The sequence below is a fragment of the Burkholderia singularis genome (genome assembly GCF_900176645.1).
Classification (GTDB): domain Bacteria; phylum Pseudomonadota; class Gammaproteobacteria; order Burkholderiales; family Burkholderiaceae; genus Burkholderia; species Burkholderia singularis.
Map to the genome: position 1 here is coordinate 1 of NZ_FXAN01000063.1, position 48,112 is coordinate 48,112.

Annotated in this window: 45 protein-coding genes, 1 tRNA gene and 3 pseudogenes; 32 read left to right on the plus strand and 17 right to left on the minus strand. The window is 64.5% G+C overall.

The window, feature by feature from the left end; all coding sequences use genetic code 11:
• Positions 1-313: 313 nt before the first annotated feature.
• The 9 genes from BSIN_RS13860 (at position 314) to ftsB (ending at position 11,503) form a co-directional block, all read left to right on the plus strand.
• Positions 314-1,567, plus strand: coding sequence for a lipoprotein-releasing ABC transporter permease subunit (locus tag BSIN_RS13860; RefSeq protein WP_089340946.1), 1,254 nt, complete (start codon positions 314-316; stop codon positions 1,565-1,567).
• Complete coding sequence (lolD, locus tag BSIN_RS13865; RefSeq protein WP_059516551.1) at positions 1,560-2,318, plus strand: lipoprotein-releasing ABC transporter ATP-binding protein LolD; 759 nt, start codon at positions 1,560-1,562, stop codon at positions 2,316-2,318. The genes BSIN_RS13860 and lolD overlap by 8 nt, the downstream gene beginning before the upstream one ends.
• Before the next feature lie 277 nt (positions 2,319-2,595).
• Positions 2,596-3,384 (plus strand): TatD family hydrolase, encoded by a 789-nt coding sequence (locus BSIN_RS13875; RefSeq protein ID WP_089340947.1) that lies wholly within the window; start codon positions 2,596-2,598, stop codon positions 3,382-3,384.
• 54 nt (positions 3,385-3,438) lie between these two features.
• Entirely contained in the window at positions 3,439-6,018 is a 2,580-nt protein-coding gene (locus BSIN_RS13880) for a ComEC/Rec2 family competence protein (protein WP_089340948.1), read from the plus strand.
• A 44-nt stretch (positions 6,019-6,062) separates the two neighbouring features.
• Positions 6,063-6,893, plus strand: coding sequence for an alpha/beta fold hydrolase (locus tag BSIN_RS13885; protein WP_089340949.1), 831 nt, complete (start codon positions 6,063-6,065; stop codon positions 6,891-6,893).
• A gap of 181 nt (positions 6,894-7,074) precedes the next feature.
• A complete protein-coding gene (pyrG, locus tag BSIN_RS13895; protein ID WP_089340951.1) occupies positions 7,075-8,736 on the plus strand; it encodes a CTP synthase in 1,662 nt (553 codons plus the stop codon).
• Positions 8,733-9,587: a 3-deoxy-8-phosphooctulonate synthase gene (kdsA, locus tag BSIN_RS13900; protein WP_089340952.1), complete on the plus strand. Its 855-nt coding sequence runs from the start codon at positions 8,733-8,735 to the stop codon at positions 9,585-9,587. The genes pyrG and kdsA overlap by 4 nt, the downstream gene beginning before the upstream one ends.
• A 104-nt stretch (positions 9,588-9,691) precedes the next feature.
• Positions 9,692-10,975, plus strand: coding sequence for a phosphopyruvate hydratase (gene eno / locus BSIN_RS13905; RefSeq protein WP_059516650.1), 1,284 nt, complete (start codon positions 9,692-9,694; stop codon positions 10,973-10,975).
• Positions 10,976-11,056: 81 nt separating this feature from the next.
• The gene (gene ftsB, locus BSIN_RS13910; protein WP_059516652.1) at positions 11,057-11,503 is read left to right on the plus strand and encodes a cell division protein FtsB; all 447 of its coding nucleotides are present in this window, start codon (positions 11,057-11,059) and stop codon (positions 11,501-11,503) included.
• A gap of 109 nt (positions 11,504-11,612) precedes the next feature.
• Here ftsB and BSIN_RS13915 read toward each other — a convergent pair whose 3' ends face one another.
• The 3 genes from BSIN_RS13915 to BSIN_RS13925 are packed head-to-tail and all read right to left on the minus strand — an operon-like array spanning position 11,613 to position 13,524.
• The gene (locus BSIN_RS13915; RefSeq protein WP_089340974.1) at positions 11,613-11,960 is read right to left on the minus strand and encodes a hypothetical protein; all 348 of its coding nucleotides are present in this window, start codon (positions 11,958-11,960) and stop codon (positions 11,613-11,615) included.
• Positions 11,961-12,007: 47 nt separating this feature from the next.
• On the minus strand, positions 12,008-12,958 hold the full coding sequence (gene hslO, locus BSIN_RS13920; protein ID WP_059516654.1) for an Hsp33 family molecular chaperone HslO: 951 nt from the start codon (positions 12,956-12,958) through the stop codon (positions 12,008-12,010).
• A 41-nt stretch (positions 12,959-12,999) separates the two neighbouring features.
• Positions 13,000-13,524 (minus strand): gamma carbonic anhydrase family protein, encoded by a 525-nt coding sequence (locus tag BSIN_RS13925; protein WP_059516656.1) that lies wholly within the window; start codon positions 13,522-13,524, stop codon positions 13,000-13,002.
• Positions 13,525-13,672: 148 nt separating this feature from the next.
• Here BSIN_RS13925 and BSIN_RS13930 point away from each other — a divergent pair, with 148 nt between their 5' ends.
• The 10 genes from BSIN_RS13930 (at position 13,673) to BSIN_RS26025 (ending at position 22,753) form a co-directional block, all read left to right on the plus strand.
• Positions 13,673-14,524: a ferritin-like domain-containing protein gene (locus BSIN_RS13930; RefSeq protein WP_089340975.1), complete on the plus strand. Its 852-nt coding sequence runs from the start codon at positions 13,673-13,675 to the stop codon at positions 14,522-14,524.
• 163 nt (positions 14,525-14,687) lie between these two features.
• Positions 14,688-15,578, plus strand: a complete 891-nt coding sequence (locus tag BSIN_RS13935; protein WP_089340953.1) for an alpha/beta fold hydrolase — start codon at positions 14,688-14,690, stop codon at positions 15,576-15,578.
• Positions 15,579-15,879: 301 nt separating this feature from the next.
• Complete coding sequence (locus BSIN_RS13945) at positions 15,880-16,710, plus strand: 3',5'-nucleoside bisphosphate phosphatase (protein WP_069235186.1); 831 nt, start codon at positions 15,880-15,882, stop codon at positions 16,708-16,710.
• A 67-nt stretch (positions 16,711-16,777) separates the two neighbouring features.
• Entirely contained in the window at positions 16,778-17,407 is a 630-nt protein-coding gene (locus BSIN_RS13950; RefSeq protein ID WP_059516665.1) for an L-threonylcarbamoyladenylate synthase, read from the plus strand.
• A gap of 129 nt (positions 17,408-17,536) precedes the next feature.
• Positions 17,537-18,199 carry a site-2 protease family protein gene (locus tag BSIN_RS13955; protein ID WP_059516667.1) on the plus strand — a complete coding sequence of 221 codons (663 nt, stop codon included), beginning with the start codon at positions 17,537-17,539 and terminating at the stop codon, positions 18,197-18,199.
• 8 nt (positions 18,200-18,207) lie between these two features.
• The gene (locus BSIN_RS13960) at positions 18,208-19,410 is read left to right on the plus strand and encodes a tryptophan--tRNA ligase (RefSeq protein WP_059516669.1); all 1,203 of its coding nucleotides are present in this window, start codon (positions 18,208-18,210) and stop codon (positions 19,408-19,410) included.
• A gap of 117 nt (positions 19,411-19,527) precedes the next feature.
• Complete coding sequence (dapA, locus tag BSIN_RS13965) at positions 19,528-20,430, plus strand: 4-hydroxy-tetrahydrodipicolinate synthase (RefSeq protein WP_089340956.1); 903 nt, start codon at positions 19,528-19,530, stop codon at positions 20,428-20,430.
• Positions 20,431-20,540: 110 nt separating this feature from the next.
• Positions 20,541-21,686: an NlpB/DapX family lipoprotein gene (gene bamC, locus BSIN_RS13970; RefSeq protein WP_059516877.1), complete on the plus strand. Its 1,146-nt coding sequence runs from the start codon at positions 20,541-20,543 to the stop codon at positions 21,684-21,686.
• 5 nt (positions 21,687-21,691) lie between these two features.
• Entirely contained in the window at positions 21,692-22,468 is a 777-nt protein-coding gene (locus tag BSIN_RS13975; RefSeq protein ID WP_089340957.1) for an MBL fold metallo-hydrolase, read from the plus strand.
• A gap of 93 nt (positions 22,469-22,561) precedes the next feature.
• Complete coding sequence (locus tag BSIN_RS26025) at positions 22,562-22,753, plus strand: hypothetical protein (RefSeq protein ID WP_059516879.1); 192 nt, start codon at positions 22,562-22,564, stop codon at positions 22,751-22,753.
• Here BSIN_RS26025 and BSIN_RS26780 read toward each other — a convergent pair.
• Together BSIN_RS26780 and BSIN_RS13990 are read right to left on the minus strand one after the other, a co-directional pair.
• Positions 22,750-23,019 (minus strand): hypothetical protein, encoded by a 270-nt coding sequence (locus BSIN_RS26780; protein ID WP_009904701.1) that lies wholly within the window; start codon positions 23,017-23,019, stop codon positions 22,750-22,752. The two genes, BSIN_RS26025 and BSIN_RS26780, sit on opposite strands and share 4 nt — an antisense overlap.
• Positions 23,020-23,082: 63 nt before the next feature.
• Entirely contained in the window at positions 23,083-24,306 is a 1,224-nt protein-coding gene (locus BSIN_RS13990) for a cupin domain-containing protein (RefSeq protein ID WP_089340959.1), read from the minus strand.
• Between the two features lie 32 nt (positions 24,307-24,338).
• Here BSIN_RS13990 and BSIN_RS13995 point away from each other — a divergent pair, with 32 nt between their 5' ends.
• Entirely contained in the window at positions 24,339-24,881 is a 543-nt protein-coding gene (locus BSIN_RS13995; RefSeq protein WP_059516678.1) for an FKBP-type peptidyl-prolyl cis-trans isomerase, read from the plus strand.
• On the opposite strand, the gene BSIN_RS14000 is transcribed toward BSIN_RS13995, so the two are convergent.
• Both BSIN_RS14000 and mutS read right to left on the minus strand, forming a co-directional pair.
• A complete protein-coding gene (locus tag BSIN_RS14000) occupies positions 24,861-26,123 on the minus strand; it encodes a hypothetical protein (protein ID WP_369828186.1) in 1,263 nt (420 codons plus the stop codon). The two genes, BSIN_RS13995 and BSIN_RS14000, sit on opposite strands and share 21 nt — an antisense overlap.
• Positions 26,110-28,755, minus strand: coding sequence for a DNA mismatch repair protein MutS (mutS, locus tag BSIN_RS14005; protein ID WP_089340960.1), 2,646 nt, complete (start codon positions 28,753-28,755; stop codon positions 26,110-26,112). Before mutS ends, BSIN_RS14000 begins: the two co-directional genes overlap by 14 nt.
• 289 nt (positions 28,756-29,044) lie before the next feature.
• Between mutS and BSIN_RS24940 the strand changes: the two are divergent.
• Positions 29,045-29,214, plus strand: a pseudogene (locus BSIN_RS24940) (IS3-like element ISBcen23 family transposase); the annotation flags it as partial.
• Positions 29,215-29,233: 19 nt separating this feature from the next.
• Here BSIN_RS24940 and BSIN_RS14010 read toward each other — a convergent pair.
• The 3 genes and pseudogenes from BSIN_RS14010 to BSIN_RS26510 form a co-directional block, all read right to left on the minus strand.
• A complete protein-coding gene (locus tag BSIN_RS14010) occupies positions 29,234-30,028 on the minus strand; it encodes an SDR family NAD(P)-dependent oxidoreductase (RefSeq protein ID WP_089340961.1) in 795 nt (264 codons plus the stop codon).
• Positions 30,029-30,084: 56 nt separating this feature from the next.
• Positions 30,085-30,303 (minus strand): type 1 glutamine amidotransferase family protein, encoded by a 219-nt coding sequence (locus BSIN_RS14015; RefSeq protein ID WP_256583799.1) that lies wholly within the window; start codon positions 30,301-30,303, stop codon positions 30,085-30,087.
• Positions 30,299-30,478: pseudogene (locus tag BSIN_RS26510) on the minus strand (type 1 glutamine amidotransferase domain-containing protein); the annotation flags it as partial. The gene BSIN_RS14015 and the pseudogene BSIN_RS26510, both read right to left, overlap by 5 nt.
• 118 nt (positions 30,479-30,596) lie before the next feature.
• Between BSIN_RS26510 and BSIN_RS14025 the strand changes: the two are divergent.
• From BSIN_RS14025 to BSIN_RS14035, 3 genes are all read left to right on the plus strand, one after another.
• Positions 30,597-31,505 (plus strand): LysR family transcriptional regulator, encoded by a 909-nt coding sequence (locus tag BSIN_RS14025; RefSeq protein ID WP_089340962.1) that lies wholly within the window; start codon positions 30,597-30,599, stop codon positions 31,503-31,505.
• A 268-nt stretch (positions 31,506-31,773) separates the two neighbouring features.
• Complete coding sequence (locus BSIN_RS14030; RefSeq protein ID WP_089340963.1) at positions 31,774-32,922, plus strand: lipid II-degrading bacteriocin; 1,149 nt, start codon at positions 31,774-31,776, stop codon at positions 32,920-32,922.
• A gap of 81 nt (positions 32,923-33,003) precedes the next feature.
• The gene (locus BSIN_RS14035) at positions 33,004-33,321 is read left to right on the plus strand and encodes a hypothetical protein (protein WP_143757445.1); all 318 of its coding nucleotides are present in this window, start codon (positions 33,004-33,006) and stop codon (positions 33,319-33,321) included.
• Between the two features lie 126 nt (positions 33,322-33,447).
• Here BSIN_RS14035 and BSIN_RS14040 read toward each other — a convergent pair whose 3' ends face one another.
• Positions 33,448-33,852 (minus strand): DoxX family protein, encoded by a 405-nt coding sequence (locus BSIN_RS14040; protein ID WP_089340965.1) that lies wholly within the window; start codon positions 33,850-33,852, stop codon positions 33,448-33,450.
• Positions 33,853-34,235: 383 nt separating this feature from the next.
• Entirely contained in the window at positions 34,236-35,039 is an 804-nt protein-coding gene (locus tag BSIN_RS14045) for an inositol monophosphatase family protein (protein WP_059572142.1), read from the minus strand.
• 304 nt (positions 35,040-35,343) lie between these two features.
• Between BSIN_RS14045 and BSIN_RS14055 the strand changes: the two genes are divergently transcribed.
• Together BSIN_RS14055 and cysE are read left to right on the plus strand one after the other, a co-directional pair.
• Positions 35,344-36,186, plus strand: a complete 843-nt coding sequence (locus BSIN_RS14055) for an RNA methyltransferase (RefSeq protein WP_089340966.1) — start codon at positions 35,344-35,346, stop codon at positions 36,184-36,186.
• 241 nt (positions 36,187-36,427) lie between these two features.
• Positions 36,428-37,198 (plus strand): serine O-acetyltransferase, encoded by a 771-nt coding sequence (cysE, locus tag BSIN_RS14060; RefSeq protein ID WP_089340967.1) that lies wholly within the window; start codon positions 36,428-36,430, stop codon positions 37,196-37,198.
• 188 nt (positions 37,199-37,386) lie between these two features.
• Here the strand turns inward: cysE and BSIN_RS14065 are convergent, their stop codons facing one another.
• From BSIN_RS14065 to BSIN_RS14080, 4 genes are all read right to left on the minus strand, one after another.
• Positions 37,387-38,187 carry a UDP-2,3-diacylglucosamine diphosphatase gene (locus BSIN_RS14065; RefSeq protein WP_089340968.1) on the minus strand — a complete coding sequence of 267 codons (801 nt, stop codon included), beginning with the start codon at positions 38,185-38,187 and terminating at the stop codon, positions 37,387-37,389.
• A 40-nt stretch (positions 38,188-38,227) separates the two neighbouring features.
• Positions 38,228-38,719: a peptidylprolyl isomerase gene (locus BSIN_RS14070; protein ID WP_069234162.1), complete on the minus strand. Its 492-nt coding sequence runs from the start codon at positions 38,717-38,719 to the stop codon at positions 38,228-38,230.
• A gap of 79 nt (positions 38,720-38,798) precedes the next feature.
• Positions 38,799-39,374: a peptidylprolyl isomerase gene (locus tag BSIN_RS14075; protein WP_059516703.1), complete on the minus strand. Its 576-nt coding sequence runs from the start codon at positions 39,372-39,374 to the stop codon at positions 38,799-38,801.
• Between the two features lie 51 nt (positions 39,375-39,425).
• Positions 39,426-40,145: a tetratricopeptide repeat protein gene (locus BSIN_RS14080; RefSeq protein WP_143757446.1), complete on the minus strand. Its 720-nt coding sequence runs from the start codon at positions 40,143-40,145 to the stop codon at positions 39,426-39,428.
• A gap of 231 nt (positions 40,146-40,376) precedes the next feature.
• Here BSIN_RS14080 and cysS point away from each other — a divergent pair, with 231 nt between their 5' ends.
• From cysS to tilS, 4 genes are all read left to right on the plus strand, one after another.
• Positions 40,377-41,774, plus strand: a complete 1,398-nt coding sequence (gene cysS, locus BSIN_RS14085) for a cysteine--tRNA ligase (RefSeq protein WP_089340969.1) — start codon at positions 40,377-40,379, stop codon at positions 41,772-41,774.
• Between the two features lie 47 nt (positions 41,775-41,821).
• Positions 41,822-42,757 (plus strand): DNA-3-methyladenine glycosylase family protein, encoded by a 936-nt coding sequence (locus BSIN_RS14090; protein ID WP_089340970.1) that lies wholly within the window; start codon positions 41,822-41,824, stop codon positions 42,755-42,757.
• 113 nt (positions 42,758-42,870) lie between these two features.
• Positions 42,871-43,842 carry an acetyl-CoA carboxylase carboxyltransferase subunit alpha gene (locus BSIN_RS14095; protein WP_089340971.1) on the plus strand — a complete coding sequence of 324 codons (972 nt, stop codon included), beginning with the start codon at positions 42,871-42,873 and terminating at the stop codon, positions 43,840-43,842.
• Positions 43,843-43,889: 47 nt separating this feature from the next.
• Positions 43,890-45,428 carry a tRNA lysidine(34) synthetase TilS gene (gene tilS / locus BSIN_RS14100; RefSeq protein WP_089340972.1) on the plus strand — a complete coding sequence of 513 codons (1,539 nt, stop codon included), beginning with the start codon at positions 43,890-43,892 and terminating at the stop codon, positions 45,426-45,428.
• A 392-nt stretch (positions 45,429-45,820) separates the two neighbouring features.
• Here tilS and BSIN_RS14105 read toward each other — a convergent pair.
• Positions 45,821-46,062: pseudogene (locus BSIN_RS14105) on the minus strand (hypothetical protein).
• Here BSIN_RS14105 and BSIN_RS14110 point away from each other — a divergent pair.
• Positions 46,045-47,295, plus strand: a complete 1,251-nt coding sequence (locus BSIN_RS14110) for an aspartate kinase (protein ID WP_059516717.1) — start codon at positions 46,045-46,047, stop codon at positions 47,293-47,295. The pseudogene BSIN_RS14105 and the gene BSIN_RS14110 overlap by 18 nt on opposite strands.
• Positions 47,296-47,410: 115 nt before the next feature.
• Positions 47,411-47,504 (plus strand) — tRNA-Ser (locus tag BSIN_RS14115).
• Positions 47,505-48,112: the final 608 nt, after the last annotated feature.

Genomic DNA, 48,112 nt, shown 5'->3' on the forward strand with positions numbered 1-48,112 from the left:
GCTGGCTGGGTTGTCGGCTGCCGAAGGCAGCGCGAAAGGCAGAAGAAGGTGAAGACGTTGGGCGCGCATGATGGTGCGCATTGTAGGCCATAAGGGCAACGCGGCCGGCGCGATGGCAGCAGGCCGCGTCGCGAAGGGCGCGATTGGTAAAATTGCCGGACGGCGGGGCGCCCGATCCGACGCCCGCGGCGTGCGCAGCCGCGTTTTCAGGGACGATTAAGCATTGTGTGGCACACTGCGCGCACATGTCGGTGACCGCCCGGTTCGCGCGCTGCGCGGGCCGCGACGCATCCAACCCGTAGAAAGGACACGCTTGAAACTTCCGTATGAATGGCAGATCGGCTGGCGCTATACGCGCGCCGGCAAACGCACGACCGGCAACGGCTTCATCTCTTTCATCGCACTCGCATCGATGCTCGGAATCGCGCTCGGCGTCGCGGCGCTCATCGTCGTGCTGTCGGTGATGAACGGTTTTCAGAAAGAGGTGCGCGACCGGATGCTGTCGGTGCTCGCGCACGTCGAGATCTTCTCGCCGACGGGCTCGATGCCCGACTGGCATATGACCGCGAACGAAGCGCGGCTGAACAAGTCCGTGATCGGCGCGGCGCCGTATGTCGAGGCGCAGGCGCTGCTCACGCGCCAGGATGCGGTGAGCGGGGTGATGCTGCGCGGCATCGATCCGTCGCTCGAGCCGCAGGTGTCGGACGTTGCGAAGGACATGAAGGGCGGCTCGCTGTCGGCGCTCGCGCCGGGGCAGTTCGGCATCGTGCTCGGCAATGCGCTCGCCGGCAATCTGGGCGTGTCGATCGGCGACAAGATCACGCTCGTCGCCCCGGAGGGGACGATCACGCCAGCCGGGATGATGCCGCGCCTGAAGCAATTCACCGTGGTGGGCGTGTTCGAGTCCGGACACTACGAATACGACAGCTCGCTCGCGATGATCGACATCCAGGATGCGCAGGCGCTTTTCCGGCTGCCCGCGCCGACGGGCGTGCGGCTGCGCCTGGCTGACATGCAGAAGGCGCCGCAGGTCGCGCGGGAACTCGCGCATTCGCTTTCGGGCGAGCTGTATATTCGCGACTGGACCCAGCAGAACAAGACCTGGTTTTCCGCGGTGCAGATCGAGAAACGGATGATGTTCATCATCCTGACGCTCATCATCGCGGTCGCGGCGTTCAATCTCGTGTCGTCGCTCGTGATGACGGTGACCAATAAGCAGGCCGACATCGCGATTCTGCGCACGCTGGGCGCGCAGCCGTCGTCGATCATGAAGATCTTCGTCGTGCAGGGCGTGACGATCGGCTTTGTCGGCACGGCGTCCGGTGTCGCGCTCGGATGCCTGATCGCGTGGAGCATTCCTTGGCTCGTGCCGATGATCGAGCATCTGCTCGGCGTGCAGTTTCTGCCGCCGTCGGTGTATTTCATCAGCGAGCTGCCTTCGGAGTTGGTCGCGGGCGATGTGATCAAGATCGGTGCGATTGCGTTCGCACTGTCCGCGGTCGCGACGCTCTATCCGAGCTGGCGCGGCGCGAAGGTCCGCCCGGCGGAGGCGCTGCGCTATGAATGATCAGCTTTTCGAACACGCAATGAATCGGCAACAGGAAACAGCGCGCGGCGGCGTCGCGCACGGTTATGTGCTCGAGGCGCACGGGATCACGAAATCGTTCGTGCAGGGCGGCCTCGACGTGCAGGTGTTGAAGAACGCCGAGGTATCGGTGCGGCGCGGCGAGAAGCTCGCGATCATCGGCGCGTCGGGCTCCGGCAAGAGCACGCTGTTGCATGTGCTGGGCGGTCTCGACGAGCCGAGCGCGGGGCAGGTGTCGCTGCTCGGCAAGCCGTTCACGCAGCTCGCCGAGCGCGAGCGCAACGATCTGCGCAACCGCTCGCTCGGTTTCGTCTATCAGTTTCATCATTTGCTGCCCGAATTCAGCGCGCTCGACAATGTCGCGATGCCGCTGAGGATTCGCCGGATGCCGATTGAGCAAGCGCGGCGCGAGGCCCGCGAGATGCTCGACCAGGTCGGGCTTGCCGCGCGCGCGAAGCACCGGCCGGGCGAGCTGTCGGGCGGCGAGCGGCAGCGCGTGGCGATCGCGCGCGCGCTCGTCACGAAACCCGCGTGCGTGCTCGCCGACGAGCCGACCGGCAATCTCGACGGCGCGACCGCCGATCACGTGTTCAATCTGATGCTCGATTTGTCGAAAACGCTCGACACGAGTTTTGTGATCGTCACGCACGACATCGAACTGGCCGCGCGCTGTGACCGCATCCTGAGGTTGCGCGATGGCGTGCTGCACGAGGAACCCGCCGTGACGGCGTAATATTGAACGGGCGGTTGTCCGGTTTCGCGCGAGGTTGGGGTGCCGGTTTGGGTTTCTATGCGGCTCGCGGTGAACGGGCGCGGCGCGCAGGGAGCCCTCGCATGCGGCGGCTGTCGCGCGAAGTCCGCGCGGGCGGTTCACCGGCGGTTCAAATGGGCCGCGACTGCGCTCGGCGCGGCGAACGGATACGGGCTCAGGGCCGCTCGCGCTTTCGCCGGCCGCCGCTTTTCGGAACGGCGGCTGGCGCTTTACGGCCGGCTTGGCGAATCAAACTGATATGTGGATCGATACGCACTGCCATCTCGATGCTGCCGAATTCGACGACGATCGCGCGCGCGTCGCCGATGCGGCACGCGAGGCGGGCGTGTCGCGGATCGTGATTCCGGGCGTGGCCCGCGACAACTTCACGGCGGTGCGCGAGCTTGCGCACGCGACGGCGGGCGGCGCGTACGCGCTCGGCATTCATCCGATGTACACGCCGCACGCGCACGACGCCGATCTCGAGCGGCTGTGGATGGAAGTCGAGGCGAGCCTCGACGATCCGCGCTTCGTCGGCATCGGCGAGATCGGTCTCGATTACTTCGTGCCGGGGCTCGATGCGAATCGGCAGGCATTTTTCTACGAAGCCCAGTTGCGGCTCGCGCGCGATTTCGATTTGCCCGTGCTCTGTCACGTGCGCAAATCGCAGGATCGCGTGCTGGCCGGGTTGCGGCGTTTCGGCGTGCGCCGCGGGATCGCGCATGCGTTCAACGGCAGTTTCCAGCAGGCAAACGCCTACCTCGCGCAGGGGCTCAAGCTCGGCTTCGGCGGCAACGTGACGTTCGGCCGCGCATTGCAGATCCGGCGGCTCGCGGCGCAACTGCCGATCGATGCGCTTGTCGTCGAGACCGACGCGCCCGACATCCCGCCCGAATGGCGTTACAGGGCGCGCAACACGCCCGACCAGGTGCCACCGATCGGTGCCGCAATCGCCGCGCTGCGCGGCATCGATCCGGCGCAGCTTGCGCTATCCACTTCGGCTAACGCGCTTGCCGCGCTGCCCCGTCTGGCGCTCGCCGCCGCATAATCGATTCGTGATGCGGATGCGCCGCGCGGGCGGCGCACGGGACGCGGAGGCGCGATGCGGGCGATGGTCGGCGCGTTCGCGCTCGGCGTCGTCGCGCTGCAACAGCAGGCGGCGTTGCCGGGCGCGGCGGCATGGGCGGGCGGCGTGCTCGCATTCGGGGTGTGCGTGTGGCTCGCGGCCGTCGCGTATCGCGGCTGCCGAGAGGGGCCGCCGCGCAGGCGCCGGGCCGGCTTGTGCGCGTGCTGTTGCGCGGCGGCGCTTGCCGGCTTCGGCTATGCGGCGGCACGCGCGCAATGGCGCTTGAGCGATACGTTGCCCGAGCGGTGGGAGGGGCGCGATATCGTCGTGACGGGAGCGGTGCGCGGCTTGCCGTCACGCGATGCGAAGGGAGTGCGCTTTCTGTTCGACGTCGATGCAAACGATGCGGGCATCGCGCGCTTTCCGGCGACGCTGTCGCTCGGATGGTATGCGCTGGGCCGCGACGCGGCCGCGTCGCCCCGGCTCGTGCCGGGCGATCGATGGCGGTTGCGCGTGCGTTTGAAACGGCCCCACGGCAACGCGAACTTTGGTGTGCGCGACGCCGAGGCGAGCTGGCTCGCGCATGGCATTCGCGCGCTCGGATACGTGTCGGCGCCGCGTGATGCGCGGCGGCTCGCAAGCGGGGCGTCCGGCGCTGGCTACGCAATCGATCGGATCCGCGCGCGCTTGCGCGAGCGCATCGATAGTGCGCTCGGCGCCGCACCGCATCGCGGCATCGTCGCGGCGCTCGCGATCGGCGCGCAGGACGGCATTGGCGACGGTGACTGGCGCACGCTGCGCGAGACTGGCACGAGTCATTTGGTCGCTATTTCCGGGCTGCATGTCGGGATGGTGGGCAGTTTGTGCGGATGGCTCGCAGGCTGGTTCTGGCGGCGCTCGTGCTATGTCGGGCGCGCGTGGCCGCTTGTCGCGCCGGCGCAGAAAGTTGCCGCGCTCGGTGCGCTCGTCGGCAGCGCCGGCTATGCGGCGCTGGCGGGCTTCAACGTGCCGGCGCAGCGCGCGTGGTGGATGCTCGCCGCGGCGAGCGTCGCGTATCTGAGCGGGCGGTCGCTGCCGGCGTCGTCGGTGCTCGCGGCGGCGCTCGCTTGCGTGCTGCTCGTCGATCCGTGGGCAGTGACATCGCCGGGATTTGGATTGTCGTTCGGTGCAGTCGCGGCGATTTTGTTCGCGTCGGCCGGCCATGGCGCGGCAGCGCGCGAAGCGGCAGACGCTGCCCGGCCGGGTTTGGCCGATGCGACAGACGCAGGCCCAACCGCTGACGGTGTGCCGTCGCATCAGGTCCAGGTGCGAGGCGCGATCGTGCGCACCGCGCGGCGTGCGATGCGGCGTCTGCAAGAGGCGTCGCGCACGCAATATGCGGTGACGGTCGCGCTCGCGCCGCTCACCGTTTTATGGTTCGCGCAGATTCCGCTTGCCGGGCCGCTTGCCAACGCGTTCGCGATTCCGTGGGTCGCCTCGCTCGTCACGCCGCTCGTGCTCACCGGCGTCGTGCTGCCCGCGCCGTTCGATGCCACGGTGTTGACGCTCGCGCATGCGCTCGTCGGTGTGCTGATGCGGTTGCTCGAAGCGATCGCCGCGGCTGGGCGCACGGTCTGGTTCTTGCCGCTGCCGGACGGCTTCGCGCTTGCGGCGGCGGTCTGCGGCATCGTCTGGGCGCTCGCGCCGCGCGGCTGGCCGCTGCGGCATGCCGCGACGCTCACGTGGCTGCCGCTCGTCGCGCCGGGGCCGCACGCGCCCGCCGATGGCGCATTCCGGTTGACGGCGTTGGATGTCGGGCAGGGGTCCGCGATCGTGATCGAAACCGCGCGGCATACGCTGCTGTTCGACGCCGGGCCGGGGCCCGAGGCGTCGAACGCGGGTGAGCGGGTCGTCGTGCCGTTTTTGCGCGCGCACGGCGTGCGCGTGCTCGACGCGCTCGTGGTCAGCCACGCGGATGCCGATCACGCGGGCGGCGCGCCCGCGATACTTTCGGCGCTCGCGGTTCGGCAACTCGTGGGCGGCCTGCCGCCGTCGAATCCGCTATGGCGCGCCGCGCACGACGCCGGTGTGACCGACGCGCTGCCTTGCGCGGCCGGGCAGCGCTGGCGCTGGGACGGCGTCGATTTCGCGATGCTTTGGCCTGCCGGCGGCCCGCGCGCGCGCGGGTCGACGAACGCGCAGTCATGTGTGTTGCGCATCACGGCGCGCGGGCCGGCGGTTGCGCCGATGGCGCGCGGCGCAACCGAGCCGCCGCCCGAGCGTTCCGCGCTGCTGACGGGCGACATCGACGCACGCTCCGAGCGCACGCTCGTCGCAGGTTCGCGCGCGGCGCTCGCCGCGCATGTGCTCGTCGTTGCGCATCACGGCAGCCGTACATCGTCGACCGAACCTTTCCTCGACTCAGTCGAGCCGCGTGTTGCGGTATTTCAGGTAGGCTATCGGAGCCGTTTCGGACATCCTCATCCGAGCGTCTGGGCGCGCTACGCCGGGCGCGGTATCGAGCTGCCGCGCACCGATTGGGATGGCGCGGTGCGCATCGACGTCACGGCAAGCGGCGAGCCGATCGTGCCGGTACGATACCGCGACGTGCATCGGCGCTATTGGATGGACCGGTGAGGCAATCGGAAGCAATCTCGAGAACAGCAAGGGACAACGGCGCTTTGAAGGACATCATCCATTTCTCGCACGCAAACGGCTTTCCGGCGTCCACTTACCGGACGATCTTCGCCGAGCTGGCGGACGAATACGAGTTGCGCTATATCGAGCGGATCGGCCACGACAAGCGCTTCCCGGTCACGCGGGACTGGGCGCACCTCGTCGAGCAATTGCTCGACGATATCGGTCGCATGTACGAGCGGCCCGTATGGCTGGTTGGCCACTCGCTCGGCGGCTATCTGTCGTTGATGGCGGCGCTCAAGCGTCCTCAATGGGTGCGGGGCGTCGTGATGATCGATTCGCCCGTGATCGCCGGCTGGCGCAGCAGCGCGTGGCGCGTGAGCCAATGGGCGGGACTCGACGAGCGTTTGTCGCCCGCCGCCGCGACGCGCAACCGCCGCACCCGTTGGGCGAGCCGCGACGAAGTCTGGCGCCATTTCCGTCAGAAGCCTGCATTTGCCCGCTGGGACGAACGAATGTTGTCCGATTACGTCGACTACGGCATTCCGCAGACAAGTCCCGCAGGCGAGCGCTTGCTCGCGTTCGACCGTCAGATCGAGTACATGATTTACCGGACGGTGCCGCACACGCTCGGTCGGCGTCTGTCGCGCGGCGCGCCGGTGCCGGTCGGTTTTCTCGCCGGCACACGCTCGCGCGAGATTCGCCAGGTCGGGCTCGACGCGACGCGCCGCACGGTGCGAGGGCGGATCGAATGGATCGAGGGCAGCCATCTTTTCCCGATGGAGCGGCCGATCGAGACCGCGCGGGCGCTGCAGCGCATGCTCAACACGCTGCGTGTGGACGGCGGCGCGGCCGCGGCGCGCGGCTCGGAATGACGCGTGGGGCGGCAACGGTCGGGTGACGACACTGCCCGGCCCCGGCCGGGTAGCGCGAGCGCGGCGCAGGTCGCGGCGCGCGCGCGTCGGAGGCGGCGGGGCGGCAAGGTTTTCGGGCGTCGATTGCTGAGAGATGCGCGGCCTTTACGGTATAATCCGTTTTTCCCGCGAGCATCCAGCGATGACCAAATATGTTTTCGTCACCGGCGGCGTAGTTTCTTCCCTCGGCAAGGGTATTGCCGCCGCTTCTCTCGCCGCGATCCTCGAATCGCGCGGTCTCAAAGTCACCCTCCTCAAACTCGATCCCTACATCAACGTCGATCCCGGCACGATGAGCCCGTTTCAGCACGGCGAAGTGTTCGTGACGGAAGACGGCGCTGAAACCGATCTCGATCTCGGCCACTACGAGCGCTTCATCAGCACGAAGATGCGTCGTGCGAACAATTTCACGACCGGTCAGATCTACGAATCGGTGATCCGCAAGGAGCGCCGCGGCGATTACCTCGGCAAGACCGTGCAGGTGATCCCGCACATCACGAACGAAATCCAGGCGTTCATCGAGCGCGGCGCGGCGTCGGCCACCTGCGGCGAGCCGGATGTCGCGATCGTCGAGATCGGCGGTACGGTGGGCGACATCGAGTCGCTGCCGTTCCTCGAGGCGGCGCGCCAGATGAGCTTGCGTCTTGGCCGCAACAGCGCATGCTTCGTTCACCTGACGCTCGTGCCGTTCATTGCGACGGCGGGCGAACTCAAGACGAAGCCGACGCAGCACAGCGTGCAGAAGCTGCGCGAAATCGGCATTTCGCCGCACGTGCTGCTTTGCCGCGCGGACCGTCCGATTCCGGACGACGAGTCGAAGAAAATCTCGCTGTTCTCGAACGTGCCGGAAGACGCGGTGATCTCGGTGTGGGACGTCGACAGCATCTACAAGATTCCGCAGATGCTGCACGATCAGGGCCTCGACCGGTTGATCTGCGAGGAGCTGCGGCTCGATCCGCCGCCGGCCGATTTGCGGATGTGGTCGGAACTCGTCGAAAAGATCCAGCACCCGAAGCATGAGGTGACGATCGGCATGGTCGGCAAGTACATCGATTTGACGGAGTCGTACAAATCGCTGATCGAGGCGCTGCGCCATGCGTCGATCCATACGTCGACGAAGGTCAACATCGAGTACATCGATTCGGAAGAGCTCGAGGCGAACGGCACCGCGAGCCTTGCGCATCTCGACGCGGTGCTCGTGCCGGGCGGTTTCGGCCGGCGCGGCACTGAAGGCAAGATCGCCGCGATCCGCCATGCGCGCGAGGCGAAGGTGCCGTATCTCGGTATTTGCCTCGGCATGCAGCTCGCCGTGATCGAGTTCGCGCGAGACGTGGTCGGGCTGAAGAACGCGAACAGCACCGAGTTCGACCCGAACACGCCGGAGCGCGTCGTCGCGTTGATCACCGAGTGGTACGACCGTGACGGCAAAATCGAAAAGCGCAACGAGGAATCCGATCTCGGCGGCACGATGCGGCTCGGTTCGCAGCGTTGCCCGATCAAGGCGGGCACGCTCGCCGAAGAGATTTACGGCAGCGACGTGAACGAGCGTCACCGCCATCGTTACGAGGTCAACAACCGCTTCGTGCCGCGTCTCGAGGAAGGTGGTCTCGTGATCAGCGCGCGCACGCCGAGTGAGGATCTGCCGGAGATGATGGAGTTGCCGCGTTCGATGCACCCATGGTTCGTCGGCGTGCAGTTCCATCCGGAGTTCACGTCGACGCCGCGTGACGGCCATCCGCTGTTCAAGTCGTTCGTCGAAGCCGCGCTTGCGTATCAGCAGACGCGCGCCGGAGTGAAAGCATGAAACTAGCCGGATTCGAAGTCGGGCTCGACAAGCCGTTTTTCCTGATCGCGGGCACCTGCGTCGTCGAATCAGAGCAAATGACGATCGATACGGCGGGCCGGCTGAAGGAAATCTGCGCGAAGCTCGGCATTCCGTTCATCTATAAGTCGTCGTATGACAAGGCCAATCGCAGTTCGGGCAAGTCGTTTCGCGGCCTCGGGATGGACGAGGGGCTGCGTGTTCTCGCCGAGGTGAAGCGTCAGCTCGGCGTGCCGGTGTTGACCGACGTGCACGAGATCGACGAGATCGAGGCCGTCGCGTCGGTCGTCGACGTGCTGCAGACGCCCGCGTTTTTGTGCCGTCAGACCGATTTCATCCACGCGTGCGCGCGCTCGGGCAAGCCCGTCAATATCAAGAAGGGTCAGTTTCTTGCGCCGCATGACATGAAGAACGTGATCGACAAGGCGCGCGCCGCCGCGCGCGAAGCGGGGCTGTCCGAGGACCGTTTCCTCGCGTGCGAGCGCGGCGTGTCGTTCGGTTACAACAATCTTGTGTCGGACATGCGCTCGCTCGCGATCATGCGCGAGACGAACGCGCCCGTCGTGTTCGATGCGACCCATTCGGTGCAGTTGCCGGGTGGGCAGGGCACGAGTTCGGGCGGCCAGCGCGAATTCGTGCCGGTGCTGGCGCGCGCGGCGGTGGCCACGGGTATCGCGGGGCTCTTCATGGAGACTCATCCGAGCCCGGCCGAAGCGAAGTCCGACGGCCCGAACGCGGTGCCGCTCGGCCGGATGGCCGCATTGCTCGAGATGCTCGTCACGCTCGACCAGGCAGTCAAGCGCGCCCCGTTCCTGGAAAACGATTTTAATTAATGAACTCGGCAGCCGTCGCGCGCGTCAGTAACGCAAGCAGTTCTCGCGCGGGCGGCAGCCGCCGTCGCTGAAGACAGAATTCATCGTCAATTTCAGAGGAAACCATGAGTGCAATCGTAGATATCATCGGCCGCGAGATTCTGGATTCGCGCGGCAATCCGACCGTCGAGTGCGACGTGCTGCTCGAATCGGGCACGATGGGCCGCGCAGCGGTGCCGTCGGGCGCGTCGACCGGCTCGCGCGAGGCGATCGAGCTGCGCGACGGCGAGGCCGGCCGCTATGGCGGCAAGGGCGTGTTGAAGGCGGTCGAGCATATCAACACGGAAATCTCCGAAGCGATCATGGGCCTCGACGCGTCCGAGCAGGCGTTCCTCGACAAGACCTTGCTCGAACTCGACGGCACCGACAATAAGTCGCGCCTCGGCGCGAACGCGCTGCTGGCGGTATCGATGGCCGTCGCGAAGGCGGCCGCCGAGGAAGCCGGCCTGCCGTTGTACCGCTACTTCGGCGGCTCGGGCGCGATGCAACTGCCGGTGCCGATGATGAACATCGTCAATGGCGGCGCGCATGCGAACAACAGCCTGGATATCCAGGAATTCATGATCGTGCCGGTGAGCCAGCCGACGTTCCGCGAAGCGCTGCGCTGCGGCGCCGAGGTGTTCCACGCGCTGAAGAAGATCCTCAGCGACCGCGGGATGAGCACGGCTGTCGGTGACGAAGGCGGTTTCGCGCCGAACTTCGGCAGCAACGACGAATGCCTGTCGACGATCCTGCAGGCGATCGAGAAGGCCGGCTATCGCGCGGGCGAAGACGTGCTGCTCGCGCTCGACTGCGCGGCATCCGAGTTCTACCACGACGGCAAATACCAGCTCGCGGGCGAAGGCTTGCAGCTGTCGTCGGCCGAGTTCACCGACTATCTCGCGACGCTCGCCGACAAGTTCCCGATCGTATCGATCGAGGACGGCATGCACGAGGGCGACTGGGACGGCTGGAAGCTTCTGACCGAGCGCCTCGGCAAGAAGGTGCAGTTGGTCGGCGACGATCTGTTCGTCACGAACACGCGCATCCTGAAGGAAGGCATCGAGAAGGGCATCGCGAACTCGATCCTCATCAAGATCAACCAGATCGGTACGTTGACCGAAACGTTCGCGGCGATCGAAATGGCCAAGCGCGCGGGCTATACCGCCGTGATTTCGCACCGTTCGGGCGAAACCGAGGATTCGACGATCGCCGACATCGCGGTCGGCCTGAATGCCGGTCAGATCAAGACGGGCTCGCTGTCGCGCAGCGACCGGATTTCGAAGTACAACCAACTGTTGCGCATCGAAGAGGATCTCGGCGATATCGCCAGCTATCCGGGCAAATCGGCTTTCTATAACCTGCGCTGACGCGTTACTATCGGTCTTGATTCTGTCGACGCCGCTTCGCGTTCCCCGTGAAGCGGCGCTTCTTATATCTGCGGCTTATTCATGCGGCTTGTTACCGTCGTTCTGATCGCCTTGTTGGCATTGATTCAGTACCCCTTATGGTGGGGGCATGGCGGCTGGCTGCGGGTTCACGAATTGCGTCAGCAGTTGAGCAATCAATTGCAGAAGAACGCCGACGACAAGCTGCGCAACGAGCGCATCGCGGGCGAGGTGCAGGACTTGCAAAACGGCACCGCGGCGATCGAGGAACGCGCGCGCTACGAAATGGGAATGGTGAAGGACGGCGAGGTGTTTGTGCAGTTCGTATCGCCGAATTCGCCGATGCCCTCGGTGTCGGGCACTGCGCAGTCATCGACGGCGACGCGCGGCGACGTATCGGCCGCGCCGGTGCGCGTCGTGCCGAATCCCGAGTCGCGCGCGAAGCCGGAAAAGCGGCGCGGCACGGACAAAACGGCCACACACAAGCCCCCGGCGCGTCACGACGGCTGACGTCATTGCACGCGATTCGATATAAAAAGCGCAGTCTGAACGTTCGGGCTGCGCTTTTCTTTCTTCCTGGTGATGAATTGGCTGTCAGTGGCCGGACGCCGATCTTCGCTTACCACCACCAGCCCGGATAGCCGTAGCTCAGGCCCGTGCCCCAGCCGCGTCCCCAGCCGCCGTAATATCCGCCGTAATAAGTGACGGGCGGCGCGTAATATGACATCGCGCGCGCCGCTTCTTCAGCCGCGATGGCCGCGTTTTGTTCCCGCATCACCTGCTTGTCGATCTCGTCGTAGCGCTTGCGCTCCTCCGGTGTGAGCGTGGCAGGGGTACTGGTCCGCTCGGGCAGGCGGCTCAAGACGGTCGTCGACGGTGGCGCAACGCAGGCCGTGAGCGATGCGGCGGCGAGCAATGTCGCAAGCGGCGCGGCGAGCGGTGCGGCTCGAACAATGATCGGTTTCATGAGGCTTGCCTCCATGCTGACTCGTAACTTGAGCCGACGCGCGCGGGTCAATGCCGTTGCGCGGCGGCGGGTGTAACGCCCGCGCCGAGTTCGGGCGACGTGAATAATTGCGCGACGTCGACCGGATCGAATTCGTAACGCTGATTGCAGAATTCGCAGTGGATCTCGACGTGACCGCGCTCCTCGATCACGCTGTCGATCTCGGTGCGCCCGAGCATCCGCAGCATCGCGCCGACCTTTTCGCGCGAGCACGTGCATTGAAAGCGCGTCGCGGCCGGTTCGAAATGCTGAACATGCTCCTGCCAGAACAGACGGCGAAACACGGTCTCGGGTTCCACTTCGAGCAGTTCCTGTGTCGACAGCGTGCCGCCGAGCGTGCAGACACGTTCCCATGTATCCGTGTCGGTTTGCTCCGCGCGCGGCACGATGCCGCCGTCGCCCGGCAGTTTCTGCAGCAGCACGCCGACCGCGCGCTCATGATTCGCCGCGAGCCACAGGCGGGTGTCGAGCTGCTCGGAGTGGTGCATGTAGTGCTCGAGCACGTCGGCGACCGACGCGAGCGGGCCGTCGTCACCGTTGAGCGGCACGATGCCCTGATAGGGCTGCTGACCGGGGCGCTTGTCGGCTGGATCGAGCGTGATCACGCAACGTCCGTGGCCGCTCGCGTTGATCAGGTCGGCGAACGACGCGCCGTCCCAGTCGGATTCGCCCGGCTCGCCCGACAGCTTCGCGGTCGCACGCATCGCGAGATCGGAGCTGCATTGGACGACGAGCATCTTCACCGGTCCGTCCCCGAAAATCTGCATGACGAGCGTGCCGTCGAACTTCAGGTTCGCCGACAACAGCGCGCATGCCGCCATCATCTCGCCGAGCACGGTGCGCACGGGAGCGGGATAGTCGCGGCGCGTGAGCACCTCGCGCCACGTATTGCGCAGCGAAACGATTTCGCCGCGCACCGGGGCCGTGTTGAACATGAATTTCTGTAACTGGTCGCTCACTTTTTTCCTCGACAAACAAACGGCTCATGCGGACCGGCCGGTCAGCCGATCCGCACGAGCTGCTCCTTGAAATACGCGCGCCGCATCGCGTAGGCTTGCGTGTTCATATGCATCCGGGCGATGTCTTCGTCGGACAGCGTGCGCATGGCCCGCGCCGGCGCCCCGAGAATCAGCGAATTGTCGGGAAACGTCTTGCCTTCGGTCACCACCGCGCCTGCGCCAACCAGACAGTTGCGGCCGATTACCGCCCCATTCAAGATCACCGCCTGGATGCCGATCAGCGAACCTTCTCCGATCGTGCAGCCATGCAGCATTGCTTGATGCCCGATCGTCACGTTCGGTGCGATCACGAGCGGGCAGCCGGGGTCGGTGTGCAGCACCGCGCCTTCCTGCACGTTGCTGCCTGCACCGACCGTGATCGGCTCGTTGTCGCCGCGGATCGTCACGCCGAACCAGATGCTCGCGTTTTCTTCGAGCACGACCTTGCCGACGATTGTCGCGTTGTCGGCGACGAACACGCTTTCGTGAATGGACGGCGCGTGATCGCCGAGCTTGTAGATGGCCATGTTGTCTCCATGTGGGGCGGTTCAGGCGGCCGGTACAATGGCGCGCGAGTGGCGTCGCGCTTGGATGCGGCGCGATCGAACCGTTTATTGTAAACCGGTTGTTCCGATTGTCCGTGCGCGCCGCCGGCGCGCATTCGTGTGTCTTTTCATGTCATTCGTTCCGACTTCGTCGCCCCAGCCCGAGCGTTGCGTGCGCAGCGACGCGCTCGCCGCGCTCGGCGAACCCGATCCCGAGCGCAAAGCCGCGCTTGTTGCCGAATTGCGTGCGGCGTGGCAGGACGGGCGCGCGGCTGTCCTGCCGCAGCGCGTGCTGAGCGCTCCCGAAGGCGGCTTGCCGGGGCGGCCGGCGCGCCCCGAACTCGTCGAGCCCGCGCGGCTCGAGCGGCGCAGCATGCGCTCGCCGCAGGGACGCGCGGCGCTGCTGCATGCGCTGGCGCATATCGAATTCAATGCGATCAATCTCGCGCTCGATGCGGTGTGGCGTTTTCCACGGATGCCGGCGGAGTTCTATGCGGACTGGCTGAAGGTCGCGGCCGAGGAGGCGCACCATTATTCGCTGCTTGCCGCGCGTCTTGCGCAACTGGGTTACGCATACGGCGATTTTCCCGCGCATAACGGCCTTTGGGAGATGTGCGAGCGCACGGCGGGCGACGTGCTCGCCCGCATGGCACTCGTGCCGCGCACGCTGGAGGCGCGCGGGCTCGACGCGTCGCCGCCGATTCGGGCACGGCTTGAGCGGGCGGGCGATCATGCGTCCGCGGCGATTCTCGACGTGATTCTGCGCGACGAGATCGGGCACGTGTGGATCGGCAATCGTTGGTTCCGTCACCTGTGCGACGATGCGAGACTCGATCCTCATGCGGCTTATGAGTGGCTCGCCAGTCAGTATCGCGCGCCGCGGCTGCGCGGACCGTTCAATTTCGATGCACGCCGCTCGGCGGGATTCGACGACGTCGAGCTGGCGGCGCTCGCCGCGCGGGAGGCCGTCGACGCACGCTAGCCGTGCCGTTTGCCGGTGGCGCGGCCGCCTTCGGACAGCCGGCGGCTTACGATTTTCTTTAGAGAAGTGCCTCGATACCCACGCGAACACAGCGTTTGATCGGCGTTGGCGGTGCGTCGCGCGATAGAATAAAACGAACGATCATTCTTTTTTTGAGCTGACAATGCACTCCACCGAATCCGTCTCTGATTTCGTCACGGTCCGCGGCGTCAAGCTGCATGTGCGGCGCTGGGGGCGGCCCGAGGCGCCGACGCTTTACATGCTGCACGGTTGGATGGACGTAGCGGCGTCGTTTCAGTTCGTCGTCGACGCGCTCGCGGGCGACTGGCAGGTGATCGCGCCCGATGCGCGCGGTTTCGGCCTGTCCGATTGGCCAGTCGCGGCGCACGGGGGCGGCCATTATTGGTTCCACGAATATCTCGGCGATCTTGAAGCGCTGATCGACCATTACACGCCCGAAGGCGAAGTCAATTTGGTCGGACACAGCATGGGCGCGAACGTCGTGTGCCTGTATGCGGGCGTGCGGCCGCAACGGGTGCGGCGGGTGGTCGATCTGGAGGGGTTCGGGCTCGCGCCCGCGAGCGCCGACGAGTCGCCGCGCCGGATCGCGCAGTGGCTCGACGATCTGCGCGATCCGCCGACGCTCAGCCGCTATGCATCGCTCGACGCCGTCGCCGCGCGCCTCATGAAGACGAATCCGCGCCTGGACCCGCGCCGCGCGGCGTTTCTCGCCGGACATTGGTCGGCTCCCGATCTGGATGGTCAGTACCGGCTTCTTGCCGATCCCGCGCACAAAATGCGCGGGCCGATGCTGTATCGGCTCGACGAGGTGATGGCGGTGTGGTCGAAGGTGCGCGCGAAGGTGCTGCACGTCGAGGCGGTCGATTCGCCCACGCTCGCGTTTCTCGCGCGCGGGATTCCGATTCCCGAATTCAAGGCCCGTTTCGCCGCGTTCGGCGATTGGCGCGAGAAGCTCATCGAGGATGCGGGACATATGGTCCACCACGATCAGCCGGAGCAGGTCGCGGCGTTGATCGAAGCATTTTGCGCATGATCGGGCGGGGTGTCCCGTTCGATCCATCGTCGCGCAATGGGTGGGTTGCGAGCCGATGCGCATCCGGGCGGATGCCGAAGCATGCCGGGCTTGCGAGCGGCGCACGCGCGGCATCCGGGCGCGCGCGCCGGGCCGCATGCCCAAGCGGCCTTCGGCGCGCCGCCGCCATGAAACCGCCACGGCAACGCTAGCTTCGGCGCGAGTCATCGAGACTGGCCAAACGCCAAACGCGCCGCCGTTTCCGGCGCATGGGTTCATTTGCGCATTGCAGTAGAATGGATGTCTATCCTCGATGCCGACCATGAACGCCGACCTTCACTGCCATTCGAACGTCTCCGACGGCAAGCTCAGTCCCGCCGACGTCGCGCGCCGTGCGCACGCGGGCGGTGTCACGCTCTGGGCGCTGACCGATCACGACGAACTCGGCGGGCAGCGCGCCGCGCGCGAAGCCGCCGAGGCGCTCGGCATGCGCTACCTGAGCGGCGTCGAGATCTCGGTGACGTGGGCATCGCGCACGGTGCACATCGTCGGCTTGAATATCGATCCGGAGAACCGCACGCTTATCGACGGCCTTTACCAAACCCGCAACGGCCGCGCGGCGCGCGCGGTCGAGATCGGCAACGCGCTCGCGGCGCTCGGCATCGAGCGCGCTTACGAAGGCGCGCTCGCATATGTATCGAATCCGGACTTGATCTCGCGCACGCACTTCGCGCGTTTTCTCGTCGACAACGGTTACGCCACGTCGACGGCCGACGTGTTCGATCGCATCCTCGGCGATGGCAAGCCTGGTTATGTTCCGCACCGCTGGGCAAAGCTGTCCGACGCGGTGGGGTGGATCAAGGCAGCGGGCGGCGAGGCGATCGTCGCGCACCCCGGCCGCTACGCGTATACGCCGGTCGAATTCGACGCGTTCTTCGGTGAGTTCGTCGAACTGGGTGGCGTCGCAATCGAAGTCGTGACGGGCAGTCACACGCCCGATCAATACCGCGAATATGCGGATGTCGCGCGGCGTTTCGGCTTCGAGGCGTCGCGCGGTTCCGATTTCCATGCGCCCGGCGAGGGTCGTACCGAACTCGGCGGCTTGCCGCCGCTGCCATCCGATCTCAAACCCGTCTGGGAACGCTGGCTGTAGCGGCGTTCGCGCAGCCGCGCGGCCGGCGGGAAGCCGGCGCGCGCGTCGACCGATTCCTTCTGTCCCCATGTCCCAATTTTTCAGGATTCATCCGGACAATCCGCAGCCGCGGCTTGTCAAGCAGGCAGCCGAGATCGTGCGCGGCGGCGGCGTGATCGCGCTGCCGACCGATTCGAGCTATGCGCTCGCATGCCATCTCGACGACAAGGATGCGGTGGAGCGCGTGCGGCGGATTCGCGGGCTCGACGAGAAGCAGCATTTGTCGCTGCTCGTGCGCGATTTGTCCGAGCTGGCGACGTTCGCGATGGTCGACAATCGCCAATACCGGCTGATCAAGTCGGTGACGCCCGGGCCTTACGTGTTCATCCTGCAGGCGACGAAGGAGGTGCCGCGCCGGCTGTCACACCCGTCGCGCAAGACGATCGGGTTGCGCGTGCCCGCTCACGCGATCACGCTCGCGCTGCTCGAGACACTTGGCCAGCCGCTCCTTGGCACGACGCTGATCCTGCCGCCCGATCCCGATCCGCTCAACGATCCGGACGATATTCGCGCGCGTCTCGAAAAGCAGCTCGATCTCGTGATCGATGGCGGCGCGTGCCCGCGCGAGCCGTCGACCGTGATCGATCTGACGAGCGACGAACCGCAACTCGTGCGGGCCGGGCGCGGGCCGCTCGAACCGTTCGGCCTTTCCGCGTGAGCGTGGGCAGGAGCGCGAGCGGTGCGTGCCGCACGGCTGCCGCTCCTCCAACTGCCAGGCCGCCCGCGCGCACTTACCTGTCTGGCCACGCACCATCCGCATATTTTCCGCTTGTTACAATAGCGCGCTATGAATGCTTCCCTGATCCAGACGATCGCCGTCTATGCGCTTCCCGTGATCTTCGCAATCACTCTGCACGAAGCCGCACACGGCTATGCCGCGCGCCTGCTCGGCGACAACACCGCGTACATGATGGGCCGCGTGTCATTCAATCCGATGCGCCATATCGATCCGATCGGCACGATCGTGATTCCGCTCGCCCTGTATTTCCTGACGAGCGGCGCGTTCCTGTTCGGTTATGCGAAACCGGTGCCCGTCACGTTCCGCAATTTGCGCGACGTGCGCTGGGGGACATTCTGGGTATCGCTCGCCGGGCCGGGCTGCAATTTCGTGCAGGCGCTCGTGTGGGGTTTCGTGAGCATCGGCCTCGCGGCGCTGTCGATTGACGAGCCGTTCTTCACGCGGATGGCGGCAGCGGGCGTCGGTGTGAATCTGGTGCTCGCCGTGCTCAATCTGTTTCCGCTGCCGCCGCTCGACGGCGGCCGCATTTTGGCCGCGCTGCTGCCGCCGAAGCAATCGATCGCGCTGTCGCGGATCGAGCCTTACGGTTTCCTGATCGTGCTCGCGCTCGTGGCGACGGGGCTGTTGACGAAGTTTTGGTTGCGGCCGCTCGTCGGCGCCGGCTATACGGTCGTCACGGCCATCCTGACTCCTTTCGCTTCGCTTTTCTAACGACAATCATGTTCCCAGACCGTATTTTTTCCGGCATGCGACCCACGGGCTCGCTCCACCTCGGCCATTACCACGGCGTGCTGAAGAACTGGGTGAAGCTGCAATCCGAATATCCGTGCTTCTTTTGCGTGGTCGATTGGCACGCGCTGACGACGCACTACGAAACGCCCGAGGTGATCGAGAAGAATGTCTGGGATGTGCTGATCGACTGGCTCGCGGCGGGCATCGATCCCACCCAGGCGACGCTCTTCATCCAGAGCAAGGTGCCCGAGCACGCCGAGCTTGCGCTGCTGCTCGGCATGAGCACGCCGCTCGGCTGGCTCGAGCGCGTGCCGACCTACAAGGAGCAGATCGAGAAGCTCAAGGACAAGGATCTGTCGACGTATGGCTTTCTCGGCTATCCGGTGCTGATGGCGGCCGACATCCTGCTGTACCGTGGCTCGCTCGTGCCGGTGGGCGAGGATCAGGTGCCGCACGTCGAGATGACGCGCGAGATCGCACGCCGCTTCAACTACCTGTACGGCCGCGAGCCCGGTTTTGAGGAGAAGGCGAACGAGGCGGCGAAGAAGCTGGGCGGCAAGCGCGCGAAGCTTTATCACGAGCTGCGCAATGCCTACCAGCAGGAGGGCGACGACGAGGCGCTCGAGCAGGCGCGTGCGATGTTGCAGGAATCGCAGAGCCTGTCGATGAGCGACCGCGAGCGGCTGTTCGGCTACCTCGAAGGCGCGCGCAAGATCATTCTGGTCGAACCGCAGGCGCTGTTGACCGAAGCGTCGCGGATGCCCGGCCTCGACGGGCAGAAGATGTCGAAGTCGTATGGCAACACGATTGGCCTGCGCGAGGACGCCGAGACGATCGGCAAGAAGGTCCGCACGATGCCGACCGATCCGGCGCGCGTGCGCCGCAGCGATCCGGGCGATCCGGACAAGTGCCCGGTGTGGCAGCTCCATCAGGTCTACACGGACGACGCGACGCACGACTGGGTGCAAAAGGGCTGCCGCTCGGCGGGCATCGGCTGCCTCGAATGCAAGCAGCCGGTGATCGAAGGGATTCTGCGCGAGCAGCAGCCGATGCTCGAACGCGCGCAGAAATATATGGACGATCCGTCGCTGCTGCGCGCAATCGTCGCGGACGGCTGCGACAAGGCACGTAAGCATGCGACGGAGACGATGCGTGACGTGCGCGAGGCGATGGGCCTGTCGTACAACTGACGCGGTTGGCGGCGGCGCTCGCCGCGCCATGCGGCAAAGGTCGGGATTACCGCGTTACGGAATGGCCGTCTAATCCGCTACAATCGACGCTTACCGATTTTTCATCGTGTTTGTTTCATGACCAACGGCACTCAAGACGGCATTCAAATCCGCGGCAGCATCCCCGCGATCATCACCCCGATGCTCGATGACGGCAGCCTCGATCTGGCGGCCTTTCGCAAGCTGATCGACTGGCATATCGAAGAGGGGACGGATGCCCTCGTGGTGGTCGGCACGAGCGGCGAATCGGCCACGCTCGCGGTCGACGAGCATGTGCTGATGATCGAGACCGCGGTTCGCCAGGCGGCCAAGCGGATTCCGATCATCGCGGGCGCGGGCGGCAATTCGACGGCCGAGGCGATCGAATTGTCGAAGCGCGCGAAATCGGTCGGCGCCGATGCGACGCTGCAAGTGGTGCCGTATTACAACAAACCGACGCAGGAAGGGATCTACCGGCATTTCAGGGCGATTGCCGAGGCCGTCGATCTGCCGATGATCCTGTACAACGTGCCGGGGCGCACGGTCGCGGACATGTCGAACGAGACGATCCTGCGTCTTGCGCAGGTGCCGGGCATCGTCGGCGTGAAGGAGGCAACGGGCAACATCGATCGCGCGGCGCACCTGATCAAGGCCGCGCCGGCTCATTTCGCGATCTACAGCGGTGACGATCCCACTGCGATCGCGCTGATGCTGCTCGGCGGCCACGGCAACATCTCGGTCACGGCGAACGTCGCGCCGCGCGCGATGAGCGAACTGTGCTGCGCCGCGCTGGCCGCCGATGCGAAGACGGCCCGGAGCATCCACCTGAAACTCCTGTCGCTGCATAAAAACCTGTTCATCGAGGCCAATCCGATTCCCGTGAAATGGGCTCTGCAGCAAATGGGCAAGATCGCGGGCGGCATTCGCTTGCCGCTCACGCCACTCGATGCGCGCTGCCATGAAGCCGTGCGCGACGCGCTGCGCGAGGCGGGTCTTCTGTAAGACAGGCACGGCCGGCGCGTGCGGCCGCCTGTTGCCCGATTCATCCAAACCCCGACCCGGCGCACTCCGGCGTCGTGCGTGACACGCGTTTCAGCAAGACGAAGGACTTCATGAAACATTCCGCCTTTTCCTCCCGCGCGATCCACGCATCGGTGTTGACGTTGGCGCTCGTCGCGCTCGCCGGCTGCGACACGCTGAACGACTATCTCGCACCGGATCGCGTCAATTACAAATCGACCGGTTCCGCGCCGCCGCTGCAGGTGCCGCAGGATCTGACCGCCGTGCCGCTCAACCCGGCCTATGTCGCGCCGCCGACGAATTCCGGTCTCGGCACCGCGCCGACGCGCGTGGTCACTGCCGCGGGCAATGCGACGCAAGGGCAGCCGACCGCGCAGGACCCGTTCGGGATGCACGTCGAGCGTGACGGCGACCGCCGCTGGCTCGTCGTCGACGGCCGCACGCCCGAGCAGCTTTGGCCGCAACTGAAGGATTTCTGGCAGGACAACGGTTTCTCGCTGAAAACCGACGCGCCGTCCACCGGGATCATGGTGACCGATTGGGCGGAAAACCGCGCGAACATCCCCGACGACTGGTTCCGCAGAACGGTTGGCCGGGTGATCGATTTTGTTTATTCGTCGGGCACGCGTGACCGGTTCCGCACGCTCGTCACGCGCACGGCAGACGGCAATACCGACATTTCGATCACGCACAGCGCGATGGAAGAGAAGATGACGGGTACGCAGGGCGGCACGTCGTCGCGCTGGGAGGAGCAGCCGCGCAATCCGGTGCTCGAGGCGGTATTTCTCGCGAAGCTGATGGAGAAACTCGGTTTGACCGAAGCGCAGGCGAAGCAGTTGATCGCCGACGCGCGTCCCGCGTCGGCGCCTTCGACGGTCGTCGGCTCCAATGCCGGCGGGGCGACGCTCGATCTGGCCGAATCGTTCGATCGCGCATGGCTGCGCGTTGGGCTGGCGCTCGATCGGACCAATTTCACCGTCGACAATCGTGATCGCGAAAAGGGCCTCTACTACGTGCGCTACGCGAATTCGATGGAGGAGCTCAAGCGCGACGGGCTGTTCGGCAAGCTGTTCTATGGCGGGCCGACCGCGGCCAAGCCGGGTAAGGAGTTCCTCGTCAACGTGCGCCGGCAGGGCGATGCGCAGACGCAGGTGGCCGTCGTCGATGCGAACGGCCAGGTCGACAATTCGTCCGAAGCGCGGCGGATCATCTCGCTGCTGCATGCGCAACTGAACTGACGCGCGTGCGATTCGCGAGTTTGGGAAGCGGCAGCGAAGGCAACGCGCTCGTCGTCGAAGCGTCCAGCGGCGTGACGACGACGCGCGTGCTGCTCGATTGCGGTTTCTCGGCCAAGGAAATCGAGCGCCGTCTCGCGCGTCTCGATTTGAGCGTCGACGTGCTCGACGCAATTTTCGTCACCCACGAACACGGCGACCATGTTGGTTGCGCGTTGACGCTAGCGCGCCGCGCGTCGTTGCCGCTCTATATGAGTTGGGGCACCGCGCGCGCGATCGGCGCCGATGACGCGGGCATCGATCTGCGCGTGCTGTGGGAGGGCGACGCGGTTGCGTTGGGCGATCTGAGCGTGCTGCCCTATACCGTGCCGCACGATGCACGCGAGCCGCTCCAATTCGTGTTCGGCGACGGCGCGAAGCGTCTTGGCGTGCTGACCGACGTCGGCATGTCGACGCCGCATATCGGCACCGTGCTGAGCGGCTGCGACGCTCTCGTGCTAGAGGCGAATCACGATGCCGCGATGCTTGCCGCGAGCCGCTATCCGGCATCGCTGAAGGCGCGTATCGGCGGCTCCCACGGCCATCTGAGCAACGACGCGGCGGCGCAGATCCTCGCAGCGCTCGATTGCAGCCGGCTCAAGCATCTGGTAGCCGCTCATCTGAGTCAGCAAAACAATACGCCGGAACTGGCGCAGGCGGCGCTCGCCGCGGCGCTCGGGGGCGGGGCGGGCGACGTGCTCGTCGCGTCGCAACGCGACGGCTTTGGCTGGCTTGGCCTGGGCTGAGCGTATATCGGCATTCCGGCCAGCCTCGAACGGCAGCGGACGCCATTGCAGCAGACGTAAAAAACCGGCCCGAAGGCCGGTTTTTTGCTGGTGCTGACCTGCAACAGCCTTACTGGCTCGCGCCCGAAGCCGGAGCAGCCGTCGCTGCCGAAGCAGCCGACGCCACTGCAGCAGCCGCATCGCTCGCAGCAGCCGCGACGCTCGAAGCAGCAGCGGCAGCAGCGTCCGAAGCAGCAGCGGCAACCGTCGAAGCAGCCGAAGCGGCGGCAGCATTCGCGTCGCTAGCAGCCGACGAAGCAGCTTGCTCGGAGCTCTTGTTGCACGCAGCCAGTGCAACGGCAGCCAACAGGGAAGCTACGAGGAGGGATTTCTTCATGATCACGTCCTTTTATGGTTAAAGGTAAGCAACAGCGCGAAACAATACCGGTAATGTGCTCCAACACCGACCTGGGCCGCTGGTGGAGATGCACTTCTAGAGCGTGAATCTTCCCTACGGCTTGGGCGGAAATTATATGCACTTTCCTATCGACCGTCGACAAATGCGGGGTCAATACGTTGTCTTTCCCATACAAAACGGGCGTTCGCATGGGCGTACAGTCAGGCAACTTGCAACTTTACTCCAACTTGCCCACCTGTATCCAGCCCGCACAATACCATTCGTGCAGCAAGGCTGTCATCGACGGGTCCTTTGAGAGTGTTACAAACCGTTTCGCATCGATTTGACGCGTATCGGCCAATTCAGGCAGCCATTTTGCCGTGTCCGCGAGCGCATAGGCTTCGCCGTTGATGAAATACGAGCGGCGGCTGTACAGCAGCGCCGTTTTCCTGTCGAGCCGGACGCCATGGCGGCCCGCCTGCGCCGCGAACACGACTTCGCTGATGCGTCGGGCAGGGGGCTCGAACACGACGTTCGATTTGGGCTCGCTCAAATAGCAACCCAGGAAATCGCCGATGTCCCGCTCGTCCCATTTGATTTTCGACAGCATCGCGGCGACGCGTTCGATCATCGCCGGCGGCAGTTGCGCGGGCGTGTCGACGGCGGGCTGCGCGGGATCGCGGTATGGCGCGTCGTCGTGTGCGCCGGTGCGCAGGTTGCCGCGCTCGGCGAGGTGATAGAGGAACTGCGCGCGCAATTCGCCGGCGCACGGCGCCCGGAAGCCGATCGAGCACGTCATGCATTCGCCGATCGCAACGCCGTCGTGGGCGATGTGCGGCGGCAAATACAGCATGTCGCCGGGCTCGAGCACCCATTCGTCGGTGGGCTCGAAGTGCTCGAGAATCTTGAGCGGCAATCCTTCCTGCAGCGACAGATCGCGTTGCGCGCCGATGCGCCAGCGGCGCTTGCCATGCACTTGCAGCAGGAACACGTCATACGAGTCGAAGTGCGGGCCGACGCCGCCGCCGTCCGTTGCATACGAAATCATCAGATCGTCGACGCGCGCGTCCGGGATGAAGCGAAAGCGTTCGAGAAGCGCGCGGGCGCGATCGTCGTGCAGATCGAGCCCTTGAACGAGCAGCGTCCACTCGCGGCGTTTCACGGGCGGCAAATCGCCCTGCTCGAACGGGCCGTGCTTCAGTTGCCAACTGTTACGAAAATGCGTGACGAGCCGCGATTCGACATCGTAATCGCTGGCCAACTCGAAGAGCGCGTCGCGCGAGACGGGCGGCGCGATGCCGGGCACGGCCTGGCGGATCAGCAGCGGCTTTTTTTGCCAATATCGGCGCATGAATTGCGCGGCAGTGAGATTGCCGAGGAGCGGGGTCGGCGTATCGGTGCGCGGCGCGCGGCTGCGCGCGCGTGCACGGCCGGACAGTTCGGGTGGTGGCCGTTGGGGCATCGTATAATGACTGATGTACTTGGGAGAATTGGATGAAAATCGCAAAAAACACTGTCGTATCGGTCGCCTACAAGCTGTCGGATGCGCAAGGCAATCTGATCGAGGAGAGCGATGAGCCGATGGTCTATCTGCACGGCGGCTATGATGGCACGTTCCCCAAGATCGAGGAACAACTCGACGGCCAGGAACCCGGCTATCAGGCGCAAATTCAGTTGGAACCGCAGGATGCGTTCGGCGATTACGATCCGGAACTCGTGAAGATCGAACCGCGCGACCGTTTCCCCGAGCCGCTCGAAGTCGGCATGCAGTTCGAGGGCACGCCGGAGGACGGCGACGAGGAAATCGATTCGCTGATCTACACGGTGACCGATATCGCGGAAGACAAAGTAGTGCTCGACGGCAACCACCCGCTCGCGGGGATGGCGCTGCGTTTCGCGCTGACGGTAAAGGATGTCCGGGAAGCGACGGAGGACGAGATCGAGCATGAGCACGCGCATGGCGCGCAAGGGCTCGAGATCGTCGACGACGACGATGACGACGGCGAGGACCGCGACTCAGCGCGCACGCTGCATTGAGTCGGCCGGCATGCTGCTCGGCGTTTGCACGGGTGGCATGCCGGATGAGTGGTAGCCGTTGTCGTGAATGTCGCGCGGCTCGTAGCCGGAAGGCCATGCGCTGCTTGCACTCGAGTCGGGCAGCGCGGGCGGCGTCTGGATTTCCGGCATGTCGGGCATTTGCGTCTCGTCCCGGGGCGCGACGGGCAGCGCGGGCGGTGGCGGCAGATGCTTCGGCACGGTTTGCACGCTGACGCTGAACATCGGCTGCCGCGCGGAATCGACGCCGATCTTCACCCATTGCGTCAGACGGGCGCGTGGCGCGATCGCGATGCGGGTCAAATTGCCGATCGGATTTCCTTTGTCGTCATGCAATGGGCGGTCGATCATGAAACCGCTGTCGAGCGTTTCCTCGGTCGGATGCACGACGACGATCGGGCCGCGGAAAATCGCCGCGGCTTTAACCAATGAGCGTTTGAATTCGCGAAAGCCGTCGCGCGTGCGAGGGCGGTTGAAACGCAGCCATCCGAAGCGCTCGGTGCGTTCATAGCGATCGAATTGCGGATCGCCTTCGACGAAGATCACGAGTGCGCGCGCGTCGCGGCGTTTCGCGTACTCGGTCGCATGATCGATCCAGAACGTGTTCGCGATCACGCGATCCTCGAATTCGCCGTTGCGCCCGCCTGCCGTCAGGTAGTGATTGTTTGGACTTGGCGCATTCAGACCGACGAACACCGTATCGCCCTGAATCCAGCGGACATTTTCGCGGTATGGGTGAAAGCGCGGCACTTCGCTTTCACGCGTGAGCGTGAGCGGATTCGCGCCCGGCGATGCGGGCTCGACAAACACGTTCTGCCGCAGGAAATCCAGCCGCTCGACGGGGTCGTATGCGCCGGCGTCGCGCGTATTGCACGCGACCCAGTCGTATTGGCCGGGCAGCAGTACGAGCGGCACGCGCGACGTCGCGAGAATTGCGTTGCGCTCGTCATAGAGCCGGTCGCGGCAAGCTTCGCCGGGTCCCTTCAAATTGCCTTCGTAGACGATGAACGACACGGCGCGGTCGCGTCCGATCGCATCGATCAGATGTCGCGCATGCGGCTCGTCTTCTGGCGACGCGATCACGCCGGACACCACCGCGAATGCATATCGGCCGCCGCGCGCGAGCGCGTGCGGCGCGCCGCACGCGAGTATGCACGCGAGTGCGAACGCGGCCGCGCGCGAGCGCGGCGAGACGCGTCGAGCGATGGCGTCAGTGCGGCGCATCGGTCGCGTTCGAGCGGGCGAGTGCATGAAGCTCGTAAAGCAGATCGAGCGCATCGCGTGGCTTGAGATCATCCGGATCGAGCGCGAGCAGGCGCTCGAGCGCCGGATTCGGCGCGGCGGCGGGCGCTTCGTCACGGTCATCGGCGGCTGCCGGCGGCGCGGCGAAGAGATCGAGCTGCGGCGCCGCTTGCGCGGCGGACTGCTGTTCGAGATACGCGAGATGCTTGCGCGCGGCCCGGATCACGGGCGCGGGCACGCCTGCGAGTTGCGCGACCTGGAGCCCGTAGCTCTGGTTCGCCGGCCCTTCTTCGACCGCATGCAGGAACACGATGCCGTGGCCGTGCTCGACCGCCGACAGATGCACGTTCGCCGCATGCGGGAATTCCGCCGGCAGTTGCGTCAACTCGAAGTAGTGGGTCGCAAACAGGGTGTAGCAGCGGTTGTGCGCAAGCAGATGGCGCGCGATCGCCCATGCGAGCGCGAGGCCGTCGAATGTCGACGTGCCGCGGCCGATTTCGTCCATCAGCACGAGGCTTTGCGGTGTCGCGTCGTTCAGGATCGCGGCGGCTTCCGTCATTTCGACCATGAACGTCGAGCGGCCGCCCGCGAGATCGTCGGCTGCGCCGATGCGTGTGAAGATGCGGTCGATCGGGCCGAAGCGCGCCGCTTTCGCGGGCACGTAGCTGCCGACATAGGCCATCAGCGCGATGAGCGCGGTTTGACGCATGAAGGTCGACTTACCGCCCATGTTCGGGCCGGTGATAAGAAGCAGCTTGCGATCGGGAGTGAGCTCGCAATCGTTCGCGATGAAGCGCTCGACCTGCGCTTCGACGACCGGATGCCGGCCTTGTTCGATCTCGATGCCAAGCTCGTCGGAGAACGTGGGTGCGACCCAGTCGAGCGTGCGCGCGCGCTCGGCGAACGCGGCGAGCAGATCCAGCTCGGCCAGTCCGCCGGCCACGCGCTGGCAGCCCTCGATATGCGGCAGCAGCGCTTGCAGCACGCTGTCGTAAAGCGCGCGTTCGCGAGCGAGCGCGCGCTCCTGCGCGGACAGCGCCTTATCCTCGAAGGTCTTCAGCTCGGGGGTGATGTAGCGCTCCGCGTTCTTGAGCGTCTGGCGGCGGCGGTAATCGTCGGGCACCTTGTCGGTCTGGCCGCGCGTGACTTCGATATAAAAGCCATGCACTTTGTTGTATTCGACGCGCAGGTTGGCGATGCCGGTGCGTGCGCGTTCGCGCGCTTCGAGATCGATCAGGAACTGGCCGCAGTTCTCGGAGATGTCGCGCAGCTCGTCGAGTTCGGCATCGTAGCCGCGCGCAATCACGCCGCCGTCGCGCACCATTGCGGCCGGCTCCGGCGCAATGGCTCGGGTGAGCAGATCGAGGCAGCCGGCAGGCGGTTCGAGCGCGGCCTCGATACGGGCGAGGGCGGGGGCGTTTGGCGCGATCGCGGCGACCTGCTGCCGTAGCGTGGGCAATGCGGCGAACGTATCGCGCAGGCTGGACAGATCGCGCGGGCGCGCGGACAGCAGCGCGAGGCGTCCGGTGATCCGCTCGACGTCGGCGATCTGCCGCAGCGCCGAGCGCAGATTGTCGAGGCCCGCATGCGCGGGGGCCTCGATGAGCGCGCCGATCGCCAGGTGGCGCGCTTGAGCGGCGACCGACGCGCGCGGCGGATGATGCAGCCAGTGGCGCAGCAGACGGCTGCCCATCGCGGTGCAGCAGGTATCGAGCAGCGAGTAAAGCGTCGGCGATTCGGTGCCGCGCAGTGTTTCGGTGAGTTCGAGATTGCGCCGCGTCGACGGATCGAGCCCGATGTATTCGGATTCGGTCTCGACTTTCAAGCTGCGCACATGACGTAATTGCTGGCCCTGCGTCGAGGCCGCGTAGATGAGGAGCGCGCCCGCCGCACCGCAGGCGCTCGCAAGCGACTGCGCGCCGAAGCCGTCGAGGCTGGCGACTTCGAGCTGATCGCACAGCCGTTGCGTGCCGGAGGCGATGTCGAAGTGCCAATCGGGCACGCGCGTGATCGCGCCGATGCCCGTGGGCACGGCTTCGAGCGCGCTGTCCGCCGCGAGAATCTCGGCGGGGCGGATGCGCTCGAGCGCCGCGCCGAGTTCGTCCGGTGCGATTTCGGCGAGCCGCAGCGCACCGCTCGCGAGATTGAGCCACGCAAGGCCGACGTTCGATGCGACCCCGCGCTTGTTGTGCGCGATACAAAGCGCGAGCAGGAAGACATCGCTTTTGTCGGACAGCAGCGCGGCGTCGGTCAGCGTGCCGGGCGTGACGACGCGCACGACCTTGCGCTCGACGGGCCCTTTCGATGTCGCCGGATCGCCGATCTGTTCGCAAATCGCGGCCGATTCGCCGAATTTCACGAGCTTCGCGAGATATTGCTCGATCGCATGATGTGGCACGCCCGCCATCTTGATCGGCGTACCGGCGGACGCGCCACGCTGCGTGAGCGTCAAATCGAGCAGACGCGAGGCTTTTTCCGCGTCACCGAAGAACAGCTCGTAGAAATCTCCCATTCGATAGAAGACGAGCGTGTCGGGATGCTCAGCTTTAACGCGCAAGTATTGCTGCATCATTGGGGTGTGGCCAGCAAAGGCCTCGGGCGACAGCGTGGTCATAGATCCGGCGTAAAGTTGTGGCTTGGGTTGCCCGAGTTTACCAGTGGCTCCCGTGCACAAGCGCGAAGTTCGCCGTTCGGTCGGTGGCAGGGGAGAGCCAGCTGGGCTGCTGACGGCGCCATACCGCAATCAGTTCCCGTCCCGGCCTTGTTTTGCTGAGCCGGTGCCACGCAGCGAACGGAGTTTCGTGCGGCGGGCCTGCCCAGCCGGCCAGGACGTCGGCTTTCACATCGGATCTAGCACTCCTCCGGCGCGACTGCGGCTCCATTGACGGTTTGTCGAAGGAGGGCAGTTCAACATTGCGCGGCGACGTCCTTGCCGACGTCGTTGCGACAACGACATACGCTTGCCTGGTGCAGCACATCCCGATTCGGTCTGGCGCTATGACTTCGTGCAGGACCACTGGTGGATGGCCGGGCGTTGAAGCTGCTGTATGTGATCAATGAATACACCCGCGAGTCTGAATTGCGGCGCCTGCTCAGAGGATCGACCGATAGGTGCCGCCCTCGACGCGCACGGCGGCGCCATTGGATGCAGCGCCCAAAGGACTGGCAAGCAACGCCACCATCGCGGCAATCTCGTCGGCCTCGATCATGCGGGCAATCAGCGAGCTTGGGCGATACGTGTCGAAGAAGTGCGACTCGATTTCAGCATCAGTCATATCGGGTCGCGGCGCGGTCTGCCGAAGATATGCCACGATGCCTTCCGAACGAGTGGCGGACGGCAGTACGCTATTGACGGTCACGCCGGTTCCCTTCGGCAGTTCGGCCATTCCGCGTGAGACCGCGAGTTGCGCCGACTTGCTGACACCGTAGTGCACCATGTCCGGAGGTGTGAATGCACCGACTTCGCTGGACATGAAGATGACGCGCCCCCAGTTCTTCGCAAGCATGCGCGGAAAGTAATGACGAGACAGCCGTACACCGGACATCACGTTGACGTCGATCATTCTCAGCCAGTCGTCATCGGTGATCTCGGCGAACGGCTTGGCTTCGTAGTAGCCGAGATTGTTCACGAGAATATCCGTATCCGGCTGCGCATCGATCAGCTCCGCGGCACCTCGATCGCCGCTCACGTCGGCAACGATTCCGCGCACGTTACCGCGTTGCCCGCCAGCGGAGAGCTCGGCCACGGCTGCGTCGAGCTTGTCACGTTGACGCCCGGTGATCGTGACCGCCACGCCTTCGGCGGCCAACGTTCGTGCAATCGCCATGCCGATGCCGGCAGTGGCGCCGGTGACGATCGCGGTTTTTCCTTCAAGTTGCAGATCCACGGTTTGTTTCTCCTTTACTCATCGAGGAACCGGCACTGCCGGTCTATTGCGCGGCATTACTTGAGCCGCTTCAGCATTTCGCCGGCGACATCCCGAGCTGAGGCCGGATTCTGTCCGGTGATCAATTCACGATCGGTCACCATGTGCGCGGTAAAGGGCACCTTGTTGCTGCTGTAAATCCCACCCGCGCGTTGCAATGCAGTCTGCGGATAGAACTTCATCGCGCCGCCGCCGAGCAGCCCTTTGGCCTGCTCTTCTTCCGCGTTGCTGATCACCGCCCTGAATCGATGCGAATTCGACGGGAATGCCGGCCGCGTCGAGTTCGGCCAGCGGATGCGTCACTTCGCCGAGATAGAAACCGGCCGGCTCGCCGGTTGAGCCTTTCTCCGCGTGGCTCGTGAGTACGAATAGGACCGGTAGATCCTGCCGGTGGCGATGTTCGCCGTTCATGCTGTGCTCCTGGATTTCGGTGGGTGACTCGATGCAGTCACGATGCACGCACTTTATTTGGTTCATTGGCGGAGATAAATTGACGCAAAAGTAAAGCTTTTGTTCTTTGGGGGACAAGATGGCGCGTAAATTCGACCCTCTCGGTGACGTGGAAGCGTTTGTGACGGTGGTCGAAAAAGGGTCGATGACTGCCGGCGCGGTGGCATTGGGCAGCACGCCTTCCGTATTGAGCCGGGCCATCACACGTTTGGAAACCCGGTTGGGCACGCAATTGCTGCGTCGGTCTACGCGGCGGTTGAGCCTGACGGAGCACGGCAGGCACTATCTCGAACAATCGCGCGCGGCGTTTCTGTTGATCGATGACGCCGAGCGGGCCATTCAGGGGCACAGCGGTACCTTGACCGGCCATGTCCGGCTGAGCGTACCAACGACGTATGGACACTATCGTCTGCCACCGCTGCTGCGACGGTTCACGCGGGAACACCCGCACGTTCGCGTGGAGTTGAACATCGCGAACCGGAACGTGGATCTCGTGGCCGAGGGCTTCGACCTGGCGATCCGTCTGGGCGAGCTACCGGACAGCGGTCTGGTCGCGCGCAAGCTCGAGGATGTGGCGCTGTGCGTTGTGGCGTCGCCCGAGTACGTCGCCCACGCCGGCATGCCCGGAAACGTGGCCGACCTGGAGCACCATCTTTGTTTGCCGTTCATGCTGCCCAGCAGCGGCCGTATCGCGCCCTGGGTGTTTCGTGACGGCGATCGGGACATCGATTGGTTGCCGTCTTCGAATGTCGCGGTGTCCGACGATGTACTGGGTGTCGTTTCAATGGCGCAGAGTGGTGCCGGTATCTGCCAAACCTATGACTTCATCGTTCAGGATCGGCTCCGGGGCGGACATCTCGTCGAAGTGCTGCCCCATCTGCGGGGGCGCACACGACCGTTTTCGGTCATCTATGCGCCGCATCGCCGCCTGTCGGCCGCCTCTCGCCACTTGATCGACATGCTGATAACGTCGACAGCCGAGACTTGATGCGATATGGATTAATCGAAGGAGTCGAAGATTTCGGTAATTGCCGTTCCGGGCGCGCGCGACGTGCAATAACGGCCGAATTTCAATCGGCGTTGCGTAATTTGCATTCATCTTTCGGTTTCTGCTTTTTCATCTGAATCTTACTGAGTTGTAATGTGCGTCGAGTAAGCCATCGCGGAAATACCAGGGATGGCGGCTCTGAATGATCGATACGCTTGATCCGTATCGCTCGATTCTATTCGCACAAGATATTTAAATAGATGATGAAATGAATGGCGACATCGATTATGCAACGTTGGACGGGGAAGATTTAACGGGCATAAGTAATGGGAGGCGACGATTACTTTGCGCCTCCGTGGCGCTGCCCGCAGCCGCATTGGCTCATCCGATTCGTGGCTGGGCAAATGGGCATGGCCCGGCCGACGAGCTTCCCGCCATCCACGTCACCGCGCCCTCCGAAACCAGCTTGCCGCTTCCGTCGCCCGGCGGCCCCGCCGGCGGATATAGCTGGACGACCGGGCTGGAAAATTATCGCGGCGGAATTTTTCAAATCGGAAAATTCAAACTCGTTAATGGAAAAAGAATATTCGCCGCCGCAAGCGAGGGCAGGACGATCGACGCATTGGCCGAATTCGCTTACGGGATCGAATTGTCCAGTAATAAGCTGATACAAGCGCAGATCGCGACATACGGGTTATTTACACAATGGCTGGTGAATAGCGGATGGCGAAATATCGTGGGGGCTAATGAATATGGTCTGTCCAATACGACATATAGCGGGCTGACCGCCGCATTCGGATTATTCAGCGATTATTACTTTAGCCGGCTACCGGCACCGCCGATTTCGGATTTCCGGTTCTACGCCACGCCGTTTTTTACGCTGGCTGCCTATGATTACTGGTTCAGGGGAAACGGTGCTTCGAGAACGGTGGATTTGCCGTCTCTTCGGTTGGGGATTGGCGTCAAGCAAATAGACGCGATCAAGAATATCGTCGTCAACGATGGCATGGGGCCTGGTGTCTATCCGATCGATGCGGTATTCAGTACGAACTTGATTTCGGAAAACGAGTGGATCGTGGGAGCGGCTCTTGGGCGGGTCAGCGGACATGTCACCGGGCAACTCACACTGGCCGCCAACGGCGGTTATTCCTTCCTGGGCGAATATACGCTGAATCCGGACAGGTTCGACTTTGATGTATCGAGATCGCGGCCCGATGTTCAAGAGCGGTTGACCACATTGGTGCGCAAATTGGGCGAGGTTGCCGGGCATACCGACTTCACGATTTATTTCAACGGATCGCAAAAGGTGGATGAATCCGGAACGCGTGCCAGCATCAAGGCGATGGCCGGCGGCGGGCCGATTCTGAGGCCGTCCTTTGGCGGCAGAGCGCCCCGCCGGTTGGGTGCTGCCGGCTAGCCGGCCCGTCGCGGTGAGCCGATCAAGGATGCCTGATGCGCTTGCAGCAGCGGGTTCGGAATGAGGTGCATGGTGAGGTCAATGCTCAAGTGTTTGGGATATTTGCTGCTGCTGTTTGTTATCGTTCTAATGGCTTTGGCGGCGTTACTGGTTTATGTCAGAACCTACGACGGTGGCGGTGGAGTGTGCCCGGATATGGACAAATCGAAAATCGAAGTACACATCAGAGATTACGCCCATGGAAAATTCCCTCGTGCCGACTTGGTTTTTAACGAAGAATTCTCTTATATGAGCGATTTGGCGCAATGGAAGGTGCCCTACTATGTCGACGGATATAGGTATGTAGTGAAAATGAACTGCGCCGGATATATCCTCGACGACGTCGGGCCATACAACTGATCGGGTCCGGAAAGGTTGGGCCGATGAGAATGGCACCGATGTCGTCATGACTGTCACATTCGGCGGGTGTGGCAGGTTCACCGTACGTGTTCATCGGCCTGAACAAATTCCGCTACATTGCCGCGCTCAGCGCCGTTTCCCAGGATACAGCGCATACGCGCCATCACCGATCAGGGACAGTGCGATCAATGCGATCGCCCAGAACATCGGGTATTCCCAGCCGCCGCCCCGGTTCGTGAACAGCCAGCCGTTCGCACCGTGCACCATGAAAACGGTGCCGAGCATCTCGAGGGCGAGCGGCAGCGCGACCCACGACGCGTACACGCCTAAAATCAGCGCGAGTCCGCCGAAGAGTTCGAGCGCGATCGTCAGGTAGGCGGCGATCGCGGGCAAACCGAGCGATGCGAAATAACCAACAAATCCCGTAATCGTGAAGACGAAGATTTTCAGGCTCACATGAGCGAGAAAGAGGACGCCTAGACTCACGCGCAGCAGCAGCGCGGCATACGGGACGGTATCGAGTTTGATCATTGGGCTTGCCTGTTTGGTCGAGGTTGGAAACGGAAAATGGGTTGCGTTATCAACGCGCGTTGACTGGAAGGTTAGGGGCAAGCCGATTCGGCATCAATCCGCGATTGATTGATGAATTAATTCTTGATGGTTATTAATTGTGCGCAAGCCGCACAGGCAATCGACGCGTTGGCGCGTGCGCGGCATTTGTACTCGGCTGGCGGCGGCACGGAGTTGCGCAATACGGAAGGACGGGGTAGGGGAAGAGGCGAGAGCCTGCGTCGCAAGCCGTCCGTGCGGTGGTAAATGCAAACGGCCCGCGGCGCATCGAGCGCAAAGCTCGAAGGCCGCGGGCCGTCGAAGAGCGCCGCCACCGCGCGGACGCGGTGGCGCAGCACAGCCGCTTATTCCGCTGCCGGCCGCGTATGCGTATAGCGGTTCAGGATCGGGATCATCTGCGCATAGATTTTCGGGTTTGCGGCGACGATTTCGCGCTGGTGCAGAAAATCGGAATCGCCCGTGTAGTTGCCGACGAGGCCGCCTGCCTCGGTGATCAGCAGGCTGCCCGCAGCGACATCCCACGCGTTGATGCCTTGCTCGAAAAAGCCGTCGAGGCGGCCCGCGGCGACGTTCGCCAGATCGAGCGCCGCGGCGCCCGGGCGGCGCAGGCCGGTGCACGCCTGCGTCATCTCGGTGAACAGGCGCGCATACGCTTCGAGCCCTTCCTGCTCGCGGAACGGAAAGCCCGTGCCGATGAGCGCGTCGGCCAGACGGTCGCGCCGGCCGACGCGGATGCGGCGGTCGTTCAGAAAAGCGCCGCGGCCGCGCGTGGCGGTGAACAGATCGTTATTGTTCGGATCGTAGACGACCGCCTGCGTGACGACGCCCCGATGCGCGAGCGCGATCGATATGCAGTAGTACGGGAAGCCGTGGATGAAGTTGGTCGTGCCGTCGAGCGGATCGATGATCCATTGGTATTCGGATTCATTGTCCGACTTGCCGGATTCCTCGGCGAGGATCGCGTGATCGGGGTAGGCGGTTTTCAGCGTCTCGATGATCGCATCTTCCGACGCTTTGTCGACCTCCGTCACGAAATCGTTGTGCTGCTTCTTGCGGATTTCGATCAGATCGAGATCAAGCGATGCGCGGTTGATGATTTGCCCGGCGCGGCGCGCGGCCTTGACGGCAATGTTGAGCATGGGATGCATGGGGCTGAATCCTGAATCCAGTGGCCGGCGGTGCGAGGCCGCCGCATGATGATCGAACCGGCGATGCGGCGCCTGGCTTGCGGTTGCGGCAGGCTAGGCGTTTCGCCGACGGAAGACGAATTGGCAAAGAGCGATAAAAGTGCGGCCCGAACGATGCGATGCCGCCTTCGAATATGCAATTTTACCCGACTCGCGGCGCTTTGATGCGAAACCGCCGTGCGGATTCGCCTGGCCGTTCGGCCGAGTGGGTTTGCATGCGGGATGGCGATACCATACCGGCATTCCTGTCAATTTAAAGAATCTCTTGGACTCTCAGCAAAAACCTTCCGCGCCGGCCGCCGGCGACGGGCCATCCTCCGCGGCGAGGACCGCTCGCGGCGGATTTACGTCCACACGCTTCGTGCTCGTCGAGCCGAGTCATCCGGGTAACGTCGGCGCCGCCGCTCGCGCGCTGAAGACGATGGGCTTTTCGCGTTTGGTGCTCGTCGCGCCGCGTGTGCCGCATGTGCAGAGCGATCCGGAGGCGACCGCAATGGCGAGCGGCGCCGACGACGTACTTGCGTGCGCGCATGTCGTGCCGACGCTCGCCGATGCGCTCAACGGTGTGCACTGGTCTATCGCGCTCACCGCGCGCTCGCGCGAATACGGTCCGCCTCGGCTTGCGCCGCGTGCGGCTGCCGCGACCGCGAGCCGCCATGTGCAGAGGGGCGACATCGCGTTCGTGTTCGGCAACGAGCGTACCGGTTTGTCGAACGAGCACGTCGAGCGTTGCAGCGCGATCGCGCACATTCCGGCCAACCCCGCCTACAGCTCGCTCAATCTCGCGCAAGCAGTGCAGGTGCTCGCCTACGAGCTGCGCGTCGCATTGCTCGACGACGAAGCAGTGGCGTTGCCGCAGGATGCCGGCGCGGGCGAACTCGCGCAAAGCGACGAGATCGAGCGTATGTTCGTGCATCTGGAGAATGCGTTGATCGCGCTCGATTTCCTCGATCCGCGCCATCCGAAGAAGCTGATGTCACGGCTGCGGCGGCTGTTCTCGCGAACCGGGCTCGAACGCGAGGAGGTCAACATCGTGCGCGGAATCGCGAAGCATATCCTGCTGAAAACGGGCGAGCGCGGCGCTGGCGTCGAGGGCGGGCAGCCATGACCGGTGGCTGCGCGCACGCATGAGCCGCAGGCGGTCCCGCAAGAAAAACGGTTGGCGTGCCGATATCCGCCATGGCGGCAGGGGTAAGCGGCGCATGTGCTGCACGCACCGGGCGCGCGCTCTACAATCGTGCGGACGTCATAAGCAAAGCGGTTAAAACGATATCGGTTCCTGCCGCAGCGGCAGCCAGCCGGCCTTTTCCGGCGGCTGCATCCTGGCTCCTACTTGCATCGCCATCATCATGTTCACGAGACTTCGCGAAGACATTGCCACGATTCGCGAGCGCGATCCAGCCGCTCGCAGCGCCTGGGAGGTGCTCACGTGTTATCCGGGGCTGCATGCGCTGATGTTTCATCGCATCGCGCACGCATGCTGGCGCGCGAATTGGCGTTGGCTCGGCCGGTTCGTGTCCCAGATCGGGCGCTGGATGACGGGCATCGAGATCCATCCGGGCGCCACGCTCGGCCGGCGTGTGTTCATCGATCATGGGATGGGCGTCGTGATCGGCGAGACGGCCGTGGTTGGCGACGATTGCACGATCTATCAGGGCGTGACGCTCGGCGGCACATCGCTTGCGCGCGGCGCGAAACGTCACCCGACGCTCGGGCGCGGCGTGATCGTCGGCGCCGGTGCGAAAGTGCTCGGCGGCTTCACGATCGGCGAGGGCGCGAAGATCGGCTCGAACGCGGTCGTCGTGAAGCCGGTGCCAACTGGCGGGACGGCGGTTGGTAACCCCGCGCGGATCGTATTGCCTGTCGCGGCCGAACAGCGCGCGCCCGAGCGCTCCGCGTTTTGCGCCTACGGCATCACGCCTAACGCGGACGATCCGATGTCGCTTGCGATTCACGGGCTCATCGATCATGCGGCGAAGGAGGCGCGCCGGGTCGATGAAATCGTCGCCGCGCTCGAGCAGCTTGGCACGCATTTGAATGCGCTGCAGGGCGTGGATGGCGCGCAGCTCGATTTACGCCGGTTGTCTGCGGTGCTCGAGGGCAGCGCGCTCGAACGTTGACGGCGGGGCAAGCGCGGTCGTAGGCGGCGTTGCCACGCGTCGCGTCGACGTCAATCAAATCTCAAGTGAAGTCATGCGCGAAGTGCACGGGGTGCGGATCGTGGATGGTGAGTGATTGCGGTGCGCAATCGCGTATCGCACGCTCGTCAGGCTGACGAAGGTCCGGAAATCCGCCGCGGCCGATGCGCTCAATCGAGCGGCAATGCGCGAATTCCTTGTGCGTCGATGCACAAATAGCCACCGCGCGGCACGCCGTGATCGAATTCCCAGTCGGGCAGCACCCAGCGCGTGCCTTCCGGTTCGACGTGGCGCGCCGGCTTGTGCGTGTGGCCGTGGATGATGACCTTTGCGGCGCTGCGCACGAAGAGCGCGGCCACGCCCCGGCGCGTGACGTCGTAAAGCGCGGAGGCGGGGCGCATCCGGCCCGCTTCGCTGTTGGCGCGCATCCGCTGGGCGAGCGCGCGCCGCCAGCGCAACGGGCAGCGCTGGAACAGCCACTGCGCGGCGCGGTTGCGCGCAAAGCGCCGGAACATCTGGTAGCCGCGGTCGGCGGTACATTGTGCGTCGCCGTGCGCGAGCGCGATCCGTCGCCCGAACGCGATGACGACGGACGGATCGGGCAGCGGCATCGCGCCCGCCACTTTCATGAAGCGTGGGCCGAGCAGGAAGTCGCGGTTGCCGTGCATCACGTAAAGCGCGATGCCGCGTTCGGAGAACGTGTGCAGCAATGCGGCAATGCGCTGCGCGAAAGGGTCGTCTTCGAGGATGTCGTCGCCGATCCAATATTCGAACAGATCGCCGAGAATGAAGACAGAATCCGCGCTGTCGGCCGTCACGCGCACGAAATGCTCGAACGCGGCAACCGTGCGCGGAATCGCGTCGCTCAGGTGCAGGTCCGAGATGAACAGGAACGGGCGTGTGGCGTGCGAGACTCCGCGTTCGCCCGGTACGCCCGCAAAGACGCTACGCGGCGGCGTTTCCTGCAGCATCGAAGATTTCCCCCCCGGCGTCGTTATGCGCGGAATCGCGTCAGACCACCACGGCCTTTTCGATGATGACGTCGTCGGTCGGCACGTCCTGATGGAAGCCCTGGTTGCCCGTCTTGACCGCCTTGATCTTGTCGACCACGTCCTGACCTTCGACGACCTTGCCGAACACCGCGTAGCCCCAGCCTTGCGGCGTCGGGGACGAGTGGTTCAGAAAGTCGTTGTCGTTCACGTTGATGAAGAATTGCGCGGTCGCCGAGTGCGGGTCGTTGGTGCGGGCCATCGCGATCGTGTACGCATCGTTCTTCAGACCGTTGTTCGCCTCGTTCGTGATCGGCGCGTCGGTCGGTTTTTGCTTCAGGCCCGGCTCGAAGCCGCCGCCCTGGATCATGAAGCCGTTGATCACGCGATGGAAGACCGTGCCGTCGTAGTGGCCCTTCTTGACGTAGTTGAGAAAGTTCTCGACTGTCTTCGGCGCTTTCGCGGCGTCGAGTTCGAGCTTGATGACGCCGTGATTCGTATGCAGTTCGACCATGATGATTCCTTCGATGGAGTGGATTAAACGGCGCGCGGCCGGTCGGAACGACACGGCCGCGCGAAAAGGTGGCGTCGACTTATTTCGAGACGATCGTGGCCGATTCGATCACGATCGGCTTTTCGGGCACGTCGCGCATCGGGCCGCGCACGGTCGTCGTCGTCGCTTCGATCTTCTTCACGACGTCCATGCCCGAGACGACCTTGCCGAATACGGCGTAGCCGTTGCCGTCGGGGTTCGGGTAATCGAGGCCCGCGTTGTCGACGGTGTTGATGAAGAATTGCGCGGTCGCCGAATTCGGATCGCTCGTGCGGGCCATCGCGATCGTGCCCGCCAGGTTCTTCAGCCCGTTCTTGCTTTCGAGCGGGATCGGCGCGCGGGTCGGCTTCTCGTCGAAGTTCGCCTTGTAGCCGCCGCCTTGGATCATGAAGCCCTTGATCACGCGATGAAAGATCGTGCCGCTGTACTGGCCTGCCTTCACGTAGTCGAGGAAGTTGGCGACCGTCTTCGGCGCTTTTTCCGGATACAGCTCGACACGGATATCACCCTGGGTGGTCTTCAGTTGGACGACGGGGTGCGTGGCGGCCGTTTGCGCGAACGCGGGGGCGCTCGCGACGAGGGCGGCGCTGCCAAGCGCCAGCAACAGACGTTTCATAACGATCCTCTGGGTGGATGAAGATAGAAAAGGCACGCGCCGCACCGCTTGCTACCGGGACGGCGCGACGTATGGCGTCGCAAGCGAGCCGCTCGGGCCGCCGTACTGGAACGTCGGTGACAACGGCAGCGTGGTGGTGGTCATGTTCGCGCTCGCGCGCTCAGCGTAATCGCGCACGGACGCCGCCGATGCGCCCGCCGCCTTGGCGGCCTTCGGCTGCGAGACGATCTTTTGCAGATCCGCCAGCCGCTGCGCGGTGGCGCCGCTCGTGCGGCCGAGCTTTTGCGCGCGCTTGTACGATTCGGCGGCGAGCCGCAGGTACAGATCGCCGAGGTTCTCGTAGGCGAGGCCGTAGTTCGGGTTCGCCTGCGTCGCGGTGACGAGCGCGTTGCGCGCATCGTCGTAGCGGCCGTGCTTCGCGTAGAGCGCGGCGAGGTTGTTGTACGGTTCGGGCAGCTCCGGGTACGACTGGGTCAGCTCGACGAACTGCTTGATCGCGTCGTCGTCGCGATTCAGGTGGGCGAGCACGGTGCCGCGCTTGAACTGCGCCTGCACGTCGCGCGGGTTCGACGCGATGCGCGCATCGAGCTGGGTGAGCGCGCGCTGCCAGTTTCGGCCCGCGATCGACGCGTCGATGTCCGGCGTGCCATCGGTAGGCGTGCGGGAGATCTGTGCATGGGCCGCTGCGGCCGACAACGCGAGCGCGGCGCTCACGGCGGCGGTCGCAACAAGGGTCGCAGCGCTCGGCGCAAGGCCGCGGGAAGGTTTCATAGGCTCAAATCGGAATGTTATACTCCGACCCATTCTAACAAAACGTCCGCGCGTTCCGGCGAGCCGCGGTCAGTCTTTGCCTCTTGTGGCCGTTACCGCAACGACTGCGGACCGACCGGCCGCATGTCACCGAGGAAGTGCACGGCACGCGGGCCGGCGGGAGAGTTCCGCCGGGTTTCGCATGCACGGCGAGTATCGCCAGGCGGTTTCCTTCGGCTCAATTTCGTCTCTATGGAATCACTGCGCATCTACAACACGCTCGCGCGTGACAAGCAAGTTTTCGTGCCGCGGCGGCCCGGCGAGGTGCGGATGTATGTCTGCGGGATCACCGTCTACGACTATTGCCACATCGGACACGCGCGGATGGTGGTCGTGTTCGACGTCGTCCAGCGCTGGCTGCGCGCGAGCGGCTACCGGGTGACTTACGTGCGCAACATCACCGATGTCGACGACAAGATCATCCGTCGCGCGATCGAGAACGGCGAGTCGATCAGCGCGCTGACGAGCCGCTTCATCGATGCGATGAACGCGGATTTCGACGCGCTCGGCGTCGAGCGGCCGGACCACGAGCCGCGCGCGACCGCGTTCATCCCGCAGATGCTCGGCATGATCGAGAAGCTCGAGGCGAACGGCTACGCCTATCAGGCAAAGGACGGCGACGTCAATTTCTCGGTGCGCAAGTTCGACGGTTACGGCAAGCTGTCGGGCAAGTCGCTCGAGGATCTGCGCGCAGGCGAGCGTGTAGCCGCGAACGATGCGAAGGAAGACCCGCTCGACTTCGTGCTGTGGAAGCGCGCGAAACCGGACGAGCCGGCCGAGACCGGCTGGGATTCGAAATATGGGCGCGGCCGCCCGGGCTGGCATATCGAGTGCTCGGCAATGGGTTGCACGCTGCTTGGCGAGCACTTCGACATTCACGGCGGCGGGCAGGATCTGCAATTTCCGCATCACGAGAATGAGATCGCGCAAAGCGAGGGCGCGACCGGGCAGACGTTCGTCAATTACTGGATGCACAATGGCTTTGTGCAGGTCGACAGCGAGAAGATGTCGAAATCGCTCGGCAACTTCTTCACGATCCGCGAGGTGCTCGAGAAATTCGACGCCGAGGTCGTGCGCTTTTTCATCTTGCGCGCGCATTACCGTTCGCCGCTCAATTACAGCGACGTGCATCTGGACGATGCGCGCGCGTCGCTGACGCGTCTTTATACGGCACTGAAGGATGTGACGCCCGACGATGCGGCGCTCGATTGGCACGACGATTACGCACGCCGTTTCACGGCGGCGATGAACGACGATTTCAACACGCCGGTTGCAGTCGCGGTGCTGTTCGAGCTGGCGACCGAGGTGAACCGCTCGCGCGATCCGGCGCTCGCGCGCCAGTTGCGGCGGCTCGCCGGCGTGCTCGGCCTGCTCGGCCGCGAACCGCGCGTGTTTCTTCAGGATGCGGCGGGCGCGGCGCGCACGGGCGCGCTCGATGCAGCCGAGATCGAAACGAGGGTCGCCGCGCGCGTTGCCGCGAAGCAGGCGAAAAACTATGCCGAGGCGGACCGGATCCGGGCGGAATTGCTCGATGCCGGCGTCGCGCTTGAAGACAAACCGGGCGGATTGACCGAGTGGCGCCGTATATGAGCGCGCATCGTCTGTCCCATTGATCGATTCGCCAGGCAGGAGGCTAGATGGTAACGGCCAGAAAGGCGCCGGCTAAGGGAGCGGCGACGCAACCGTCAGTAGCGCTCAAGCGTGCCGGCGTGCGTGCGCCGGCCGCGCAGAAAAGTGCGGCCGGGCGCGCGGCGCTCAACGGCGCGGCGAACGGCGCCGCGTACAAGCCGGGCGTGCGCGACGCCGCCGCGAAGCGCGCGAAGGGCGACGGCGAATACGCGGCCGATCTGCCGCAGGACGGCGCGGCCGCATCAGCGGCCGAGCCGCAAACCGCGCGCAAGGCGAAAGTGTCCGAGGCCGCGGTGCCTGTGCCACTGAGCAACGCGGAGACGGTCGCACGCCCGCCGTACTGGGACAAGGCGTGCGCCGATCTCGTCAAGCGCGACCGGATCCTGAAGAAGCTGATTCCGAAATTCGGCCCCGCGCATCTCGTGAAACGCGACGATTCGTTCGTCACGCTCGCGCGCTCGGTCGTCGGCCAGCAGATTTCGGTCGCGGCCGCGCAGTCGATGTGGCTGAAGATCGAGACCGCGTGTCCGAAGCTCGCGCCGCAGCAGATCCTCAAGCTCGGCCAGGAAAAGTTGATCGGATGCGGTTTGTCGAAGCGCAAATCCGAATACATCCTCGATTTGGCGCAGCACTTCGTGTCGGGTGCGCTGCACGTCGACAAATGGGCGACGATGGACGACGAGGACGTGATCGCGGAGCTTACGCAAATCCGCGGCATCGGCCGCTGGACCGCCGAGATGTTCCTGATCTTCAATCTGTCGCGGCCGAACGTGTTGCCGCTCGACGATCTCGCGTTGATTCGCGCGATCAGCGTCAATTATTTCAGTGGAGAGCCTGTCACGCGCAGCGAAGCGCGCGAAGTGGCGGCGAACTGGGAGCCGTGGCGCACCGTTGCCACGTGGTACATGTGGCGCAGTCTCGATCCGTTGACTGTCAGTAGCTGATCCGATAGCCAACCGAGGCTATTGCAAATTATCTGTCGATAGTTTTGACCCGTACTTGCACCGGATGCGCGCGGTAGAATACGCGCTGCCGCAAGACCCAAGGATTCCAACACATGAAGACCACATTTCTGGATTTCGAGCAGCCTATCGCCGAACTCGAGGCGAAAATCGAAGAACTGCGCTTCGTGCAGGACGACTCGGCTGTCGACATCTCGGAAGAGATCGAGCGGCTGTCGAAGAAGAGCCAGCAGCTCACGAAGGATCTGTACGCGAACCTGACGCCTTGGCAGGTCTCGCAGATTGCCCGCCATCCGCAGCGGCCCTACACGCTCGACTACATCAGCGAGTTGTTTACCGATTTTCACGAGTTGCACGGCGATCGCGCATTCGCGGACGACCAGTCGATCGTCGGCGGTCTTGCCCGTTTCAACGGTCACGCATGCATGGTGATTGGCCATCAGAAGGGGCGCGACACCAAGGAGCGTGCCGCGCGCAACTTCGGAATGCCGCGGCCGGAAGGCTACCGCAAGGCCGAGCGGCTAATGCGTCTTGCCGAGAAATTCGGGTTGCCGATTTTCACGTTCGTCGACACGCCGGGCGCGTATCCGGGCGTCGGCGCCGAGGAGCGCGGCCAGTCCGAGGCGATCGGCCGCAATCTGTATGTGATGGCCGAACTGAAGACGCCGATCATCACCACGGTGATCGGTGAAGGCGGTTCGGGCGGTGCGCTGGCGATCGCGGTTGCCGACAGCGTGTTGATGCTGCAATTCGCGACGTATTCGGTGATCTCGCCGGAAGGCTGTGCGTCGATTCTGTGGAAGAGCGCGGCGAAGGCGCCCGAGGCGGCCGAGGCGCTGGGCCTGACCGCGCACCGGCTGAAGGCGCTCGGGCTGATCGACAAGATCGTCAACGAGCCGCTCGGCGGCGCGCACCGTGATCCGAAGGGCATGGCCGCGCTGCTGCGTCGCGCGCTTGCCGACACGCTGCGCCAGTTCCAGGGCATGAACATCGACGCGCTGCGCGCGCGCCGCTTCGAACGCCTGATGGCTTACGGCAAGTTCAAGGAAACGGCGCTGGGCGCGTAAGCGCCGGGCGCCCGGTTTGGACGAACGGCGCGCCGCGCCGCATCGCCGTGATTTCCCCCAATGAGTTTTCCGCCGATCGCGTCGTGCTCGACGCGATCGGCGCCGCGTCGTCCGCGTGGCCGGGCGACGCGACGTTTGCGCTCGCGTACAGCGGCGGGCTCGATTCGACTGTTCTGTTGCATGCGGCGGTGCGGGTCGTCGGCGCGGCGCGCTGTGTGGCGCTGCACGTTCATCATGGATTGAGTCCGAATGCCGACGCGTGGCTCGCGCATTGCGAGCAGGCGGCGCATGCGCTCGGTGTACGCTTCGACGCGATGCGCGTCGACGTGCCGCGCGCAAGCGGCCAGGGGATCGAAGCGAGCGCGCGCGAAGCGCGCTATCGGGCGCTCGATGCGATGTGCGCGCGGCACCATGCGCCCGTGCTATGGCTGGCGCAGCATGCCGACGATCAGGCCGAGACGGTGCTGCTGCAATTGCTGCGCGGGGCCGGCATTGCGGGGCTCGCGGCGATGGCGCCGCAGTATCGGCCCACCTCGGCGAGCGTCGTGCGTGCACGGCCGTTGCTGCATCTGCTGCGCGCGCAACTCGAGCGCTATGCGCGACAACAGGCGCTGCGCTGGATCGATGACGAATCGAACGAAAACACGCGTTATGCGCGCAACGCGTTGCGCGCCGACGTGCTGCCCGCGCTCGCGCCGCACTTTCCGGGGTTTCGCGACGCGCTCGGCCGTGCCGCGCAGCATGCGGCAGCCGCGCAGCGGCTGCTCGACGCGCTTGCCGAGAACGATCTGCGCGCGCTCGCGCGCGACGATGGGCGCGTGTTGTCGCGCGCCGCGCTCGTCGCGCTCGACGACGAGCGCGGCGCGAATCTGCTGCGCTACTGGATGCGCACGCTCGGGCTGCCGGGCGCGTCAGCCGCGCGTCTTGCCGAAATGATGAAACAGCTGCGCGCGGCGCGTGACGCGCATGCGCTGCGCGTCGATCATGCGGGGTGGCGTCTTCGTCTTTATCGCGACGACGTTCAGTGGGAGGCGGACGAACGCACTGGGCCGAGCGGCACGAAAGCGGGCGATGCGGGCGCGGATCAGCATTCAGGCGCGAACGTCGATAGCCGACGCCAAACCGACGGCGGCGCTGCCGCGGCCATTGCCGCCGGCGCGCGGGGTGGGGCGGCGTCGCAGGCGCACGCGGCGGCGGCTGCGCAAATCGACTGCGTGCTCGTTTGGCGCGGCCAGGAGGTCTGGCATCTGCCGGCGTGGCGCGGCACGTTCGTGTTCCATCCGACGCACGCGCGCGATTGCGATGCGGTGCCCGAGGCGCTTCTTGCCGGCGCGGACCTGCATGCGCGTGCGCGCACCGGCGGCGAGCGGATGCGCGCATTGCCGGGCGGGCCGGGTCGCACGTTGAAGAATTTGTTTCAGGAGCGCGGTGTGCCGGCGTGGCAGCGCGACGTGCCGCTGCTGTACGTCGGCGATCGGCTGCTGTTCGTGCCGCGCGTCGGTGTGAATCGCGCGTTCCACCTGGACGCGGATGCGCGCGGCGAATGGCGGCGCATCGAGTGGCGGCCCGATTGGCTGATTGCCTAGCGCTGGCGTGTTCAGGGCAACGGTGAACGTGCGAACCGGTCTTGCTTGTGAATCCGACGACGAAGGCCGCGCATCGGCCGCGCCGTTTTTGCCGCGACGAACCGCCATCCCGTCTGCGTGCAAAAGCACGTGCTTTCGGATACAAACGCGGTGAGTTCCCCGCCGCTCGCCGCCCGGTTCGGCGGGCGGCTTCGGGCCCGCGTAAGCGGATCGTCGATTTGATGCGCGGGCCTCGGCGCGAGGCTTGCCCGACGTGCCGGCAACCGCCGCATCGATCTGGTTGATCCGGTTGCGAGTGAGGCGCTTGCTTGCGCGCCGGGCCGCTTAAAGAGGTCGCGATCCGTGCGTTGCTGGGCAGCGCGGCTTGTCAAGCAGCGATCGATCGGGTACGCTCAAGCGTTTGCTCGGCTCGATTTTTGAGCATTTTGTGCAGGTTTCCCGCGTGACGTACCCGGTTTGCGCGGCCTGAGCCGCCTTCCGGGCAAATCGCCACGCCCTGCGTGCTGCGCCCCAGCCGTTCTTCCCGTCGTCCGTCCACAGCCACAAGCCGCGTGACCGAACGGCACCGCGGTCTGTCCAGCATGTCCGTGCGGCCTCTCTCCAGTTCTGAACGACAATGGCACTCATCGTACATAAATACGGCGGCACTTCGATGGGCTCGGTCGAGCGCATCAAGAACGTCGCAAAACGCGTCGCAAAATGGCATCAGGCCGGACACCGGATGGTGGTCGTGCCGTCGGCGATGTCTGGCGAAACGAACCGTTTGCTCGGGCTCGCCAAAGAGATTTCGAGCCAGCCGAATCCGCGTGAGCTCGACATGATTGCGTCGACGGGCGAACAGGTCAGCGTTGGCCTGCTGTCGATCGCGCTGCAGGAAATCGGCGTCGATGCCGTGAGCTACGCCGGCTGGCAGGTGCCGGTCAAGACCGACAGCGCTTACACGAAAGCGCGCATTCACTCGATCGACGACGAGCGCGTGACGAAGGATCTCGACGCGGGCAAGGTCGTTATCATCACGGGCTTTCAAGGCGTCGATCCGGATGGCCATATCACGACGCTCGGCCGCGGCGGCTCGGATACGTCGGCGGTTGCCGTTGCGGCTGCGCTCAAGGCCGACGAATGCCTGATCTACACCGACGTCGACGGCGTCTACACCACCGATCCGCGCGTCGTTGAAGAAGCGCGTCGCCTTGATCGCGTGACGTTCGAGGAAATGCTGGAAATGGCAAGCCTCGGCTCGAAGGTGCTGCAAATCCGCTCGGTCGAGTTTGCCGGCAAATACCATGTGAAGACGCGTGTGCTGTCGAGCCTCACCGATCCGCAGATTCCGCTCGACGAAGAGATGTGTTCGGGCACCCTGATTACTTTTGAAGAAGACGAGACCATGGAAAAGGCAGTCATTTCCGGTATTGCGTTCCAGCGTGACGAAGCGCGCATCGCGGTGATGGGCGTGCCCGACAAGCCGGGCATCGCATATCAGATTCTCGGCCCGGTGGCCGACGCGAACATCGATATCGACATGATCATCCAGAACCAGAGCGTGCAAGGTAAGACCGACTTCACGTTCACGGTCGGCCGTGGCGATTATCAGAAGGCGATGGACATCCTCACGAACCAGGTGAAGGGGCATGTGAGCGCCGAGCAGGTGCTGGGCGACCCGAAAGTGTCGAAGGTGTCGGTGGTCGGAGTCGGGATGCGTTCGCACGTCGGCGTCGCGAGCACGATGTTCCGCACGCTGTCGGAAGAGGGGATCAACATTCAGATGATTTCGACGTCCGAGATCAAGATCTCGGTGTTGATCGACGAGAAATATATGGAACTCGCCGTCCGCGCGTTGCATAAGGCGTTCGAACTCGAGCAGGCATGATGAAATTTCCGTGACGCGTGCGGTGAATATGCGTCGCGGAAATTTGACGTTCTGCTCGGAACCCTATATTATCTTGGTTTCGTCGCGCTGCCTCCCTGGCGCGAGCGAAGGTTTGGGAGACGTGGCCGAGAGGTCGAAGGCACTCCCCTGCTAAGGGAGCATCTGGGCCAAAACCTGGATCGAGGGTTCGAATCCCTCCGTCTCCGCCAGTATCTGGCGGCGAAACCCCGCAGAGTCTAGGCTCTGCGGGGTTTTTGTTTTGCGGTGACGAATAAGGAAGGGTGGTAATCAAAACGACCATCGCTTCGATAGCCCCTTTTCATGCGGCGGCATTTCAGCCCATTTCATTGGTTTCCGGCAGTCACGATATCCGAGGTGCAGCAGGGCATGCGCCTGGTTTCCGGTGGCCTCAGTCCACGGCCAAGACGCAGACCGGCGTGAACGCGGATACAACGTATTCCGGCGCAACGAGTTTCGCTCTGAGGCGCGGACGAGCGGTTTCCTCTCTCGACTCTGATGCGCGTTGCGGCGTGTCATTTTTTCACTGCCATGCACCCGATGCGTGTGCGTTCATTTGCGCTTTGCACGCGCGGCCATGGCGGGCATATCGCAAGCGAAGCCTTTCGCGTGCGTTCGCATGGTCTCGCGCTCCTGTTCTGGATCAGCCGGCTTGATCGCGGGCCCGACGATGCTCGTTGTGACGAGCGTGATTCCCGTCTGCGCTTCATTGTCAGCGTCGGATAGATACTCCCCACTTTCGTCGAAGTAATTTTCCCCAGTTTTTTATCTGACGGTGCCGCGGTAGCGGCGCCGTCCT

Coding starts and splice junctions, on each gene's coding strand:
- BSIN_RS13995 (WP_059516678.1), top strand. CDS start 24,339: ATGAAAATCGCAAAAAACACTGTCGTATCGGTCGCCTACAAGCTGTCG.
- BSIN_RS14090 (WP_089340970.1), top strand. CDS start 41,822: ATGGTAACGGCCAGAAAGGCGCCGGCTAAGGGAGCGGCGACGCAACCG.
- kdsA (WP_089340952.1), top strand. CDS start 8,733: ATGAAACTAGCCGGATTCGAAGTCGGGCTCGACAAGCCGTTTTTCCTG.
- cysS (WP_089340969.1), top strand. CDS start 40,377: ATGGAATCACTGCGCATCTACAACACGCTCGCGCGTGACAAGCAAGTT.
- eno (WP_059516650.1), top strand. CDS start 9,692: ATGAGTGCAATCGTAGATATCATCGGCCGCGAGATTCTGGATTCGCGC.
- BSIN_RS14070 (WP_069234162.1), bottom strand. CDS start 38,719: ATGGTCGAACTGCATACGAATCACGGCGTCATCAAGCTCGAACTCGAC.
- cysE (WP_089340967.1), top strand. CDS start 36,428: ATGTTCACGAGACTTCGCGAAGACATTGCCACGATTCGCGAGCGCGAT.
- BSIN_RS14035 (WP_143757445.1), top strand. CDS start 33,004: ATGCTCAAGTGTTTGGGATATTTGCTGCTGCTGTTTGTTATCGTTCTA.
- BSIN_RS13875 (WP_089340947.1), top strand. CDS start 2,596: ATGTGGATCGATACGCACTGCCATCTCGATGCTGCCGAATTCGACGAC.
- BSIN_RS14075 (WP_059516703.1), bottom strand. CDS start 39,374: ATGAAACGTCTGTTGCTGGCGCTTGGCAGCGCCGCCCTCGTCGCGAGC.
- BSIN_RS14095 (WP_089340971.1), top strand. CDS start 42,871: ATGAAGACCACATTTCTGGATTTCGAGCAGCCTATCGCCGAACTCGAG.
- BSIN_RS14000 (WP_369828186.1), bottom strand. CDS start 26,123: ATGCGCCGCACTGACGCCATCGCTCGACGCGTCTCGCCGCGCTCGCGC.
- BSIN_RS13930 (WP_089340975.1), top strand. CDS start 13,673: ATGTCATTCGTTCCGACTTCGTCGCCCCAGCCCGAGCGTTGCGTGCGC.
- BSIN_RS14045 (WP_059572142.1), bottom strand. CDS start 35,039: ATGCATCCCATGCTCAACATTGCCGTCAAGGCCGCGCGCCGCGCCGGG.
- BSIN_RS13950 (WP_059516665.1), top strand. CDS start 16,778: ATGTCCCAATTTTTCAGGATTCATCCGGACAATCCGCAGCCGCGGCTT.
- BSIN_RS14040 (WP_089340965.1), bottom strand. CDS start 33,852: ATGATCAAACTCGATACCGTCCCGTATGCCGCGCTGCTGCTGCGCGTG.
- lolD (WP_059516551.1), top strand. CDS start 1,560: ATGAATGATCAGCTTTTCGAACACGCAATGAATCGGCAACAGGAAACA.
- BSIN_RS13945 (WP_069235186.1), top strand. CDS start 15,880: ATGAACGCCGACCTTCACTGCCATTCGAACGTCTCCGACGGCAAGCTC.
- bamC (WP_059516877.1), top strand. CDS start 20,541: ATGAAACATTCCGCCTTTTCCTCCCGCGCGATCCACGCATCGGTGTTG.
- dapA (WP_089340956.1), top strand. CDS start 19,528: ATGACCAACGGCACTCAAGACGGCATTCAAATCCGCGGCAGCATCCCC.
- BSIN_RS14110 (WP_059516717.1), top strand. CDS start 46,045: ATGGCACTCATCGTACATAAATACGGCGGCACTTCGATGGGCTCGGTC.
- BSIN_RS14030 (WP_089340963.1), top strand. CDS start 31,774: ATGAATGGCGACATCGATTATGCAACGTTGGACGGGGAAGATTTAACG.
- BSIN_RS13935 (WP_089340953.1), top strand. CDS start 14,688: ATGCACTCCACCGAATCCGTCTCTGATTTCGTCACGGTCCGCGGCGTC.
- BSIN_RS13915 (WP_089340974.1), bottom strand. CDS start 11,960: ATGAAACCGATCATTGTTCGAGCCGCACCGCTCGCCGCGCCGCTTGCG.
- mutS (WP_089340960.1), bottom strand. CDS start 28,755: ATGACCACGCTGTCGCCCGAGGCCTTTGCTGGCCACACCCCAATGATG.
- pyrG (WP_089340951.1), top strand. CDS start 7,075: ATGACCAAATATGTTTTCGTCACCGGCGGCGTAGTTTCTTCCCTCGGC.
- BSIN_RS13955 (WP_059516667.1), top strand. CDS start 17,537: ATGAATGCTTCCCTGATCCAGACGATCGCCGTCTATGCGCTTCCCGTG.
- BSIN_RS13880 (WP_089340948.1), top strand. CDS start 3,439: ATGCGGGCGATGGTCGGCGCGTTCGCGCTCGGCGTCGTCGCGCTGCAA.
- BSIN_RS13925 (WP_059516656.1), bottom strand. CDS start 13,524: ATGGCCATCTACAAGCTCGGCGATCACGCGCCGTCCATTCACGAAAGC.
- BSIN_RS13990 (WP_089340959.1), bottom strand. CDS start 24,306: ATGCCCCAACGGCCACCACCCGAACTGTCCGGCCGTGCACGCGCGCGC.
- BSIN_RS14025 (WP_089340962.1), top strand. CDS start 30,597: ATGGCGCGTAAATTCGACCCTCTCGGTGACGTGGAAGCGTTTGTGACG.
- BSIN_RS14080 (WP_143757446.1), bottom strand. CDS start 40,145: ATGAAACCTTCCCGCGGCCTTGCGCCGAGCGCTGCGACCCTTGTTGCG.
- ftsB (WP_059516652.1), top strand. CDS start 11,057: ATGCGGCTTGTTACCGTCGTTCTGATCGCCTTGTTGGCATTGATTCAG.
- BSIN_RS14065 (WP_089340968.1), bottom strand. CDS start 38,187: ATGCTGCAGGAAACGCCGCCGCGTAGCGTCTTTGCGGGCGTACCGGGC.
- BSIN_RS13960 (WP_059516669.1), top strand. CDS start 18,208: ATGTTCCCAGACCGTATTTTTTCCGGCATGCGACCCACGGGCTCGCTC.